Source organism: Methylobacterium sp. TK26 (assembly GCF_055361565.1).
In genome coordinates, this window is record NZ_CM143965.1 from 3,158,851 (window position 1) to 3,216,521 (window position 57,671).

Here is a 57,671-nt window from a genome sequence, read left to right on the forward strand (position 1 = left end):
AATTTTGTCGCCCGGAGGAGCAAGGGTTCGCACGATCGCGCGCTGGGCAGGCCTGATGACGTTTCCGCTTTATCTTATCCACAACAGTCTGGGAGCCTACCTGCTCGGCCTAATCATCAAAGCGGGGATCCCCATCTATCCCGCTTTCTGCATCGCAGTCGTTGCGGTCACCATCGTGAGTTTCGTGATCTCGCGTTCGCTGGAGCCGACGCTGAGAGGCGCTATCAGAAATTACGTTTTTCCGGGCGTTGATCGGATCCGTATGCGGGTTGCTCATCTCGTGAGCGTACGCTGAAGCCTGCCGTCGAGCGGTCATACCAGCGGGCTGCAGCAAGCTGTCGAGATGAGAATGAGCGGGAGCGAACGCGCGGACCGCACACCAGTGTGCTCCGCCATCACCAGACGCAGCCTTGCCGCCCCACCCCGCCAAGACCAAGGGGCGCGATGATCGTGGGCAACGCGACCGCTCGGAGGGGTAAGACGGCTTTCCCAAGATCTCCCGACCGTGCGGGCATCCCGCTTCATCGACGTTGACCGCCGCGCCCTGGCCCATCAGGCGACGGTAGGCTACAGGAGAGGTGGCGGGGGGATCGTGGCATGCCATCGCCACATGCCCATCTCTCAGGGCGCAACGAGCAGAACCGCACGTCTCTGAGCCGCCATCCGGCGAAGGTGGACTATCAGCTTGCCATGGTTCAAGAAAATTCACTCAAGCGACCCGCTGGCGCTGCTATAGCTATGACCGCACCGTGGCATATCAGATACGTCATTTTGCGTTTAGTTCCATCTTCTGAATGGAACGTGATGACGCGAGGGTCTTTCCGCTTTTAGTTTTGTGCCTTAACGTATGTGCTATGTGCTACAGCTCTTTACTAGCAGCGTTCGATTGGGAACATATGCATAGATCTCCGCAAGCAAGAGACAGGTCGGACATCAGTAATACTTGAACTCGACCCTGTGATCCGCCGACATTTCCACTAACACATCACAATATTTCATAACGACAGCGACGCAATTGAGACTAGCTTCGAATGAATAATGCAACTATCTCTGTTGTTATGGCAACATATAACGGATCAAAATATCTATCGGATCAACTTCATAGCTTGAGTTCGCAGAGCCGATTGCCCGATGAGATCTTGATCTCGGATGACTGTTCGACAGACGACACAATCGCTATTTTAGAGCGATTTAAGAATGAGAATTCACTGAACATTCGGATCATTCGACGCGAAAGTCAGCTCAATTTTCGAGAGAACTTTCTGCAAACGGCCTTGGAGGCTAGAAGCGAATTCATTGCATTCTGCGATCAGGACGATATTTGGCGGCATGACAAGCTGGAACGGTGCTCCAAGTATTTTTTTGATACCAGTGTTGCGATGATTGTTCATCCGGCGGAAACTATCGATCATCAGTCGAAGAAAACCGGGTATTTTCGTCAGGGTATTACCAAGCACGCGATCAGGCCTCCGCTCTCCTATGACCTCTGGCATGGATTCTGGGGATTTTCGATCGTTTTCCGCCGCAATCTCTTGGATCTCCTGCCGATTCAAGATCGCTTCACCGACTATATCGCGCCAAGTCATCTCATTTCTCATGATCGATGGATTACTTTTCTGGCCCAAATGGTGGGTCAGACGGCCGAGATCGACGAAGAGCTAGTAAAATATAGGCAACACGCCTCAAATCTTTTCGGCAAGGGTTCCATGTTCGAAATTTCGACCGGGAAAGAATTAAGAAGTCGAACCGATCGCTATATCGAGATAGCGAACCAAATGCTCACTGTTATCACCCGTTTGGACGCATCGACGACCAACAAATATCCAATGTTTGATAGGAATGCCTGTAAATGTTTTATTGCTAGCTCTCTGCAGACACTCGAGAAAAGACGCGAACTGTATTTGGAAGAAAGTCGGCCGAAATCCATTATTAAGGCGGTGGTCGCCCTGGCTGACGGGACTTATAAGTCGTCATTTAGCAAGAAAACCAAGTGGCGATCATTTGCACGCGATCTTCAATATCTCGCCTTCGGTTCGCGATGAGCCGCCCCGTCTCCACACCATTCTTTGCGAGTTTAATTATTGAAGGCATCATGGTATTCAATGTGAATATTGTTCATAATTGAAGATAATGCACATGTTTTCCGATTGATTTCTAGCTGAAGACTCAAGATTTGGATCGAGAGCCGCTGTACCGCCAGATCGAATGGCAAAAATCGCTGTTTTGGACCTCACCCCGTTCATAGCCTTACATGGCTCTTTGGCGGGGGCGGGCGCGAATGTGGGAAAGGATCCGTCCGGCAGGGAGTGGGCCGCGCATAGGGACGCCGCGTGTCGGACATTAAAATCCGTTCTCACTCAGGAGCTTGCCGTCAGCTACCGCTCCAGCCGCTGCAAAGATGACAAGCAGCGTGGTATCCAGTACCAATGAGCAGCTCTAGTCAATGTGAAAGCCGATCTTCTTCGGCTTGGCGTTGACCTACGCAGCTTTTTGGAGAGTGTTCCCTGTGCGCTTGAGATCCCTAGATTTCATACGAGGTCTCGCGGCACTTCTTGTGGTCGTCTACCATTTCCAGCATTTCGCAGCCATCGGCCAACCGGCATCCTCTTGGTCCGTGGACTCGGCGGCGCTCCCCTTTAGCAGCGCCCTCAAGATCGTCTACCTATACGGCTGGATGGCGGTTGATTTCTTCTTCGTCATTTCAGGTTTTGTATTTTTCTGGCTTTATCGAGAGAAGATATTTGAGCGGAAAGTCGATGCATGGTCTTTTGCGGTACTGCGGATTACACGCTTGTACCCTCTCCATTTTGTGACATTACTATGCGTGGCCGCCCTACAAACTCTTTATCGCCCCATCGCAGGTTCGCCATTCATCATTCCATACAATGATGCCACGCATTTCCTGCTAAATGTGGTATTTATACAAAGCTGGGGATTCGAGCGAGGCCCATCGTTCAACGCGGCGAGCTGGTCCATCTCTGTCGAGGTTCTGCTCTACCTGATCTTCTTTGTTGTCTCTCTGAGCCGGATGTCGCGATCGCCTCTAGCGGTGCTGGGCGCGGTCTGTATCGGCCTCTTGCTGCAGGGACTTAACCCGGTCATCGGGCGGGGCATCGCCGCGTTTTTCGCGGGTGGCTTAGCCTACTACGCCCTGCAAACGATTGTCGCCCGCACGGATCGGAAGAGGGTGACGTGGGGAATCATTGGCTTGACGGCAGCGATCTGGGTTGTCGTCGTGGTCGCAATCCAGGGCGACGTTCTTGAGCATGGCTTTGCCGCCATGGGATGGGAACGGTGGACGATGATCGCTGGAAAAATTTCCGGGCGGTTTATCTTATATGTTCTGTTCCCACTGACGGTCATCGCCCTGACCACTTCGGAGCGTGTCTTAAATTACCGCTGGACGCAGGGGCCGCTTCTTGGCGACATCTCGTATGCCGCCTACTTGATCCACTTCCCATTACAGCTTGTCGTCGCAAACCTCGTTGTGCGGGACATGCTACCGCCCACAGCAGTCACAGGGCCAGTAGCGCTCTTCGCCTTTCTCGCGACGTTGATTGTTTTGTCCTGGCTAACCTATCGATATTTCGAGTTGCCGATGCAGCGCTTCGGACGCCGCATTCTCCTCGCGCGTCGGGACAAGTTCGCCTGAGCGGTCGTCGTCCCGTCTGCCCCAACAAAGGCGCCGCTGGGTTACTGAATGCGCGCCGTCGCCCCCATAGAACGGCGACGGGGCATCCGGTCACGAAGGTCGCCGGGCCGAACCGCTCATTCACCTGGATAAGTGTAGAGGGGTTCCCTGGGGCGAATCCCGACATACAAGCCGTTCTTCTCGGTGCTTCTGTCGATGATCGATCCGGCACCGATCACGCACCCCTCCCTGATGACGACGCCCGGCAAGATCATGACCCGAGCGTAGATCATGCATCCACGCTCGATGATGATCGGTTTGTAGATCTCGTCGCCGGTCGTCCTACGATAAGGACCGGTTTTGATAATCTTATGGGTCGCCGTTTCTAGATGAACCTCTGAACCCATGCGCACCCATTCGCCGACTTCGATCTGGGCGTAGTTATTAATTCTACTCCCAACCCCAATCCGAACATTGTCACCAACGGCCAGACGACTTGTAAGAATATTGACACCACTACCAATACTTGAATTATTGCCTATTTTTACGCCGGCGCCTCTCAGGAGGTGAGCGCGCATGGAGGATAAAACTTCTGTTTGTTGAAGTTTCACCAAAGCCCTAAATGCAACTCTATTCATTCCGTATCCCTTGGGCATACCCTGCTACAGGCGGACACGAAACCACCTCAATAAATCAGGATATAGATGAATCACTAAGCTGTACTTTAAAAAATTTCGCCCTATCGCTGCTACAGGCCATCATATACGCGCAAGCAACACGTGCAACTATAAGATGCGTTTGTCTCTCAGATTACTGGACGCTTCCCTGTTCGCGGGCTGAGGGGGAACCGTTTTGGGCGATCAGTTAGCCGGTTCGGGGCTGGCTGGCATGCCCCGAGACGCAGTCGCATTCACCAACCTGCTGTCCTTCCGGGACCGCGCGGGATCGTTCAGGACGATACCCAGCACGCGGGTATTGGCCGAGCGTAACGCCCGGATTGCCTCGGAAAGCTGATCGAGCTTTGTCCGGTTCAAAGTGGCAACCAAGACGACGCCCGTCAGCATGTGTCCGATCGCCTGTGCGTCGGGCGAGGATTCGAGCGCAGCCATATCGAGGATGACATCCCGCTGGCGAACAAGGCGGCTCAGTCCCGCGCGGATCGCCGGCGAACCTAGAAAGGCGTTCGGATCGGCCTTGTGTCCTGTCGCCAAGCCGGCGACGGCCGGGACGAAGCTGAGAGAGGGTGTGATCGCCACTTCAGGAAGGTCATTCGTGGGCGAGGACGATTGCATGATCGTATCAAGGCCGGTCCCGGCTCGAGGGGCGAGACGACGGGTGAGATCGGGCCGGCCGAGGTTGGCATCGATGAGAGCGACCCTGGAGCCGAACGCGGCAAGGAGGTGAGCGAGGTTTGCGCTCAAGATGGTGCAGCCATCGCCTTCCTGGCAACTTACGAACCCGATCGAGACCTGCTGGGACTTGATGCCGGCTGCGAAGATGACCGTGCGGAGCAGGCGCATGGCCAAGGCGAACTCGGTCTCCGGCTGTGTCAGAGCCGTCGTGTCAGTGAGCCGCCCTGCCTTCCACCGCGGGACGGAGACGAGGCAATCGACCCCGAGCAGACGTCGGATTTGAGCGGGCGAGCGGACCTTGCGGTCGAAGTTGTGAAGCACCGCGATCGACGCAATTCCGGTCACGAGGCCGAGGATGCCGCTGAACAGCAGAATCAGCTTGGTCTGCGGAAAGGCAGCGGCCAGCGGCGGAAGGGCCGAGCCCACGATGCGAGCGTCCGAATCAGGAAACTGGAAGTCGGTGATGACCCCTGTGGCCACGGCCTCTTCGGCCGCCTTTTTCTCGGCTTGGATGAGGGAGATTCGACCTTGCAGGAACTCGATCCCGCGCTGATCGGATGCGGCGTGGACGAACACCTGATCTCGGATATAGGCTGCGGCGATGGAATTCGTAATCCGGGTGGTGTTCGCCGGAGTAAGGCCGCGGAACGAGACTTCGAGAACGTAGGATTGGCCGAGGCGCCGCACCTGCACGCGATCGGAGAAGTTCTGAAAAGCGATCTCGCGAGCGCGTGACGCCAGCTCATCGTCCGACGGCCGGCTCGACGGCGGGGCAAACAGACCGAGGATCTTACCGAGCGTCCGGCCGACCAGCCCTGGGCCCTTGTCAGCGTAGGCCGGGTCGCTATCGAGCTTGAGCGTGTCGAACACGTAGCGGAGGTTTCTGGCCGAGCGGATGACCTGGAGCTGGCTCTCGGTCTGGGCGCTGTCGAGGACCGGGGCCGCCGCCGAAGCCGCCGCCGCCGCATCGGTGCCGGGCGGGAGGCGCACCCGCGGCTCGAGAGCGATTTGGGCGCTCGCGACATATTCGGGCTGCGCCACGGCGACGTAGCCGAGCCCTGCAATGAGGCAGAACAGGATCCACAGGCCGAGGCCGAGCGCTCTCCGGCGGACCGCTGCGATCAGGTCACCGATCAGCGTGCCACCGGGGTCATCCGCTTCCTGGCGCATGTCGACATGTTCCAGTCCAGGAAGCGCGGCCTGGGGCAGCTCTTCGGGACGGCCGAGGGAGGGAGGCGTGTAGTTCATAGAGATGCAGCCCGTTCGGGTGTCAGGCGGAAGCGCAGGAGGTCGAAGGCCGCGATCAAGTTGCCGCGCAAGCGGCCGCGCCGATCGACGTATGGTTCCGGAGACAACGACTTCATGAGATTGGCGGCGACGTTCCGACCAATCTGCCCGATGACCTGCCGCGTCGTCATCGTGCCCTTGCGGTGCATATAAACAGGATTCATGACCTGAGAGTAGCCGAATTTCAGTCCAGAGACCCGACCGCGTTTGACGCCAAGATGAGCTCCGTAGGCTGCCCCCACCTTGAGGACACGTCCGCCACGCTTGGCAACTTGCGCGCCAAAGTCGCGGTCCTCCAGCCATCCGTAAAGGACGAGCCTCTCATCGAAAAGCAGTCCTTGGATGGCCGCGCAACGGAAGGCCATGTTGCATCCGTAGGGACTGAAATTCTCAATCACCCAATCAGTGGTGGAAGGATCGTGGGCGGTGACGCTGGCCACCGCGAATTCCTTGGAAAGCCCAGCACCGAGGATTCCGTCGGCGACGACGTGCCCTGTGATGCAGGCGATTGTCGGGTCCGCCCGGAAGGCCTGGACAACGGTCTCGAGCCAGCGCGGATCGGGATAATAATCGTCATCGAAGAACGCAATGAGATCGGCGTTGTCCGGCAGCGCCTTGAGGATCCCGTTGCGCTGCCGCGGTAGGCCCGCAGCCGTGTAGATCACCTGCACGTCCGGATTCTCGGCGACGGCTCCGACATCCTCGGGCCCCGAACAGCAGACGATGATCTGCTGCGGTTTCAAGGTCTGCAATGCGAGGTGGCCGAGCATTGCAGCGAGTTGGTCGGGCCGCCCCTTGGTCGCGACGCCAACGACGACACGGAGTGGCTCGTTTGCGGCTACGCTAGACATCTCGCCGCTCGACATCGCTCAACCCCCTTAAACCGAACAAAAAAGTCAAATTGCCCTGCGGCAAAGGCAATACATTTGTCATGCTCGGCAGCACGCACACCAAGCCATTGCGAGATGTTGCCAAGCAACACTTGGCCCGGACTGAGATTCGTCGTCAAGCGACTGATCACAACGGCAGGACTTCGCGGGGATTCCCCTATCGGATTTGGACGCGGCCTCACAGCCGGTCGAGCAAGTTGAGATAGGACTGCGCGGATGCGCGCCACGAGAAGAGCTTCACGCGTTCCAAGCCGCGACCCTTGAGGTCCTCCCGAAGGACGGAAGAGGCGATGAGGTTGCGAAAATGGGCTTGCCAAGCAGGCGCGTCATCCGGGCCGGCAAGCAGGGCCGCGTCGCCGCAGATCTCCGGCATGCAGGATTGATCCGACGAGACGACCGGGCACCCGAGCGCCATGGCTTCCACCAATGGAATTCCGAACCCCTCTTGTCTGGACGGGAATGCAAGGCAAAGGGCATGGGAGTAGAGCCATGCGAGGTCGTCGTCCGACACGAAACCGAGGCGGTGAATGTTGGCAGCCTCTATGGACCCGGTCTGCGCGAAGATCTCCGCGCTGCCGCCCGCCACCACGAGATCGAGCCCTAGGCTATCGAGGGCTTCGGCCTGCTGCAGGATGAAGGCGGCGTTCTTGTGCCGCGCTCGGCTCCCGAGAAGCAGCACGAAGGGGCGCAGGCCCGCGAGGGAAGACGCCAGCCTCGAGTTGGCCCCCTCCCAGCGGTAGACATGCTCATGTCCGTTCGGGATAACCGCGACGTCCAAGGATGCGAAGCCGAGGTGATGCTTGAGCATGCGGGCCGAGGCATTCGACACTGTCGTGATCGTCATCGCCCGCCGGGCCAAGCCAGGGATCAACAGGTGGTAGACCGTACGGAAGGCGCGACTGTAACTGTCCGGCGCATCGAAGACGTTCGTATCGTGGATGCAGACGATCTGCCGCCGGAGCGCCAGAGGACCCATATTGCAGAGATTCAGTAGGGGCGCCGTCGCTCGGAGCGGCAGGAGTGTCTGTTCCCACAGATGCCCGCTTGCGCCGTTCACACCACGCACCTCGATCGCTGCGGAAGTCGGCGCTGCGTCGGCACCCGGCGGGATCAAAAGTTCGGCACGCTTTCCGCGATTGCCCAACTCCTGATCGATTTCGCGAACGATTTCACGTGCATACCGCTGCACACCCGTCACCGGCTGGCCATAGAAGCGGCCATTGATCGCAAAGCGCGGTGCCGCCGAGGACCCGATCCCGTTGCTGCGTGCCGCCAAGCGGTCCGACTTGCCCAATGCTTACGACCTCCTTTGCCGGTACGGACGACGCTATCGTCGCGAAACCGGAATTGATGTCCCGTTGAAGTACCAAACCCTTGGAAACTCCGCCCCGTCGGTCGATGTCGGGGGATCCGTCAACGCCCTTTCGGCGCACCTCATGGGTGAAGCTCGCTATGAGGCCGTACGCTCATCGAGGCCGACAGCCTGTGGGGTGTCGAAGGGTGGCACGGGGCGAGATGACCTCACTCCGACCATATGCGTCGCCGTGATCATGCCGAGAGCTGCGGCGGTACTGATGCCGATATCGGGAATCGTTCCCGCAACCTGATACATGACGAGAGTCGGCAACAGGCCAAACTTAACCACCGTCGCGAAGGTTTTTACCGCAGGCGGCGCCAAACGGGGCACAGCGAGAAGCTGCTGCGCGATGAAGCCGAACATGAGTATGGCACCGAGGATGCCGGTGCTGCCGAGGATCGAGATCGCCCAGTTCGAGACGCGGATCGAGCCGAGCCCGGCGCCCATGCCGCCCGAGTCGATGAAGGCGTGCCAGCCGACACGGTTCCACATGCTGCGCTCGGCGAAGGACGAGGTCGACGCCTTCTGGAAAACCATCTTGTCGACCATGGTGATGATCGGATCGAAGAGCGTCGGCTTGATCATGAAGCCAACGAACGCCGAGAAAATCAGCAGGATAATCAGGCTGATTTCGAGATTGATCTGGTCCCGGCGCGGGTTACGGGGATCGAGCATGCGGATGAGGAGGTCGATCCCGTAGATCGCGACCAACACCCCGAAACCGACATAAGCAGTCGATGACGTAGAGAGGATCGTCATCAACGTCAGCATGACCATCGTGGCCACCAGCACGAGGGTCTCCGGCCCCTTGCGGAAGAACGGTCGCATGAACAGCAGCATCGACAGCATGCCGACGCAGATCGATCCGTAGACCGAAGCCTCCGGCATCAGCCCGACCACGCGCTTGGCACCCTCGGCTTCGACCTCGGTGAGGAGCGCGTAGCTCGCATTGCGGAACGGGTCGAGGATCGCGCCGATACCGAGCGTGTACGTGATGAAATCCACGACGCCGGTCGCCACGAGGACGATGGCCCCACCCAGCAGCGCACGCTTGAAATGCTCCCGTGTCTCGTCCGTTTGGCCGATGATCGTGAAGCAGAGCGTCGTCCCGTAGGACAGGGCCATATAGCCCGACTGGGTGAAGTTACCGGCCCCCGGCTTCAAGACATCGGTTCCGAACCGGAGCGCCGAAACCGGCACCACCTCGAACATGTTTGCGAAGACGCGCGGCATCACTTGTGCGCCGACAACAGCATAAAGGAGGAAGGCCGAGAACAACGCAAGCCGTCGCGGATCCACAGCCGCTTCCAAAGCTCGCGTCGGGTTCCCCCGTTGAACCAACACCTTACAGGCGAACAACGCGGCGCAGGCCGATTGCGGCAGCAAGGTGGCACCTCCGCTGCCCGGCAGCATCTGAAGAGAGCCGAAGCAACCGGTGATGAACAACAAGTAGAGCAGGCTCGGTCCATTGGAGAAGACCGCAACCAGCATGAGGCCCCAGAGCAGGGCAGCGGGCCAAGACACAGCTGCCTCAAAAGTCCTTCAGGGGTTCGCCAGAGGCACGGGCACCTCTCGCGCTACTGATCTGCGTATCGGCCGCGCGCGGATCCACGATCCGAGGAACCACTCGGACCACGTCACCCGGTTGCAGGAGGTCGTCGTCCTCTGCAGGGATCATCTGAGCCTTTCCGGCATGCCGTCGAAGGATGAAGTATTCCGGCTTAGAATAGGCCTCCGAGTTGCTCACGACCGTTGCAGGCGACCGGACCTGGGCTTGGTAGAGAAGGTTCTTCGCCCCTTCGAGGCGCGCTGTCACCTCGCTCAGCTTGATGCGGGTCTCGGCGGCTTCCTGAAGGACCGTGTTGCGACGCTGGTCCTTGATTTCGAGGATATCCCGATCGGCCCGGGAAATATCCTGGCGAGCCCGGATCACGGCGATCTGCACGTCGAGACGGTTCGACTCGAGGGTCGCGATGGTCTGCGAGGTCTCGATTTGGCGGGGCATGGCCGAAAGGCCCTTGCTGACCAAGCTCGAAATCCTGGCCAGCTCCTGCTTCATGATCTCGAGCTGTTCGCCCGTGGTCGAGTCCTTCGCGCTCAAAGACGCGATCTGGTCGGTGAGGTAATCCTTGTTCTTCTTGATGTTCACGATCTGCGCATCGAGGGAGGCGCGGCGCGTCTCAAGGGCGAGACGCTCCTCGTTCATGATCCGCGCGATCTCAGGCTCCTTGGCGCGGGCTTCGAGCTCCGGCGGAAACGCGATGGGCTTTTCGCGCAGTTCGGCATCGAGGCGAGCCTGCCTCGCCAGGAGCGCGAGGCGGCTCGTAACGTACTCCTGGATGTCGCCCTGCGCCTTCACGGCCTCGCGGACGAACTGCAGAAGGATATCCGTGGGAACCCGCTGAAGGCCGCCGGCAATGCTCACAGCCTGAAGGACGCTGACCTGCGGGCGGTATTCATACTCGCCGGGCTTCTCCACGCTCCCCATGACGTAGTACGGACGGTACTTCACGATCTGGACCGAGGCGTCGGGCTTGGTGGCCAATCCCGCTTTGGTCTTCAAACGTTCGGCGATGTCCGAGGCGACGTCCGTCGTGGTCCGCCCGTTCGCGTCGACTTCGCCGATGATGGGCAAGGCGACGCGCCCCGAGGCTCCTACGGTAAAGTCACCGTTGAACGCCTGCCACTGATACGCTTCGCCGGTCCCGGCACGCAGATCGGAGACCTTCACCTGGAGTTGGTCCTGCGGGCCGAGCTTGTAGGCCTCCTCGGCCATGGCTTGCCTGCCAGTCGAGCCTAGAAGGACGATGACGGCGGCCAAGCGCCAAATCCGATGATACGTCCTCATGCGACCCTCGCACGTTGAAATTGATTGGAGACGACGCCGGCCTTGAGCTTGCGCTTCGAGGACGGAGGGTTCGGCATGATGATGATCAATAAGCCGCTGACGCAGCCGAAAAGGATCATCATCGCCACGATAGGAACCATCTTTGGATAGGCGGTGCCGAGCGGCTTGTTGGCGGGCCCCAGGAGGCGGACTTCCGCATCGGCGAGATTGCCTTCAGGAATTTCCCCGAAACGCATGCCCGCCTCAGCGGCGAGCACCTGCCCCTGAAGCTTCTCCAAACGGCGCTCAAGATACACCCCCCGCCGCTGCTCGCGGGCAAGGGCGCCGCGCAGTCGATAGGCGGCATAGGCGGAAGCGATCGAGTTCACGACCCGTGCGGCCTGCTCGGCGCTCTGGGCACGATAAGAGATTTCAATCACGTAAGAGAGGCTGAGCCGACGCGACCGCACCCGACCCGCGAACGCATAAAACGCTTCCAGCGAATCGTGACCGGATGCGACGAAGCGCTCGAGCCGCGCGATCTTATGGCCGATATAGGCCCAGAAGCCATCCGGTCCGTTGCGGATCTCGGGAGATCTAGCAAGATCGAGTGCGTTGAATACGCGGTATAGCAACTGCTCAGAACGCAAGACCCGCAATTCGGTCTCGCACTGGACGGTATCCATCATGAATTGGTGGAAATGTCGCTCGTCCTCCGGGCCGTCGTTCACGATAACCCGCGGTTGCAGCAAAATCTGTGTCGTGGCGACATAGTCCGGTCGAAGCAGCTTCACGTAAGCCACCCCACACAGCGCGAACGCCCCGACCCAGATGACCAGGAAGACTCGCCGCGTCCGGACAAGGGCGATGGTCGCTGAGATCGAGGCGGATGCCTCCGAAAGGGGGCGAGCGCCGACCCAGATCTGAGTCGACGGTGCGGATTTGGGTCGGAGGCGAATGCGGCTCATCCTGTCATCTCGCTAGGCCGAAGCCGACTTTCTGCGAGCCAGGTGTAAGGTTCCCCCGTCAATCGTCCGCTCCGTGACAGTCATAGCTTTTCCATGCACCTGCATCCAGGCCTCGGCGATGGCCTCGCGCATCTGGTGCTCGAACCGGGCCGGATTGAACTGGCGGGCGTGGAGGACGATGTCGGCCGGATCGAGGGGCAGTCGCTCCAGGCGGGCGATCGCGTCGATCAGGGCATCCTCGCTCTGCTCGTCGAAGAACACGCCGGTGCGCCCGTCCACCACCGTCTCGGTGGCGCCGCCGCGACCGAAGGCGACGACCGGGCGACCGCTCGCCATCGCCTCCACCGGCACGATCCCGAAATCCTCCTCGCCGGGGAAGATCAGGCCGCGGGCGCGGGCATAGTGATGGCGCAGCTGCGCGAAGGGCTGGGAGCCCAGCATCTCCACGGTCGGCCCCGCGATCTGCCGCAGCTCGGCCAGCATCTCGCCGCCGCCGATCACCACGAGGCGCCGCCCCGTCCGGTTGAAGGCGCGTACCGCAATGTCCGGCCGCTTGTAGCGGACGAGTTCGCCCACCATCAGGTAATAATCGCCGACCTCATCCGGCGCGACCGGCGCGAAGGCGTCGATGTCGACCGGCGGATGCACCACGCCCGAATCCCGGCGGTAATACCGGCGGATACGCGAGGCCACCGTGCTGGAATTCGCCACGAACCGATCGACCCGCGCGGCCGAGCTTTCGTCCCAGAGGCGCAGGTAATGGGTCAGCAGGGGCATCGACAGCTTGGCCAAACGCCCCGCGCCCTCCCGGTAATCGTGGTACATGTTCCAGATGTACCGCATCGGGGAGTGGCAATAGCAGACATGCACCGCCCCCTCCGGCGGGACGATGCCCTTGGCCGGGCCGGATTCACTGCTGATGATCAGTTCGTAGCCCCGCAGATCGAGTTGCTCCAGGGCGAGCGGCATCAGCGGCAGGTACGACTTGTACATCCGCGGCGCGCGCGGAAGCTTGGCGATTAACGAGGTCTTGATCGTGTGCCTGCGCAGTTCCTCGGTGAGGATCTCCGGCACGACCACATGGGTGAAGATATCCGCCTCGGGGTACATCCGCGCGAGGGCCTCGATGACCTTCTCACCGCCCCGCATCCCCACCAGCCAATAGTGGATGATCGCGACGCGCATGAAGTCCTCCGGTTCCAGATTGACGGGGCATCGTACGCGCCGAGCCCGCCATTCGCCGGCGGGCGTCGCGGAGACGGTTCAAAAGCCGAAGTCACGGCAACGGTCTCAAGGACCCGCCGTGACCTCTCACTGAAAATTATATCGATCCGCCGATATTACACAATCGGATGAAACTGCAAATTGGAAGATCGTTAACTCCGAAATCAGTAGGAGCCTTTGACCAAGAACACTGCCGGAACTGTCTTCGCGATAATAACTATGTCGCCGACGAAACTACGCGACTCGACATAGTGCCGGTCCAGGCTGACACGCTCGGCATAGCTCGTGTCCGAGCGGCCGCTCACCTGCCACGCCCCGGTCAGACCAGGCCGCACGGCGAAATAGGCCGACGCCGCATCGCCGTACTTCTCGACCTCGGCCTGCACGATCGGACGAGGGCCCACGAGGCTCATCTCCCCGCGCAGCACGTTGATGAGCTGCGGCAACTCATCGAGGCTCGACTTCCGCAGCACATGGCCGATGACCGTGATTCGCGGGTCGTGCTTCAGCTTCCGCGTCTCGTTCCACTCAGCCATCGCGGCTGGGTTCTCGGCGAGATACGCCTGCAGGATCGCGTCGCCGTTGATCCGCATGGAGCGGAACTTCAAGCAGCCGAACGTCTTTTGGTTGAGACCGAGACGACGGTGACTGTAGAACGGCGCCGCCCCATCGACGGCCCAGATCGCCAGAGCGACGAGAGCGAACAGCGGCAGAAGAAGAACGAGGGCCGTGAAGGCGACACTGAAGTCGAAAGCGCGCTTGAGCGCCTGATCGACGGCTTTGCCGAGACCGAAGAGGCCTTTCGCCCGCGACGCGGTCGAGATCCCCCTCGAGCGGCTGACGGCAAGGATCAGATCGTGATGCAGCATACTGCTTCCCTCTCTGGCACAGCCGGGAGTAACAACATTTACGATTTCTTAGCCATCCGATGCCAGATTGCGCTGCACAATTCAAGTTCGAGCCTGGGGTATTTTACCCATTTTTTTGAAATTTCTATGGAACGCTTTTGCAGTTCCCAAATTTCAGGACTAAATTCTTTAAAACCTGAGCCATTTCCAAGCGCGGCCGTCGCACGACCCAAGGTGCTTGTTGCGCTGCAATAATCAGCATGCGGATGTGCGATCCGGCCCCCGGCGTGCCACCGGCCGGGCCCGCCTCCCCGTCGCTCCCTGGAAATAATCCTCGCCCGGCGGCCGCCACGGGGCAGCCTGTGGCAGACTACCGAGAGGCGGCATCGGCCCCGCCCGGGGAGCATCCTCCAGCCCATGGCCCGCCGACACGCGAATCGGCCGCGCCCGGCCCCAGTCGCGGGCGGGATGGCATTCACGCAAGAGAAAGCAAGATTTAATTATTCAGGGCGCAGATCACGGGGTCTTGGATATTCGTGGATCCCCGTGATGCCGTTACTCGACCTCACCGGCTATCGTCTGACCTTCGACGACGAATTCAACACCCGCAGCATCTCGCAGACGGGCCAAGGCACGACATGGGCCGACATCCGGTCCCAGTGGCGGTACGACGCCAATTCCGACATCGGCTTCGGCCATTCCTCCTTCGTCGATCCCGCATCCGGCTACGATCCGTTCAGCGTGCAGGGCGGCGCCCTCGCCATCACCGCCGTGCCGGACCGGACGAAGTTCGGCTATCCCGGCAGCTGGGAATCGGGGCTGATCACGACCCAGGGCAATTTCTCGCAGACCTACGGGTATTTCGAGATGCGGGCCGATCTCGCCGACGCCAAGGGCGGGTGGGATGCGTTCTGGCTGCTCCCCACCACGCCGGCCGCGAACCCCACCAACCTGCCGGGCTGGCAGGAACTCGATGTCGTCGAGCATTACGGCGCGTACAACCAGGGCACCTATCGCTGGATCCACACCACGGATCCCGGGCCGAACAAGAACCCCAATTCGGACCTGCAGGTCTTCAGCAACAACCCGACGCAGGTGACGGGCTACCACACCTACGGCATGGACTGGCAGAAGGACACGATCAGCTTCTACTTCGACGGCCAGTTCATGGGGTCGAGGCCGACGCCCTCGGACATGCACGGCCCGATGTATCTCCTCGCCAACCTCGCGACGCAGACCGACGCCGACGAGGCGGGCGTCCCGATGACGATGAAGATCGACTACATCCGGGCCTATTCCAGCGACCCGAACGCGGTCGCCATCACGCAGCAGACCGTCTCGGCCCCGGACGGACAGGACCCGGGGCTCTACGGAGCGACGGCGGCGAAGGCTCCCGCCCCGGTGGTGAAGCCGATCTCCGAGACCGTGTCCTTCGCCCGCGACGGCTATCTGGCCGCCAACGGCGACGTGGCCAAGGCGGGCATGGACCCGCTGACGCATTATCAGCAATACGGCTGGAAGGAGGGGCGCGACCCCTCGGCCGGCTTCGACGTCGAGCAGTATCTCGCCCGCAACCCGGACGTGAAGGCCGCCGGGATTGATCCCTTCACCCATTACCTCCAGAACGGGCAGGCCGAGGGACGGCAGACCTACGCCGCCATCGGCAAGCCGGGCGACTTCACCCACGGCTCCTTCGACGCCGAGTATTACCTGCTGGCCAATCCGGACGTCGCCAAGCTGGTGCTGGCCACGGGCGGCGACACCCTCGCCCTGGCCTACCAGCACTACCAGACCAACGGCTGGCAGGAGGGCCGCAAGGGGGACGCCTTCTTCGACACGGCCTATTACGTCGCCCACAACGCGGACGTGGCCGCCGCCCATATCGACCCGCTGGCCCATTACGACCAGTTCGGCTGGAAGGAAGGGCGCGACCCCTCCGCCGCGTTCAGCACCAACGCCTATCTCGCCGCCAACCCGGACGTGGCGGCGGCCCATATCGACCCGCTGCTGCACTACCTGCAGTTCGGGGCCCTGGAAGGACGCCACCTCGGATGAGCGAAGGGCGGACAGGCGGGTTCGCCTGTCCGCCCTCGAAACCGGCTGGCTTTCGGCCTCAGTACTTGCGCACCAGCGGCGCCGGGGCGGGGGCCGGCGGCACGCCGAAGGCGTAGCGGAAGCCGACCGAGACGATGTCGACGCTCGAATCGACCACGCCCGCGAAGGCGATGTTGCCGACATTGTAGTCGCGCCCGAGGCCCGCCAGGATCCGCGACCGGTCGAGGAAGAGGTGCGAGTAGGCCGCGTTCAGCGTCAGCTGGTTGTTCCAGCGGTAGCTCGCGCCGACGTTCAGGCTGTAGCGGTCGCCGTCGGGCAGGCGCACCGAGCGGTTGCTGAAGTCGATGGGCGAGGTCTCGTAGCCGAAGCCGCCCCGCACCGTCAGGGCCTCGCTCACGTCGTACTCGCCGCCGATCGAGTAATAGTACCCGTCCTTGTAATTGAGCGGCAGGTTGTTGACCGTGATGCCGAGCGTCTTCGACACGACGCCCACGGTGCCGAGCCTCGACCAATTGTCCCACTCGAAGCCGAGGGAGACGCGGGCGACCGGGCTCACCGCTTGGGTCAGGCCGACGCTGAGCTTGTCGGGGGTGTTGAGGTTGGCGCGCACCTGCCCCGCCAGGGGGGCGAGGGCCAGCAGCGGCACGCCGATCGAGCCGTCGATGTCGTGATGCACCGAGGAGCGGTAGCCGATGCCGAACACCGTCCCCTGCCACGGGGTGATGGTGGCGCCGGCGGTGAAGCCCACGCCCCAGGATTCGCCCTTCAGGAACCCGCTCGGATAGGCGGTCGGCGGCAGGCCGGGGATCGGCAGGGCCTGGCGCAGCGTCAGGCGGAAATACTCGATGTTCGGGCCCGCCGCGACGGAGAGCCACTCGTTCACCTTGAAGCCGATCACCGGGTTGATGGCAATGGAGAAGATGCGCGACGACCGGCCGTAGACCTCGCCGGCCCACGTCTGATTCGGCTTGGTGGTGAGGCCGAACGGCGCGCCGGTCGAGATGCCGAGCCAGAGGCGGTCGTTGATCTGGTACGAGCTGGCGCCCGCCGGCAGGACCGCCCCCTGGCCGATGTCGCCCGAGCCGCCGAGCCGGGCGAAGACCGGGTTGGTGCCGGTGGTCGGATTGATCGTGGCCGAGGGGCCGAGATAGGTGAGGTTCTGCTCGGTGACGAAGCCGGGCCGCATCGTGATGACGGCCGGGTTCCAGAACATCGACGAGACGCCGCCGGACCCTGCCGCCGCGCCCGCGAAGGCCATGCCCTGCGCCTGGGTGCTCTGCTCCCGCAGCCCGAACGCCCCCGCGCTGGCCGCGGTCCCGCTCAGGAGCGTCGCCAGCAGCGCCGCCGACCCGACCCGGGCGACAAGCATCATCCTCATCCCAATTCCTCCCCAAGGAACTCTTTGGATCCCACCCTTTTCGGGCTTGTTCTGTGATGGTTAATCTTCAGTAACCGCACGCGGCGAAGACGTGTCGGTCCAAGATGTTGTGAAGGCGCGTTGGCCTTCCCTATAGGTGAAGACGCTGCCGAAAGCGGCACAAAAATGCAAGCCGGAATGGCCACGCTTGCGGCCGGCTGTCCGCATCCCGCGCCGGATGTCCCCGGTTGTGACATTTTAACGTCAGGCGGCGCACCCTGAGGCCCCGTGCCGGCCGGCACTATCCTGCGCGCGCCTCGTCCCGCTCTTGCACCGGCATGACGCATTGGGATATGAGTTGACGTATACGTTAGGCACGACCGGCCGAATCGAACGCCCCCTCAGAGGGGCGCGCGGCGTGAAGGAGGGGGACGATGACCGAGGCTTGCGCCCCTGGGCGCGCCGCAGGGGCACGGAGGGGGCTGGCGGGCTTCCGGCCGGATTTGACGCTTCGCGCGCTCCGTGCCTACGGTGGCCGCAAGCAAGAGAAGGCCACCTGTGTCCGACCCGCTCTATACCGTGACACAGCTCGCCAACGACCTCAGTGTGACGGCGAGAACAGTCCGTTTCTACGAGGACAAGGGACTCCTCAATCCTCAGCGGGCCGGGAATACGCGGGTCTATACGCATCGGGACCGGGCGCGGCTGATCCTCATCCTGCGCGGCAAGCGGCTCGGCTTCACCCTGCGCGAGATCAAGGAATATCTCGATCTCTACGACGCGGACCCGACACGGCAGGAGCAGCTTCGCGCCCTGCTGAAGCGGGTGCAGAACCGCATCGATGGGCTCATCGAGCAGGAGAAGGCCCTGGTCGAAACCCTCGGCGAGTTGCGCGCCATCGAGCAGCAGGCCCAGACCGCGCTGGCGGCCCAACAGCGGGGCTCGGCGCGCCGGGCGCGCTGACCCCCTCCCCTTTCCCCCGCCGCCTCCGGACCGGCCGCCGCGCCGGATGCGGGCGGCTGCGCGTCTTCCCCCACCATCGCGACCGTTCCGAGAGGACAGCATGACCAACGTGGTTATCGCGGGCTATGCACGCTCGCCCTTCACCCCGGCCAAGAAGGGCGCGCTCGCCAGGGTCCGCCCGGACGACCTCGCCGCGCAGGTGGTGCGCCGGCTCGTGGCCGAGGCGGCGATCCCCTCCAAGGAGATCGAGGACCTGATCGTCGGCTGCGCCTTCCCCGAGGGCGAGCAGGGCTTCAACGTCGCCCGGCTGATCGGGCTGATGGCCGATCTCGACCTCGGCGTCGGCGGCGTCACCGTGAACCGCTTCTGCGGCTCGTCCATGCAGTCCGTCCACATGGCGGCCGGGCAGATCGCGCTCGGGGCCGGCGAGGCCTTCGTCTGCGCTGGCGTCGAGAGCATGAGCCGCGTGCCGATGATGGGCTTCAACCCGATGCCGAACCCGGCGCTGCACGAGAAGCGCCCCGGCGCGTATATCGGCATGGGCGACACCGCCGAGAACGTCGCCCGCCGCTGGGAGATTTCCCGCGCCGACCAGGAAGCCTTCGCGGTCGCGAGCCACCGCAAGGCCGCCGCCGCGCAAGCCGAAGGCCGGCTCGCGGCCGAGATCGTGCCCATCGCCACGAAGGGCGGCACCGTCGAGACCGACGGCTGCATCCGGGCGGATGCCAGCGCGGAAGGGCTCGCCGGCCTGAAGCCCGCCTTCCAGCAGGACGGCTCGGTCACGGCCGGTACCTCATCGCCCCTCACGGACGGCGCCTCGGCGGTGCTAGTGTGCAGCGAGGCCTTCGCCGGCCGCCATGGGCTGAAGCCCCTGGCGCGGGTGGCCGCCGTCGCCATCTCGGGCTGCGAGCCGGAGATCATGGGCATCGGCCCCGTCGCCGCCTCGCGGAAGGCGATGGCGCGGGCCGGCATCACCGCCGACGCGCTGAGCGTGGTCGAACTGAACGAGGCCTTCGCCTCCCAGTCGATCGCCTGCATCCGCGACCTCGGCCTCGACGAAAAGATCGTGAACATCGATGGCGGCGCCATCGCGCTCGGCCATCCGCTGGGCGCCACGGGCGCCCGCATCGTCGGCAAGGCGGCCTCGCTGCTCGCCCGCGAGGGCGGCCGCTTCGCGCTGGCCACTCAATGCATCGGCGGCGGCCAGGGCATCGCCACCCTTCTGGAGCGCGTGTGATGACCGGGATCCGCAAAGTCGCCGTCATCGGCGCCGGAGTCATGGGCTCCGGCATCGCCGCCCATGTCGCCAATGCCGGCGTGCCGGTGCTCCTGATGGACATCGTCCCCGAGGGCGCCGCCGACCGGAACGCGCTCGCCGAGGGCGCCATCGCCCGGATGCTGAAGACGGAGCCCGCCGCCTTCATGTCCCCCCGCGCCGCCAAACTCGTGGAGGCGTGCAACATCGAGGACCATCTCGACCGCTTGGCGGACGTCGATTGGATCGTCGAAGTGGTGATCGAGCGCCTGGACGCGAAGCAGGCCCTCTACCGCCGCATCGACGCGGTGCGCCGGCCGGGCACGGCGGTGTCGTCCAACACCTCGACCATTCCGCTCGATGCGCTGATCGAGGGGATGCCGGAAGCCTTCGCGAAGGACTTCCTGATCACCCACTTCTTCAACCCGCCGCGCTACATGCGGCTGCTCGAAGTCGTGACCGGCCCGAAGACCGATCCGGCGCTCGCCGCGACGGTGACGGATTTCGCCGACCGCCGGCTCGGCAAGAGCGTCGTCGCCTGCAAGGATAGGCCGGGCTTCATCGCCAACCGGCTCGGCATCTTCTGGATCCAGAACGCCATCGCGGCGGCCGACGACCTCGGCGTGCCGGTGGAGGAGGCGGACGCCATCATGGGCCGCCCCTTCGGCATCCCGAAGACCGGCGTGTTCGGCCTCGTGGATCTCGTCGGCCTCGACCTGATCCCCCACACCACCAAGAGCCTGCGGGCAGCCCTGCCGCCGGAGGATGCGTTCCACGCGACCTACCGCGAGATGCCGCTGATCACGAAGCTGATCGCCGAGGGCCATACCGGCCGCAAGGGCAAGGGCGGCTTCTACCGCCTGAACCGCACGAACGGGCAGAAGACCAAGGAGGCCGTCGACCTCGTAACCGGCGCCTACCGGCCGTCCGCCAAGGCGGACCTGCCCGAGTTGAAGGAGGCCAAGGGCCCCCGCGCGGTGCTCGACCTCAACGGCCGCGTCGGCGCCTACGCCTGGACGGTGATCGGCCCGACGCTGGCCTACGCCGCCGGGCTCGTGGGCGAGGCGAGCGACGAGATCGCCGCCATCGATGAGGCGATGCGCCTCGGCTACAACTGGAAGTGGGGGCCGTTCGAGCTGATCGACAAGATCGGCGGCGCCTATGTGGCCGATCGGCTGGGCAAGGACGGGCACCCCGTCCCGCCGATCCTGGCCGGGCTCGATGGCAAGACGTTCTACCGCGTCGAGAACGGCGAGCGGCAGGTCCTTACGGCCGGGGGCGACTACAAAACAATCGTGCGCCCCGAGGGCGTGCTGCGGCTGGAGGACATCAAGCTTGCCGCGAAGCCGCTCCTCAAGAACGGCTCGGCCGCCCTGTGGGACATCGGCGACGGCGTGGTGTGCTTCGAGTTCACCTCGCAGGCGAACGCGCTGGACGAACAGATCATGGTCCTGCTCGGCAAGACGATCAAGCTCGTCAAGTCGCAGTACAAGGCGCTCGTGGTCTATAACGAGGGCTCGAACTTCTCGGTCGGCGCGAATCTCGGCCTCGCCCTGTTCGCCGCCAACATCGCCGCCTGGGGCGAGATCGAGAAGCTGGTCTCGGTCGGCCAGCAGACCTACGGGCAGCTCAAATACGCCCCCTTCCCCGTGGTCAGCGCCCCCGCCGGGATGGCGCTCGGCGGCGGCTGCGAGATCCTGCTCCACTCGGACGCGGTGCAGGCCCATGCCGAGACCTATATCGGCCTCGTGGAAGCCGGCGTCGGCCTCGTGCCGGCCTGGGGCGGCTGCAAGGAGATGCTCGCCCGCTGGCAGGCCGCGCCGAAGATGCCGCGGGGGCCGATGCCGGCCGCCGCCAAGGTGTTCGAGACGGTCTCGACCGCCACCGTCGCCAAGTCGGCGGAAGAGGCGCGGGACCTCCTGTTCCTGCGCGAGAGCGACGGCATCACCATGAACCGCGACCGGCTGCTCGCTGACGCCAAGGCCAAGGCCCTGTCCCTGGTGGAGGGCTACGCGCCGCCCAAGCCCGTGAGCCTTACCCTCCCCGGCCCGGCCGGCGCCCTCGCCATGCGCATGGCGGCCGAAGGTTTTGCGAGACGGGGGATCGCCACCAAGCACGACCTCGTGGTGGCGGGGGAACTCGCGACGGTGCTGTCCGGCGGCGAGGCGGACACCCTCGATACCCTGGACGAGGACGCGATCCTCGAACTCGAACGCGACAGCTTCATGCGCCTCGTGCGGACGGAGGCGACCCTCGACCGGTTCGAGAGCGTGATCGAGACCGGCCGGCCGGTGAGGAACTGATGAGATGCAGACCTACAAGGCTCCCCTGCGCGACATGCGCTTCGTGCTCAACGAGCTCTACGCCGACCCGGACGCCCCGCCCCTGCCGGGCCACGAGGACTTCACCCCCGACGTCGCCGACGCCATCCTGGAAGAGGCGGGCAAGTTCTGCACGGAGCGCCTGCTGCCGCTGAACGCCTCCGGCGACGAGGAGGGCTGCCGCCTGGAGAACGGCGTCGTGCGCACGCCGAAGGGCTTTCCGGAAGCCTACAGGGCGTTCCGCGAGGGCGGTTGGACCGCCATGGGCGCGGACCCGGCCTTCGGCGGTCAGGGCCTGCCGGCGGGCATCAACAAGCTGGTCGAGGAGATGATCTGCTCGACCAACCTCTCCTTCGGCCTCTATCCCGGCCTGAGCCACGGCGCCTATCAGGCGATCGAAGGCCACGCCTCGGAGGAGCTGAAGGCGGCCTACCTGCCCAAGCTCGTGGACGGCACGTGGTCGGGCACGATGTGCCTGACGGAAGCCCATTGCGGCACCGATCTCGGCCTGCTGCGGACCAAGGCCGTGCCCCAGGGCGACGGCTCCTACGCCATCACCGGTTCGAAGATCTTCATCTCGGCGGGCGACCACGACCTCACCGAGAACATCGTCCACCTCGTCCTGGCCAAGCTCCCCGACGCGCCGAAGGGCGTGAAGGGCATCAGCCTGCTCCTCGTGCCGAAGTTCCTGCCCCGCGCGGACGGCACGCCGGGGGAGCGCAACGGCGTCACCTGCTCGGCCCTCGAACACAAGATGGGCATCAAGGCCTCGGCCACCTGCCAGATGTCGTTCGACGACGCCAAGGGCTGGCTGGTCGGAGAGCCGCACAAGGGCATGCGGGCGATGTTCACGATGATGAACAGCGAGCGCCTGTCGGTGGGTATCCAGGGCCTCGGCGCGGGGGAGGCCGCCTACCAGGGGGCCGTCGCCTACGCCAAGGAGCGGCTTCAGGGCCGGTCCCTCGTCGGGACCAAGCGGCCGGACCTGCCCGCCGACCCGATCCTCGTCCACCCGGACGTGCGGCGGATGCTGATGACGATCCGCGCCTACAACGAGGGCTGCCGGGCGCTCGGCGCCTGGGTCGCCCGCAGCCTCGACGTGATGGAGCACCATCCCGACCCGGCCGAGCGGCGCCGGGCGGAGGATTTCTCCGCGCTGATGACCCCGGTGGTGAAGGCGCTGTTCACCGATCTCGGCTTCGAGTCGGCGAGCATCGGCATGCAGGTCTATGGCGGCCACGGCTTCATCCGCGACCACGGCATGGAGCAATATGTCCGCGATGCCCGGATCTCGATGATCTACGAGGGCACCAACGGCATCCAGGCTCTCGACCTCGTCGGCCGCAAGCTCCCGGCCCATGCCGGGCGCTACCTGCGCAGCTTCTTCCACCCCGTCCTCGCCTTCCTGGACGAGGCCATCGAGGACGACGACCTGGCGCCGCTCGCCCAGCCGCTCGCCAAGTCCTTCGGCGCGCTGCAACTCGCCACCGCCCACATCGCCCAGAAGGGGATGAAGGACCCGGAGGAGGCGGGCGCCGCCGCCACCGAGTACCTGCGCCTCTTCGGGCTGGTGGCGCTGGGCTATGTCTGGCTGCGCTCGGCCAAGGTCGCCCACACGGCGCTCAGGGCCGGCACCGACGAGCGCGACTTCTACGAGGCGAAGCTCACCACGGCGCGCTTCTACATGGAGCGCATCCTGCCCCAGGTGGCGGGTCTGCTGGCGGCGGTGAAATCGGGCAAGGGCGCGATGATGGCCCTCGACGAAGCGATGTTCTGAGAAACGGAGTGGCGTGATGGCGGATATCGGAACCCTGGTCGAATCCATCGAGGAGCGCGCGGACGCGCTGAGCACCCTCGGCTACAAGGTGCGGTTCGACCTCACCGACGGCGGCAGCATCCTCCTCGATGCCACCGGCGGCACAGTGGACGTCTCCACCGCCGAGGGTGGAGAGGCCGACACGGTGATGAAGCTCAGCTCCGACAACCTGCTCAAGCTGGTGAACGGCAAGCTGAGCCCGATGATGGCCTTCTCCACCGGCCGGCTGAAGGTGCAGGGTTCGCAAGGGGTGGCGATGAAGCTCGCCGGGCTCCTCGACGCCTAGTGCATCGATCCAGACGAAGGCGTCAGCCGTGTCTGGAAAAATTGATGCAAGAACAAGACGCTAGGGCAGAGACGCATGAACGGAGTGAGTGCGTCTCTGCCCTAGCCCCGCGCCCACTCCCGGAGGTCCGCGACGAACAGGTCGGGGACCTCCATCGCCGCGAAATGCCCGCCGCGCGGCATGTCGCGCCAGCGGCTCACGGCGTAGCCGCGCTCCACCCAGTCCCGGGGCGGGGCGAGGGTGCGCGGATCGGGATAGGCGGCGAAGGCGGTGGGCACCGTGACGCGGCTGCCCTCCGGCATCCGCCGGGCGCCCTCTTCGCGGGCCCCGGCATAGTACCACGTCGCCGTCCCGAAGCTGTCGGTGGCGAGGTAGAACAGGGCATTGGTGAGGAGCACGTCCTTCGGGAACACCGCCTCGAACGGGCGCTCGCGCAGGTCGGCCCAATCGTGGAAGCGCTCCACCAGCCAGGCCAATTGCGCCACCGGCTCGTCGGCCATCGCGTAGTTCAGCGAGAGCGGCTTCGTGCCCTGCAGGTCGGCATAGGCACCGAGGCGGCCCTGGGCGTCCAGGGCGCCCTTGCGCCACCGCGTCTGCGCTTCGCTCGACGGCTCCGCATCGGGCTGGACCAGCAGGTAGTTGAGATGGATCGCCTCAAGGCTCGCCGCATGGTCGAGGGCGAGCCACGCGGTGACGCCCGCCCCCCAATCGCCGCCCTGCGCGTGGTAGCGCGCGTAGCCCAGTTCCTCGCGCATCAGCCTGTCGAACAGCCGCGCCGTGGTGCGCGGCCCGATGGGCGCCCTCGGCTTGCCGGAGAAGCCGAAGCCCGGCAGCGCCGGCACCACCACGTCGAACGCATCCTCCGCCCGGCCCCCGAAGCGCGAGGGGAAGGCCAGGGGCTCGATCACCTGCCAGAACTCGTAGACCGAGCCCGGCCAGCCATGGGTGAGGAGCAGCGGACGCTTACCCCGCGCCTCGCCCACCACATGCACGACATGGATGTCGAGATCCTCGATCCGCGCCAGGAACTGCGGGAAGCGGTTCAGATCGGCCGCCGCCGCCTCGTGGTCGAACCCGTCGAGCCAGTAGGCGCAGAGATCGCGGAGGACATCCGGGTCGCAGCCGTAGCGCCAGCCGGCGCCCTCGGGCAGGCGCGGCATCCGGTAGGCGCGCACCCGCTCCCGCAGCCACGCGAGGCGGTCGGCATCCCAGGTCAGGGTGAAAGGCTGCATGTGAGGGTCCCTTGCTCTCGGCACGGGAAACGCGGGACAGACGCCGGGGCTGCATGACGCCCCGCTCATCGCGCGAGGATCCTCCGTGACCCGATTCCTTCGCCCCCTCGGCCTGCTCGCCGCCCTGGCGCTCCCCGCTGCCCCGGCCGCCCGCGCCGAGACGGTGCTCCAGACGATGGACGCGGCCAACACCCGCTACTCGCCCCTCACCCAGATCGACGCGGGCAACGTCGCCCGCCTCAAGGTCGCCTGGACCTTCTCCACCGGGGTCCTGCGCGGGCACGAGGGGGCGCCCCTCGTCGTCGGCTCGGTGATGTACGTGCACACCCCGTTCCCGAACATCGTCTACGCCCTCGACCTCGCCCACGAGGGGAAGATCCTCTGGCGCTACAGCCCGCGCCAGGACCCGAATGTGATGGCGGTGATGTGCTGCGACACGGTCCATCGCGGGCTCAGTTACGCGAACGGGCGGCTCTTCCTGCAGCAGGCGGACACGACCCTCGTCGCCCTCGATCCGGCGTCGGGACAGGTGCTCTGGTCCGTGAAGAACGGCGATCCCGGCCGGGGCGAGACCAACACCGCCACCGTGCTGCCGGTGGGTGACACGGTGATCGTCGGCCTGTCGGGGGGCGAATACGGCGCTCGCTGCCCCGTCACCGCCTACGATCAGGCAACCGGAAAACAACGCTGGCGTGCCTACGCGGTGGGGCCGGATGCCGACATCCTGTTCGACCCCGACAAGACCACGTCGCTGGGCAAGCCGGTCGGCAAGGAGTCCTCCCTGACAACCTGGGAGGGCGACCAGTGGAAGATCGGCGGCGGCTGCGCCTGGGGCTGGTTCTCCTACGACGCGGCCCTGAACCTCGTCTATTACGGCACGAGCAACCCCTCGACCTGGAACCCGGCCCAGCGCCCCGGCGACAACCGGTGGGCCGAGGCGATCATCGCCCGCGACGCCGACACGGGGGTCGCGCGCTGGGTCTACCAGATGACGCCCCACGACCAGTGGGACTTCGACGGCGTCAACGAGATGATCCTGACCGAGCAGGAGATCGGCGGGACGCGCCGCAAGGTGCTCACCCATTTCGACCGCAACGGCTTCGGCTACACCCTCGACCGGGCGACCGGCGCGCTCCTCGTGGCGGAGAAGTTCGACCCCAGCGTCAACTGGGCGACGAAGGTCGAGCAGGACCCCGCCCGGCCGGATTACGGGCGCCCCGTCCTCGCCAAGCGGTTCGCCCCCGAGGAGGCCGGCGAGGAGGAAGTCACGAAGGGCATCTGCCCCGGGGCGCTCGGCGCCAAGAACCAGCAGCCCGCCGCCTACTCGCCGCAGACCGGCCTGTTCTACGTGCCCACCAACCACATGTGCATGGATTACGAGCCGTTCCGCGTCACCTACACCCCCGGCCAGCCCTATGTCGGCGCGACGCTGACCCTGCACCCGCCGGAGGGCGACAGCCATACCGGCGCGTTCATCGCCTGGGACGGCGCGAAGGGGCGCATCGCGTGGTCGAAGCCCGAGCCCTTCTCGGTCTGGTCCGGGGCACTGGCGACGGCGGGGGGCGTGGTCTTCTACGGGACCCTGGAAGGCACCCTGAAGGCCGTCGACGCCCGCGACGGGCGCGAACTCTACCGCTTCAAGACGCCCTCCGGCATCGTCGGCAACGTCACGACCTACATGGCGGACGGCCGGCAATACGTGGCCGTGCTCTCCGGCATCGGCGGCTGGGCGGGCATCGGCCTCGCGGCGGGCCTGACCGACCCGGCGGACGGGTCCGGCGCGGTCGGCGGCTACGCCGCCCTGTCGCAGTACACCGCGACGGGCGGCCAGCTCACCGTGTTCGAGCTGGCGGAGTGACGGGGGCGCCTATTCCGCCGCCATGGGCATCGGCGCCGCCTTCGTGCCGGGGAAGCCCTCCTCGATGGGCAGGCTCGGGTCGCGGGACCACTCGTTCCACGACCCGAAATAGAGCTTCACGTCCTTGATGCCGGCTTCCTTCAGGGCCACCAGCGTGTTCGAGGCGCGCGCGCCCTTGAAGCAGTAGAGGACGACCGGCGTGTCCGCGCCGATGCCGACCGTGGCGCATTCGGCGAGGATTTCCTCCTTCGCCTTCAGCATCTTGCCGGCGGAGGTCGGCTTCATCATCCGGTACCACTCGATCCAGCGGGCGCCGGGGATGCGGCCCTTGCGGGGGCAGAAATCCTTGCCGTAGGGCGAGGAGGAGGTGCCGACCCACTCGTCCACGTCGCGGGTGTCGAGCTTGACGACCGCCTCGTCCGCCACCGCCGCCTTCATGCCGTCGAGGTCCACGAAGAGCGAGGCTGCCGCCGGATCGACCGGGAAGGTCTTGGGGCTCGGCACGGTCGCCTCGTCCGTCACCGGCTTGCCCTCGGCCGTCCAGGCCGAGAAGCCGCCGTGCAGGATCTTCACCTTCGGGTAGCCGAGATAGGTGAGCAGCGTCCAACCGCGGCAGGATTGGCCGAAGCCCGTATCCATGGAGGCTTCGTAGATCACGGCGGTCTCCTCGCCGCCGAGGCCCGCCGCGCCGAAGGTCTCCGCGAACTTGTCCTTCATCTCCAGGACGCCCTCAGGCGTCGTGGTGGCGAGGTAGGTGAAGATGTCGTGGATGTTGACCGCCCCCGCGATGTGACCCGCCGCGTAGGCGGCAGGCGCCCGCGTATCGATCAGCACGACGCCGCCGGCCGCCAGCATTGCCTCGCATTCGGACGGAGAGATCAGCACGCTTCCGTTCATCCCATACCTCCCGGTCGATCGCCGAAGGCAAAGTTCAGTCATTGCATGATAAGCGAGCGGCGATCACTCGGAAGAGTGCGCCCGGCTATTTTGGCCAGCAAGACGAAGCGCGCTTAAATGTCGGGCGTGGCGCGGCGAAAGATGCGGCACGCTGCGAAGGACTTCGGCGGACCGCTCACTCCTTCGGCTGGCCGCGCACGTAGCCGTGGGAGATCTGCCGCCCGCGCTCGCGGATCGCCGCGTCGGCGGCGGCGAGGTCGTCCAGTGCGTCCTCGATGGCGTGGACCAGGGCGGCCCAGCCATCCCGCTGGTGCGCCCGGTAATAGGCCAGCGCAATGGTCTCCGCCTCGGTCGGCGTCCAGACCGGCGCAGGCGATTCGCTCGAAAGCCCTCGCATCCCGCTCAACCTCCACTAGAACATATGGCGAACAAAGCGCGGCAGCCGATTCGGTTCAAGCCCCCGGCGGACGATGGCCGGAATCGCGGTGGACCTCTGTGGATGGTGGGGAAAAACGGCAGTGCCGACACGGCTTTACCGGTTCCACTGCGTCGGCCCCCACGGCGAGGCCGCCTTCGACCTGCGCGGCCGGCGGCTGCCGACCCTGGCGCAGGTCCGCGCCCAGGCCGACCGGGTGGCCCTCGCCCTGATGGAATCAGGCGAGGCCGACTGGACGCGCTGGATCGTCGACGTCCACGACGGAGAGGGCCGCAGGGTGCTGGTCAGGCCCTTCACGCAGGCCCGAATCCGACCGGCGGACGGGGCTCCCTAGACACAAGCGAGGCCGCGCGTCCCATTTCCCGCCACGATTGCAGGATGAGATAACGCGCTGTGGATAAAAGGGTTTTTTCACCTCGAATGGCTTGGCCGACACCCTTCCGGCCACCATCTCGCCGCAGTTCGGATGCCGGTGTAACCTTGCCGACACAGTCTTCAGAGGCGCTTTCCGCTAAAAGTCATCTCGATCGGGACAGACTTCTGGGGTTCGCACAATCATGAAGAGACTCGTCACCTCCCTGGCGATGTTCACGGCTCTCACCGCCGCCGCCACCGCCGCCGACCTTCCGCGTCGCGCTCCGCCGCCGGTGTTCACCCCGGTGCCGGTCTTCACCTGGACGGGCTTCTACGCCGGTTTCAACGCCGGTTACGGCTTCGACGCCTCGTCGAACTCGGCCAGCACGGTCGTCGGCGTCTCGCCCGCCAACCGCATCTTCGCGACCGGCAACACCCTCCAGAGCGGCGTCCTCGCCTTCTCGAACTCCTCCGGCAACGAAGGCTTCGTCGGCGGTGGTCAGATCGGCTACAACTACCAGTTCACCCCGGGTTCGGGCGTGGTCGTCGGTATCGAAGCCGACGCCCAGTACGCTGACTTCGGCCGCCAGCGGAACCGGTTCTCCGCCATCGGCGCCAACGGCGCGGCCATCGTCCCCGGCACGCTGATCTTCAACCCGAACGGCCTCTCGGGCCTCGACTACTTCGGCACCGTGCGCGGCCGCCTCGGCTACGCCTTCGACCGCACCCTGTTCTACGCCACGGGCGGCTTCGCCTACGGCGCGGGCGGCGGCCGTCAGTTCGGCAGCGGCGTCAGCTCCGATGACTTCCAGACCGGCTACGCCGTCGGCGGCGGTATCGAGTACGCTCTCCCGACCGACTCGTTCCTGAACTTCTTCCGCTCCTCCGCCGTGACGGTGAAGGTGGAAGGCCTGTACGTGAACCTGGACCGCAACCGCAACGCTGCCGGCGCCTTCGCCACCAACAACCTCGGCCAGCTGGTCACCACCGGCTCCCAGGGCGTGACCGTGGTTGCCGGCCCGGCCAACATCCGCCGCGACACCGAGTTCGCCGTGATCCGCGCCGGTGTGAACTACAAGTTCGGCACCTACTAGGATCGCATTTCACCGCGCCGGTCCCGACTCGTCGGGGCTGGCCGGAACTGGGGCACGGAGGTCTCCTCCGTGCCCTTTTTCGTGTTCGCGGAGGCGCCGCTCCGCTGCGATTGTCAGCTTATTTGTCTGAGTATAGAACGGGTCCATCCGGCGAAGGCGACGCTGGGGAGGACACGGAATGGTGGACGGGACGCCGGCGATACAGGACGTGGCCGTTGTGGCGGGGGAGACCGCGCGGAAACCCTTCGGCACCCTGCCCGATGGCCGGGTGGTGGAGGAGGTGATCCTCTCCAACGGCACCCTCACCGCGCGGATCATCACCTGGGGCGCGGCGCTCCGCTGCCTCGACGTGCCGGATCGCGACGGGCGCCCGGCGGACGTGCTCCTCGGCTATGCCGACCTCGGATCCTATCTCGACCACCCGCAATATTTCGGGGCGAGCGTCGGGCGCTACGCCAACCGCATCCGGGGCGGACGCTTCTCCCTCGACGGGCGCGACTACACGCTGCCGACCAATGACGGGCCGAACACCCTCCATGGCGGGCCGGACGGGTTCGACCGGCGGCTGTGGCAGGTCCAGTCCGTGGAGGGCGGCACCACGCCCTCCGTGACCCTGCGCTACGTCAGCCCCGACGGCGAGGGCGGCTTCCCCGGCACGCTGACGGCGAGCGTCACCTACACGCTCGCGGCGCCCGACACGTTGCGGATCGCCTACAGCGCGACGACCGACAGGCCGACCATCGTCAACCTGACGAACCACAGCTACTTCAACCTAGCGGGGGAGGCGTCCGGCCGCCCGGTGCTCGACCACGTCGTCACGATCCCGGCGGAGCGCTACACGCCCGTCGACGCGACGCAGATCCCGACCGGGGAGTTCGCGCCGGTCGCGGGCACGCCGTTCGATTTCCGCCAGCCGCGGAGCCTCGGCGCGCGCATCCGCGACGGAAGCGAGGTGCAATTGCTGCGCGGGCACGGCTACGACCACAACTACGTGATCTCCGAGGGTCCGGCGGAGGCGCCGCGCCTCGTCGCCCGCGTGGAGGATCCCTCATCCGGCCGCGTGCTCGAAGTGGCGAGCACGGCGCCGGGGGTGCAGCTCTACTCGGGCAACATGCTCGACGCGACGAGCGCCGGGAAATCCGGCCTCGCCTACCGGCAGTCGGACGCCTTCGCCATCGAGCCCGAACTGTTCCCCGACACGCCGAACCAGCCGGGCTTCGGCTCGGCCCGGCTCGATCCCGGCGGCACGTTCCGCAACGTGATCACCTACCGCTTCCCGCCCTCCTCCAGCCCCGATCGGACCGGCCGATGACCGACGCTCCCCGCAAACTCCGTTCCCGCGCGTGGTTCGACAACCCGGACAACATCGACATGACGGCGCTCTATCTGGAGCGCTACCTGAATTTCGGCCTCAGCCTGGAGGAGCTGCGCTCCGGCAAGCCGATCATCGGCATCGCGCAGACGGGCTCGGACCTGTCGCCCTGCAACCGGCACCACCTCGTGCTCGCCGAGCGCATCCGCGAGGGCATCCGCGAGGCGGGGGGCATCGTCCTCGAATTCCCGGTCCACCCGATCCAGGAGACCGGCAAGCGCCCGACGGCGGGGCTCGACCGCAACCTCGCCTATCTCGGCCTCGTGGAATTGCTGCACGGCTACCCGCTCGACGGGGTCGTCCTCACCACCGGTTGCGACAAGACCACCCCGGCCTGCCTCATGGCGGCGGCGACCGTGAACATCCCGGCCATCGCCCTCTCGGTCGGGCCGATGCTGAACGGCTGGTTCAAGGGCCAGCGCACGGGCTCGGGCACCATCGTCTGGCGCGCCCGCGAGATGATGGCGGCGGGCGAGATCGACCACGAGGGCTTCATCAAGCTCGTGACCTCGTCGGCGCCCTCCACCGGGTTCTGCAACACGATGGGCACGGCCACGACCATGAACACCCTGGCCGAGGCGCTGGGAATGATGCTGCCGGGCAGCGCCGCCATCCCCGCCCCCTACCGCGACCGGCAGGAGGCCGCCTACCGCACCGGCAAGCGCATCGTGGAGATGGTCGCGGAGGACCTGAAGCCCTCCGAGATCCTCACCCGCGACGCCTTCCTCAACGCCATCGTGGTGAACTCGGCCATCGGCGGCTCCACCAACGCGCCGATCCATCTCGCGGCCATCGCCCGCCACATGGGCGTCGAACTCGACGTCACCGACTGGCAGACCTACGGCCTCGACGTGCCGCTCCTCGTGAACCTGCAGCCGGCCGGCGCCTATCTCGGCGAGGATTACTACCGCGCGGGCAGCCTGCCGGCGGTGGTGGCGCAGCTGATGGGCCAGGGCCTGATCCGCGAGGGCGCGCTGACCGTCAACGGCCGCACCATCGGCGAGAATTGCCGGGGGGCGACGATCGAGGACGAGGACGTGATCCGCCCCTTCGACCGGCCGCTCAAGGCGGCGGCGGGCTTCCTCGTGCTGAAGGGCAACCTGTTCGACGCGGCGATCATGAAGACCAGCGTGATCGGCGAGGATTTCCGCGCCCGCTACCTCTCGAACCCGGACGACCCGGAGGCGTTCGAGGGCCGCGTCGTCGTGTTCGACGGGCCGGAGGATTACCACCACCGCATCGACGACCCGGCGCTCGACATCGGTGAGGACACGCTCCTCGTGATGCGCGGGGCGGGGCCGGTGGGCTATCCCGGCGCCGCCGAGGTGGTGAACATGCGCCCGCCCGCGCACCTCATCAAGGCGGGCGTCTTCGCCCTGCCCTGCCTCGGCGACGGGCGGCAATCGGGCACTTCGGCCTCGCCCTCGATCCTCAACGCCTCCCCCGAGGCGGCGGCGGGCGGCGGCCTCGCATTGTTGCGCACGGGCGACCGGGTGCGGATCGACCTGCGCCGGGGCACCGCCGACATGCTCATCCCGGAGACCGAGATCGCCGAGCGCCGCAGGGCCCTGGAGGCGGCGGGGGGCTACGCCTATCCCGAGTCGCAGACTCCCTGGCAGGCGATGCAGCGGGCCGTGGTCGGCCAGATGCACACGGGCGCCATCCTGGAGGGCGCGGAGGCGTTCCAGCGCATCGCCCAGACCAAGGGTTTGCCCCGCGACAACCACTGAGGCCCGGCCTCAGGCCTTCATCGACATCTCGGTGTCGGCGAGGGCGAGGCGGATGAGTTCGGACATCGCCTCCCGCGCCTCGACGGGATCGCCCCCCGCGATCGCCGCGTGGAGGGCGCGGTGCTCCGGCATCGGGTTGCGCGGCAGGGCGCGGCGGCGCTGCTTGTAGAGCGTCGTCCACGAGACCGCCGCCGCGATGGAGCTCGACAGGGACAGGAGCGGCGCGTTGCGCGTCGCCTCCAGCACCGCGTGGTGGAAGGCCCGGTCGGCGGCGCGCCCCTCCGGGGTGGCGAGGCCGTGCCGGGCCATGTCGTCCAGCGCCCGGCCCATCCGCGCGAGGTCGGCCTCCGTCCGGCGCTCGGCCGCGAGGGCGGCGGCGGCGGGCTCCACGATCTGGCGCAGCTCGAACAGGTCGCGGATGAAGGATTCGCTCGGCTCCGATTCGAAGGCCCAGGCCAGGACGTCGGGATCGAGGAGGTTCCAGCGGCTGCGGGCACTGACCCGGGTGCCGATCTTCGGCTTGCTCTCCACGAGGCCCTTCGCGCTCAGGATGCGCATGGCCTCGCGGTAGGCGGTGCGGGAGACGCCGAGCTGCTCGGAGAACTCGATCTCCCCCGGCAGCACCTCGCCCGGCACGTGGCGGCCGGCGAGGATCGCGATGCCCAGGGTGCGGGCCACCGAGCCGTGGATGCGCTGTCCGGCCGTGGCGGGGGGAAGCCCCACGCGCTCGCCGCCGCCCCCGCGTTCCACCGCCCCCTCCGCGTTCCGACGCCCGAACCGCGACCTAAGCCGCAGGCGCGGGCGAGCGCAAGGCGGGGCGCCTCACGCCGCCTGCATCAGGCCGATCTCGGTGACGACCGCCGCGCTGTAGCGCCGGAGGTCGGCGAGCACCGGGTCGTAGTCGAGCCCCTCGCGGCAGGCCGTCTCGACATCCCGGCACAGGCGGGCGAGGTCGGTGAAGCCGAGCATCGCGGCGGCGGCGATCATGGCATGGGCGTCCTGGGCGACGCCGTCGCGCGCCTGCGGGCCGACGCCCGCGCCGAAGCGGGAGTCGAGTTCGGCGGCCAGCGCCACGAGCAGCCCGTGGACGCGATCCTGCCCGACCACGGCGGCGATGGCGTCGAGGGCGGCGGGCTCCGGCACCGGACGGGCCGTCGCGCCGGCCCTGCCCTTGTCCGCGCAGCGGTCGATGGCGTCGAGCAGGTCGGCGCGCACGAAGGGCTTGCCGACATGCCCGCCCATCCCGGCCTCGCGGAACTCGGCGATCTGCTGCGGCAGGACGTTGGCGGTGAGGGCGATGATCGGCACGGCGGCCTTCGGCCCCGCGAGGGCGCGGATCAGCTTCGTCGCGCTCACGCCGTCCATCACCGGCATCTGCACGTCCATGAGGACCACGTCGTAATCGCCGGCCTCCACCGCCCGAACCGCCGCCGCGCCGTCCGGCACGACCTCGACCGAGTGGCCCTCGGCCTCCAGGATCGCGCGGGCGAGGTCCTGGTTGAGGGGGACGTCCTCGGCGAGGAGCAGGCGGCGGGGCGTGCGCGCCCGCCGGTCGCCGGGGCACCGCGCGGCCCCCACCGGGGCGGGGGCGCGGGGCAGGCCGACCGTGAAGGCGAAGGTCGAGCCCTCCCCTTCCACGCTCTCGACGCGCACCGTGCCGCCCATCAGCTCCACGAGGCTCTTGCAGATCGCGAGGCCGAGCCCGGCGCCGTCATGGGCCCGGCGGTAGGAGCCGTCCACCTGGCTGAAGCGCCGGAACAGCCGGTCCTGCTTGTCGGCGGGAATGCCGATGCCGGTGTCGCTGACCCGGATGTCGAGGTCCACGATGTCGCCGCGCGTGCCCGTCACCGCGACGGTGAGGTCCACCCGGCCCGAGCGCGTGAACTTGATGGCGTTGTTGAGGAGGTTGAGCAGCACCTGCCGCAGCCGGTCCTCGTCGCCGCTGAACCAGGCGGGAAGGGCGGGATCGAGGGAGACGCCCATGGCGAGGCCCTTCGCCTCGGCGAGGCCGCGCACGATCGACAGGGCGTTGTCGACGAGGGTGGCGAAGGCGAAGGGGCGCCGGGCGATCTCGACCTGCCCGGCCTCGATCTTCGACACGTCGAGCACGTCGTTGACGACGGTGAGCAGGGCCGCCCCGGCCGAGCGGATGCGCTCGCCGTACTGGCGGATGCGCAGGCCGATGCCGCCCTCGTCGAGGAGCAGGTCGGCATAGCCGATGATGCCGTTGAGGGGCGTGCGGATCTCGTGGCTCATGGAGGCCAGGAATTCCGATTTGGCGCGGCTGCCCGCCTCCGCCAGTTCCCGCGCCGCCTCGGCCTCGCGGGTGCGCTCCGCGACGCGCTCGGCCAGGGTGGCGTTGAGGGTGCGCAGCGCCCCCTCGGCGGCCAGGCGCGCGGTGTCGTCGCGCAGGGTCAGCACCGCGCCGATGGCGCCGCCGTCATGGCCGCGCAGGGGCTGCGCGCTGCCCACCGCGATCACCTCCGCGCCGTCCGGCCGCCGGATGCGCCAGCGCGCCTCCCGCACGGTCTCGCCCCGCACCGCCCGCGCGAGGGGCAGGTCGTGGGGCGGGTAGGGTTCGCCGTCCTCGGTGAAGAGGTGGTAGGTCTCGCTGTAGGCATCGGGCTCGACATCGAGGCGCGAGACCCCGTGGATCGCCGCCGCCGCCACGTTGACCAGGGTGATCCGCCCGGTCGCGTCGGTGACGATCACCCCCTCCGCCAGCTGGGCGAGGATTGCCGCGCTCGCCGCCGTGGTGAAATCCGAATGCGCCTGCATGACCCGCAGCCGCTCCTCGGCCGCCGCCCAGTTCCGCGCCTCGCCGGTGCGCGCCTCGGCCTCCGCCGCCATGCGGGCGCTGATGTCGCGCAGGGTCGAGACGAAGCCCTCCGGCGCGCCGCTCTCGGCATCGTGGACCAGGGCGAAGGCCAGTTCGAGCCACACCCAATGCCCGTCCCGGTGGCGGTAGCGCGCCGCGGTGAGCGCCGTGTCCTGAAGCCCGCTCAGCATCGCGTCGAGGGAGCGGGTGAAGGCCGGCATGTCCTCCGGGTGGACGAAGTCGCGCGGGCGCGTGCCGACGAGTTCCGCCGGGTCGTAGCCGAGGATCGGCGTCACCGCGTGCGAGACGTAGCGCCGGGTCGTGTCGAGGTCGCTGAAGACGATGATGTCGCTGGCGTGCTCGGTGATGAGCCGGTAGCGGCCCTCGCCCGGGGGCAGCGCGCCGGCCTCGGCCACCACATGCACCGCCCCGCCCCCGGCGAGGACGCTTCGGCGGATCAGCGCCGCCGCGCCGACGGGGGGCAGGAAGGCCTCGCCGAGGCGCAGCGCGTCCTCGGGCAGGCCGAGCAGGCCCGCCGCGCGGCAATTGACGGCGCGGACCTTCTCGTGCCGGTCGGTGACGACGATGCCGAGGTCGAGGGCGTCGAGGGTGGCGCGCAGCAGCGCCCCCGCCTCCTCCGCCGCCTGCACCGTCTGGGTGAACTCGGTGACGTCGAGGCAGATGCCGTGGATGGCGACGAGCCGTCCCGCCGGATCGCGCTCGTCGATGCCGCGCACGCTGACATGGCGGATCTCGCCGTGGGGCCGCACGATGCGCGACCGGTGCTCGTAGCCCCCGCGCGGCAGGCGGCCCCGCCCGTCGAGGGCGTTCAGGATGCGGCGCTCGACCTCGCCCCGGTCGTCCGGGTGGTAGTAGCTGCAATGGGTCGCGAGGGGGACCTGTTCAAGGATGGTGTTGCGGCCGAAGATCGCCGCGATGCCCGCCGACCACGCCAGCTTGCGCGTGGCGACGTCGAGCCGCCAATGCCCGCACGAGGCGGTCTGCTCCGCGACCCGCCGGGCCGCCTGGGCCTGGGCGTGGCGGCTCTCGCTGCAGGCGAGGCGCCGCTCGGCCTCCTCCGCGCGCAACGCCCCGGCCGCGAGCCGCGCGGCCTCCGCGAGGCGCGCCCACGTCGCCTCGTCGGGGTCGGCGCGGCCGGCCTCGTCGATCACGCACAGGGCGCCGGCCCAGCCGCCCTCGGCGGCGCGCAGGGGCAGGCAGGCGCAGAAGCCGACATCCCCGGCCCCCTCGCGCAGGATCACGGGTTCCGCGCCGCGCCCGAGCCCGTCGCGGAACGCTTCGTCGGCGAGGATCGCCTCGGCGCGGGCGCGGTCGAGCCCGCTGAGCCCGGCGATCCGAAGCCCCCCCGCCCCGTCGAGGACGGCGAAGCAGGCCGGCGCGCCGAGCATCGCCCTGGCGACGACACAGGCGGAATCGAGGAGCGCGACGCCTTCACTCAAGGAGAAAGGCGGGACGGATACCGCTCGGTCCAAGGGCTTCGATCTCACCACACCGGAGGCCGACCGTCATAGCGAGTCGGGCCGCCGATGGGTCAGGCGCAACTCATAATTGTTTCTTACGCGCTCCCCCGGTCACGCGAAAGTCAGGCGAGGCCGAGCTTCTGGGCCAGCCCGATCCGCTGGAGCTTGCCGGTGGCGCCGCGGGGGATTTCCGGCAGGATCACGATCTTCGCCGGCACCTTGAACGGCGCCAGCCGCTCGGAGGCGAAGCCCCGGATCTCCTTCTCCTCGGCGGAGATGCCCTCGCGCAGGACGATGGCGGCGGCCACCTCCTCCCCGAGCTTGTCGTGCGGCAGGGCGAAGGTCACGCATTGCAGCACGGCCGGGTGGTCGAGGAGAATCTCATCGACCTCGCGGGGGCTGATCTTCTCGCCGCCCCGGTTGATGATCTCCTTGAGGCGGCCGGTGATCGTCAGGAAGCCGTCCTCCGAGAGGGTGCCCTGGTCCCCGGTGCGGAACCAGCCCTGCCGGGTGAAGGCCTCGGCATTGGCCTTGTCGTTGTTCTCGTAGCCCGCCATCACGTTGGGGCCGCGGATGACGATCTCGCCGGTCTCGCCCGACGGCAGGGGCTCGCCGTCCAGGCCCACCACCGCGATCTCCGGGCCCGCCGCGAGGCCGACCGCGCCGGGGCGGTTCTTCCGCGGCGGCAGGGGGTTCGAGGCCATCTGGTGGGCGGCCTCGGTCATGCCGTAGGCCTCGATCACCGGGGCACCGAAGGTCTCCTCCAGTTCGCGCAGCACCTGCGGCGGCAGCGAGGCGGACGAGGAGCGGATGAAGCGCAGGGGCGTCGCGGCGATGATCTCGCGGTTGCGCCCCGCGCGGCCGAGGATCGCCTGGTGCATCGTCGGCACGCCCGTGTACCAAGTGGGCTTGGCCTCCTCCATCCAGGAGAAGAACTTCAGGGCGTTGAAGCCCGGCGTGCAGCAGATCTGCCCGCCGGCCGAGAGCGGCGCCAGGGTGCCCGCGATCAGCCCGTGGATGTGGAACAGGGGCATGATGTTGAGGCCGCGATCCTCCGCCGTGAAGGCGAGGCTCGTGCGGATGTGCCGGGCCGAGGCGCAGACGTTGCCCTGGCTGAGGGGCACGATCTTCGGGCGCGAGGTGGTGCCGGAGGTGTGCAGCACGAGGGCGATGTCGCCCTCCTCGGCGAGGCCGCCCTGGGCGGGAGGCGCCCCGGCCTCTCCGGAGAAGGACAGGGTGAAGCTGCCCGCGCCCTGCTCGGGGGTGGGCTTCAGCCGGGCCACGCCCATGCCGAGCTTCTCGGCGACGGCGATTGCGGGCGACTCGCTGCCCTCGGCCACGACCAGCAGCTTGGCGCGCAGGTCCGTGAGGTAGAACTCGAACTCGTCCGCCTTGTAGGCCGGGTTCAGCGGGGCCGAGGTGGTACCCGCCGCCACCGCGATGAAGGCGGCGGCCATCTCGGGGCCGTTCGGGAGCACGATGGCGACCCGCTCGCCCCGGCCGATGCCCCGGGCGTTGAGGTCGGCGACGGTGCGGTCGGTCAGGGCGCGCAGATGCCCGAAGGTCAGCGGCACGCCGCCGGGGCTCGTGAGGGCGGGCGCCCCGTCCGCGCCCGCGCTGATGAGATCACGAAGGGTGGTTGAGGAAGCGGCCACGTCGGAATCCTCGGAATAATCAGGCAGAGACGATGGAGAGGCGACCGTTCGCCCGCTCCAGGCTCTGCGCCAGAAGGCGCATCAGCGCGTAGACGCTGTCGATATGGGGCGACGCCACCCCGACGAGGCGGCCGAGTTCGATCACCGAGCCGACGAGGGCTTCGAGTTCGATCGGGCGACCGGCCTCCACGTCCTGCAGCATCGAGGTCTTGTGCGCGCCGACCTTCTCGGCCCCGGCGATGCGGCGGTCGATCCCGACGCGGAAGGTGATGCCGAGCGTGTTCGCGATCTGCTCGGCCTCCTTCATCATCGCCGTGGCGAGGGCCCGCGTGTCGGGGAAGCGGCAGATGTCCTCGAGGGTTGCGTGGGTCAGCGCGGAAATCGGGTTGAAACTGAGGTTGCCCCAGAGCTTCAGCCAGATCTCGGCCCGGATGTCGCCGGTGACGGGGGCCTTGAACCCGGCCTTGGTCAGGCGCTGCGAGATGTCGAGCACGCGCTCCGACTTCGAGCCGTCGAGCTCGCCGAGGCCGAAGCGGTTGCCCTCGATCACCTTCACCGTGCCGGGATCGGTGAGGACGGCCGCCGGGTAGACCACCGAGCCGACGACCCGGCGGGGGTCGAGATGCTGCGCGATGAGCCCGCCGGGATCGGCGGTCTCCAGCTGCGTGCCCTCGTATGGGCCGCCATGCCCCCCGGTGAAGTACCACCACGGGATCCCGTTCTGCATCGTCACGACGGCGGTGTCGGGGCCCAGGAGGTGCTTGAGGTCGGCGGCGATGGGGCCGACCTGATGCGCCTTCACCGTGAGCAGCACGAGGTCGTGCGGCCCGGCCTCCTGCATCGAGCGGGTGGCCTTCACGTTGCGGGCGTGAACCTCGCTGCCGTCCTCCTCGATCAGCCGCAGGCCGTCGCGGGCGATGGCCTCCGCGTTCGAGCGGGCGATGAAGGTGACGTCCTCGCCGGCTTCCGCCAGCTTCACGCCGAGATAGCCGCCGATGGCCCCGGCGCCGACGATCGCGATGCTCATGACTCTTCGCTCAGGACTCGTGGATGTCTACGGGAGGTTTCAGGGTACGGTAGGGGAGCGCCGCCCCGCTTGCCAGGGGGGACGGCGCTCTCGCCTCAATGGCTCTGGGCCACGAACCGCGCCCGCATGGGCTTCAGGACGAACATCGCGAGGAACGCCGCGAAGAAGGCCATGCCCGAGGCGACGTAGAACACCATCTGCCAGCTGCCGGTCTGCGTCTGGATCAGCAGGAAGGCGGGCAGCAGCAGGGAGGCCGTGCCCTTGGCGGTGTAGAGCAGGCCCGCATTGGCCGTGGCCTGCCGGTCGCCGTAGGTGTCCGCGCAGGTCGAGGGGAACAGCGAGTAGATCTCGCCCCAGGCGAAGAACACGAGGCCGGTGAGCAGCACGAAGGCGATGGGGTGGTGCGCCAGCATGCCCAGCGCCAGGATGCCCACGCCCTCGATGGCGAAGGCGATGACCATCGTGTTCTCGCGCCCGATCCGGTCCGAGACCCAGCCGAAGAACGGCCGCGTGACGCCGTTCAGGATCCGGTCGATGGTGAGCGCGAAGGTCAGGGCCGGCAGGGTCAGGCCGAGGATCGAGACCGGCACGCCGTCGACCTGGAAGTCCTTGGCGATGGGGGCGAGGGAGGCGGTCGCCATCAGGCCGCCGGCGGCCATCAGCACGAACATCAGGTACATCAGCCAGAAGACCGGCGTGCGCACCATCTCGGACGGGCTGTACTGCCGCCGCGTGACGGCGTTGGCGACGGTGCGGCCGGCGAGCATCCGGTCCTTGTAGCCGGCGTCGGGGGCGGCGAGGAGCTGCGCGGCGATCATCACCACGATGCCCTGGCCGAGGCCGAAGACGAGGAAGGTGTGCTCGTAGCCGCTGTCGCGGATCATCGCCGCGATCGGCACGACGGTCAGCGCCGAGCCCGCGCCGAACCCGGCGGCGGTGAGGCCGGCGGCCAGCCCGCGCCGGTCGGGGAACCACTTGAGGGCGTTGCCGACGCAGGTGCCGTAGACCGCGCCCGCGCCGATGCCGCCCACCGCCGCCGCGGCGTAGAGCATCGCGAGGGAATCGGCATAGGCGTTCATCGTCCAGCCGATGGCGCAGAAGGCGCCGCCGATCAGCGTCACGATCCGCGGGCCGTAGCGATCCACGAACCAGCCCTCGATCGGCACCAGCCAGGTCTCGGTGACGACGAAGATCGTGAACGCGACCTGGATCGCCGCCTTGCCCCACTGGTACTTGTCGTTGATCGGGTTCACGAACAGCGTCCAGCCGTACTGCATGTTCGCGATCATCGACATGCACAGGACGCCGAGGGCGAGCTGGCCCCAGCGCCCTAGGGCGGGAGCGCGCACCCCGGCGGGGGTGAGGGCGGTGGAACCCTGCGCTGGATCTGCGGCGGGCATGGCCATGTAAGGCAGGCTCCTATGCAACCTGAATGCTAAGGGCCAAGGTTCTAAAGCAGTAAATAAACGATACAATATGCCAGTGCGGCAGATGATCGATTGTAGAGCGGCAAAATATTTGGTGTCCGCTTTGAAAAATTTGAACGGCGATGCGGCAGGCCTTGTGTGCGCTGCAACAGAAGCGGAGAGCAAACCCGCCCTGCGCCACCGGCCGTATCAGGGCGGAAACAACCGGCGCATAAACCGCGCGCACGGGGGTTGGACGCAAGAAGGACGTTCGCGAGATGGACGCGCACAGGGTCGAGGACGCGCTGGCGGCTGCGGGGCCGGTGGCGGCGATCGACGGGGCCTCGCCGGCGGTGTCGCCGCCGAGCCCGGTCCGCGCCGAGACGACGACCTACGGCATCCTCGCCGCGCTCAGCCTCTCGCACCTGCTGAACGACCTGATCCAATCCCTCGTGCCGGCGATGTACCCGCTCCTGAAGACCAGCTTCGCGCTGGATTTCGGGCAGATCGGGCTCATCACCCTCACCTTCCAGCTGACCTCGTCGCTGCTCCAGCCGGTGGTCGGCTACTACACCGACAAGCGCCCGAGCCCGTTCTCCCTCACGGTGGGGATGACCTGCTCGCTCATCGGCATCGTGCTGCTGGCGAGCGCGTGGTCCTATGGCGCGCTCCTGGTCGCCGCCGGGCTGGTGGGCATGGGCTCGTCCGTGTTCCACCCCGAATCCTCGCGCATGGCGCGGGCGGCCTCCGGCGGGCGCTACGGGCTGGCGCAATCGGTGTTCCAGGTCGGCGGCAACACGGGGCAGGCCCTCGGGCCGCTGCTCGCGGCCTTCATCGTGGTGCCGAACGGCCAGCACAGCGTGATCTGGTTCTCCCTCGCGGCCCTGGCCGGCATCGGCGTGCTGGCCTGGGTCGGGCGCTGGTACCGGGCGCGGCTCGCGGCGGGCAAGCGCGGCGCCAAGGCCGGCGCGGCCCTCCAGACCCTCGGCCGGGGCAAGATCGTCGGGACGATCGCCATCCTGATCGTGCTGATCTTCTCCAAATTCTTCTACATGGCGAGCTTCAACTCGTACTACACGTTCTACCTGATCGACCGCTTCCACGTCTCGGTGCAGACTTCGCAGCTCTGCCTGTTCGTGTTCCTCGGCTCGGTGGCGACGGGCACCCTGGTCGGCGGCCCGGTGGGCGACCGGATCGGCCGCAAGGCGGTGATCTGGGGCTCGATCCTCGGCGTCCTGCCCTTCACGCTGGCCCTGCCCTATGCCGGGTTCTGGGCGACCGTGGCCCTGACGGTGCCGATCGGGATGATCCTGGCCTCGGCCATGCCCGCGATCCTCGTCTACGCGCAGGAACTGCTGCCCGGCCGCGTCGGGCTGGTGGGCGGCCTGTTCTTCGGGCTGTCCTTCGGGATGGGCGGGCTCGGGGCGGCGGTGCTGGGCGAGGTCGCCGACCACACGAGCATCGATTTCGTCTATCGCCTCTGCGCCTTCCTGCCGGCCATCGGCCTGCTGGCGGCGTTCCTGCCGCGCATCAGGCCCGCCCGGTAGGTCCTTCCGGGGACGACGCCCCCCGCCGACCCGGTCACGCGGACAGGCTCAGGCCCACCGCCGCCGGCTGAAGGGGTCGGCGGGCGGGCAGCGCGACCACCTCGCAGCTGTCGGCCCGCATCCGCCAATCGGCGATGCCGGCGGCCTCGCAGAACATCGCCTTGGCGGCGAAGGCCGCCGAGACGTCGGAGCGGGCGGTGACGAGGACCCGCTCCTGCACGATGCGCCGGTCGTGCCCCGTGGAATCGGGGACCACCTTGTGGAACGTCACGAGGTATTGCCGCATGGATCAGCTCCGCTCACGGGGGGCCGGCCATCCTCCCACGGGGCGGGTGGAACGCCTTGATCCAGCGCAAATCCCGCTCAGGTGCGCCAGGGATGGGCCGGCAGTTCGGTCTGCCCAATGGAGCGGGCGCCGGCCTCCGCGACGGCATGGTCGTTCTCGACGGTGGAGCCGCTGACGCCGATCGCCCCGGACATCACACCCTCCGAATCGACGATCGGGATGCCGCCGGGGAAGGTGATGAGCCCGTCGTTCGAGTGCTCGATGCCGTAGAGCGGGCCGCCGGGCTGCGAGAGCTGCCCGATCTGGCCGGTCATCATGCCGAAGAAGACCGAGGTCTTGGCCTTCTTCTGCGCGATGTCGATGGAGCCGACCCAGGCATCGTCCATCCGGTGGAAGGCCTTCAGGTTGCCGCCCGAATCCACCACGGCGATGCACATCTGCGTCCCGAGTTCCTTCGCCTTCGCCTCGGCGGCCCGGATGGCCGTGAGGGCCTGGTCGATGGTGACGTGCATGGCGTTCTCCTTCTGATGGGGCGGGCGACGCTATAGGACGCGCCGACCCTCATCAACGCAGGGGACGAGCGGGGGTTTGCAGCGCCCTCCCCTCCGGCCGGCGCGACGTCATACCTTGGCTATACGCAAGAGCTCTCAAGGTCCTCGCACCGCGCCGCCGCTGCAGAAACCTCATGTCGCAGGGATGAATACCGCCGTTTCAGCGTTAATTCAGGGTAGCCTCGTTCACCATGTCCCTCAACCAAGTCGTGGCCGTGGGCGCACACGGAACCTGTCATTTAACCTAAGCGTAAATGCTGATTACTGAGTTCGATTTCGCTGCTTTGAATCCGCAAGATCATGGGGTACACCGGTCGTATAGCGTATTCCCGTGAGTCGGACAGCGGCAGGCAAGCACCGCGCGGGACACGTATGGGGAGTCACCGTCATGTCGAGCCTCGCTGAGGCAGCGCCGTCCAGGGCGAACGGCTTTGCCGAACGCCGCGCGATCGCCCGCGCCAACGCGAACTGGTTTCGCAAGCTGGCCGTCCGCGCCCTGCGGGACGGCTGCCCCAGCGCCGCGCAGCGGGCCGCGAACGCGCGCAAGGCCGCCCGGCTCGTCCTCGCCCAGGCCCGCCGCGAGGCGGTGGTGCGGCGGATGATGGAATCGGCGGCTCAACTGGTATCCTGAGCATCTCCACCGCGCTTTGCGCTGGATCAAGGCGCTCCCTCCCGGAGCCGGGCAGGCCGGGGCTTTAGCCTCGCAGGGAGTGGATTCATGACCGACTGCGCCGTCAGGCAGGCCGTGATCGACGCGCTCGCGTCCGACCCGCGCATCGACGCCACCCAGGTCGGCGTCGCCGTGGATGGCGGCATCGTCACCCTCACCGGCCATGTGACGTGCTACGCCGCGCGGGAGGCCGCCGAGACCGTCGCCCGCAGGGTCTGCGGCGTGCGCGGCGTGGTGGATCAGGTGGCGGTGCGCCTCCCGGCCGCGCAGCGCCCCCGCGACGAGGACCTCGCCCGCCGGGCCGACCTGATCCTCCGCTGGACCATGACGCTGCCGCCGGACGCGATCCGCGTGAAGGTGCGGGAGGGCTGGATCACCCTCACCGGCACGGTGGCGGCGCCGTCCCAGAAGAACGAGGCGCAGGCCGTCGTGGCGACGGTTCCGGGCCTCCTCGGCCTCATCAACCTGATCGACGTGGCCTGAGCCCGAACGAAATCCGCCCCGGCGGGGGCCGGGGCGGATCGGATCGCGCGGGTCCTGGCGGGCGGGGGCTTACTCCGCCGCGTGCATCACCGGGGCGGCGGCGGCCGGAACCGGCTTGTTGCCCAGCGTCGCGGCGAGCTTGGCCTCGTCGACCTCGCCCTCCCAGCGGGCGACGACGATGCAGGCGACCGCGTTGCCGATGAAGTTCGTCAGCGCGCGGCACTCGGACATGAACCGGTCGATGCCGAGGATGAGCGCCATGCCGACCACCGGCACCGAGGGCACCACCGCGAGCGTCGCGGCCAGCGTGATGAAGCCCGAGCCGGTGACGCCGGCCGCGCCCTTCGAGGAGAGCATCGCCACGAGGAGCAGCAGCGCCTGCTCGCCGAGCGAGAGCGGGGTGTCCGTGGCCTGGGCGATGAACAGCGCCGCCATCGTCATGTAGATGTTGGTGCCGTCGAGGTTGAACGAGTACCCGGTGGGGACCACGAGGCCGACGACGGGCTTCGAGCAGCCGGCCCGCTCCATCTTCTCCAGCAGGGACGGCAGCGCCGACTCGGACGACGACGTGCCGAGCACCAGAAGCAGCTCTTCCTTGATGTAGCGGATCAGCCGGATGATCGAGAACCCGTTGTAGCGGGCGACGAGGCCGAGCACGCCGAACACGAAGATCGCGGAGGTCAGGTAAAACGCGCCGACGAGGTAGGCGAGGTTGGCGAGCGAGGAGATGCCGTACTTGCCGATGGTGAAGGCCATCGCGCCGAAGGCGCCCAGCGGAGCGACCTTCATGATGATGTTGACGACGCCGAAGATGGCTTCCGACAGCACCTTGATGATGTCGAGCACCGGCTTGCCGCGCTCGCCGAGGAAGGCCAGCCCGAAGCCGAACAGGATCGAGAAGAACAGCACCTGAAGGATCTCGCCGCCCGCGAAGGCGCCGACCGCCGTCGTGGGGATGATGTTCATCAGGAACTCGACGATGCTCTGCTCCTTCGCCTTGCCGGCGTAGGTGGCGATCGTCTTCGGATCGAGGGACTTCGGATCGATGTGCAGGCCGTTGCCCGGCTGCAGCACGTTCGCGACGATCAGGCCGACGATGAGGGCGAGCGTCGAGAAGGTGATGAAGTAGATCAGCGCCTTGCCGCCGACCCGGCCGACCTTCTCGAGATTCGTCATGCCGGCGATGCCGGAGACCACGGTGAGGAAGATCACCGGGGCGATGATCATCTTCACGAGCTTGATGAAGGCGTCGCCGAGCGGCTTCAGGTCCGCGCCGAGCTGCGGGTAGAAATGGCCGGTGAGGATGCCGAGGGCGACCGCCACCAGCACCTGGAAGTACAGCGTGCGATAGAACGGTTTCGGCTTGGCCGGCGGATGCGGCGCGGTGAGCGGGGACGGGACGGCGACCATCGAGGCATTTCCTCCAGAACGAGAATCGGGACGCTCCGGTGGGCCCCGGCTGAAGGCCGCGGCGTCCGTCGCACTTGCTTTTGGCCCCGGGGGCGGCAGTCATGCGCGGACGGCAGGACTGCGTTACGTTCGGGGAATGGCAACCGCCGTGCCAGTCGCCGGACAGGCGGAAGGAATTTGTAAACCATTGTGATGGCGGCATTTTCTTCACGAACGGTCGATGCGCCGAAAGCCCCCGTTCCGGGATCCCGCACGGGCGGCCCGAAACCTTTCCGGGGTTTCGCACCGGGAACTTTCCCGTGAGTGCCGTTCGCAGCACCGAGACGGGGCGCGTGCTGGCCCTCGTCCTCGGCTTCGCGGCGATGGTCCTGGCGGCGTGGCTCGCGGGCCGGGCGGCCGAGCGCTCGGCCCTCGCCGACCTCGCCCGGCAGGCCCGCGCGACGCTGACGCTCCAATCCGGGGCGCTGCACGCGGAGATGCAGCGCCAGACCGCCCTGCCCCTCGCCCTCGCCTCCGATCCCGAGATCGCCGACGCCCTGCGCGAGGGGGCGGCCCCCGGCATCGCGGAGCGGGTGAGCGCCCGCCTCGCGACCATCGCGGCGGCGACGGGGGCGGCGGTGATCTACGTCATCCGCCCCGACGGCCTGACGGTCGCGGCGAGCAACGCCACCGAGGAGCGCGGCTTCGTGGGCCGCAACTATGCGTTCCGCCCGTATTTCCGCGATGCCATGGCCCACGGCTCCGGCTCGCAATTCGCGCTGGGCACGGTGAGCGGGCGGGCGGGCTTCTACCTCTCGAGGCGGGTCGGGGACCGGCTCGGCGTGGTGGTGGTGAAGATCGAGTTCGACGGGGTGGAGGCCGCATGGCGCGCGGCGTCGGAGGCGGTGTTCGTCACCGATCCGCGCGGCATCGTGCTGATGGCGAGCGACACGGCCTGGCGCCTGCGCAGCCTGCGCCCCCTCGATGCGGAGGCCGAGGCCGAGATCCGCGCGGCGCAGGATTTCGGCGACGCGCCGCTGAGCCTCCTGCCGCTCTTCCCGGCGCCGGACGGCCTCGTGCGGGTCGGCCGGGGGGCGCAGCCCGCCTCGCTCGCCCTGCTGCGCGACGCCCCCGTGGGCGACACGCCCTGGCGCATCCACAGCCTCACGCCGATCCCGAAGGCGGTGGCGCGGGAGCGCGCCCAGGCGCAACTGATCGCCGTGCTGGCGACGGGCCTCGCCGGGTTCGGCCTCACCGTCTGGCTCGCCCGCCGCGCCCGCACCCGCACCCGCCTCGCCGAGGCGGCGGCGCGGGGGGCCGAGTTGGAGGCACGGGTGGCCGAGCGGACCCGCGCCCTCAGCGCCGCCAACGGCCGGCTGCGCGTGGAGATGGCCGAGCGCGAGCGGCTGGGCCGCGAACTCGCCCAGGCCGGACGCCTCGCCGCGCTGGGCCAGTTCGCCGCGAGCATGGCGCACGAGATCAACCAGCCGCTCGCCGCGATCCGCGCCTATGCCGACAACACCGGCAAGCTGATGGAGCGCGGCCGGGTGCACGACGCGGTGGAGAACGTCGCGGCGATCGGGCGGCTCACCGACCGGATCGGCGGCCTCACCCGCCAATTGAAGGGCTTCGCCCGCCGCGCCTCGGGACGCCGCGAGCCGGTGCCGGTGGATGCGCTCCTGCGCGGCGCCCTCGAGGTGGCGGCGGCGCGGGCGGAGGCCGACGGCACGCCGCTCACCGTCGAGGCCGTGCCCGACCTCGCTGTGATCGGCGACGCGTCCCGCCTGGAACAGGTGCTCGTCAACCTCCTGCAGAACGCCCTCGACGCCGTGGCCGCGCGGCCCGCGCGCCGGGTCGCGGTGTCGGTCGCGGCGGAGGGCGAGCGCGTCGGGATCGAGGTCCGCGACGACGGGCCGGGTATCCCGGAGGCGGCGCGGGGGCAGATCTTCGAGCCGTTCTTCACCACCAAGGCGGACGGGCTGGGGCTCGGCCTCGCCATCAGCCGCGGCATCGTCGAGGAGTGCGGCGGCGCGCTGAGCGTGCGAGACGCCCCCGGCGGCGGCACGGTATTCCGGGTGGAACTGGTGCGCGCGGCGCCGGCCGGGAGCCGCGCCGAGGAGACGGAGGCGAGCGCATGAGCGGGGACGGAGCGGAGCGCGTCGTCTTCATCGACGACGAGGAGGATGTGCGCCGCGCCAACCGGCAGAGCCTGGAACTCGACGGGTTCGCCGTCGAGACCTTCGGGGATGCCGAATCGGCGCTCGCCGCGATCCTCGCGGAGGCGCCGGGCGTGGTGGTGAGCGACGTGCGCCTGCCCGGCGCGGACGGGCGCGCCCTCCTCGAACGGCTGCACCGGATCGACCCCGACCTGCCGGTGATCCTCATCACCGGCCACGGCGACATCTCCATGGCGGTGGCGGCCCTGCGGGGCGGGGCGGTGGATTTCCTCGCCAAGCCCTACCCGGCCGACGCCCTCGTCGCCTCGGTGCGCCGGGCGCTGGAACGGCGGCGGCTCGTGGTGGAGAACCGCCGCCTGCGGGCGAGCCTCGACGCGGCCCTCGACGAGGACCCCGCCTTCCTCGGCCTCTCGCCGGAGATCGTCCGCCTGCGCCGCCTCGTGCGCGACGTGGCGGCGGCGGATGTGGACGTGCTGGTCCTGGGGGAGACCGGCTCCGGCAAGGAGGTGGTGGCGAGCGCCCTGCACCGCTGGAGCCGCCGGGCCGAGCGCAACTTCGTCGCCATGAATTGCGGCGCCCTGCCCGACAGCGTGGTGGAGAGCGAACTCTTCGGCCACGAGGCCGGCGCCTTCACCGGGGCCCTGAAGCGCCGGATCGGGCGGATCGAGCACGCGCAGGGCGGCACGCTGTTCCTCGACGAGATCGAGAGCATGCCGCTGCCGCTTCAGGTGAAGTTCCTGCGGGTGCTGCAGGAGCGGACGGTGGAGCCGCTGGGCACCAACGAGGTCCGCCCCATCGACATGCGGGTCGTGGCCGCGACCAAGGTCGATCTCGGCCTGGAGGCCGCGCAGGGCACCTTTCGCGATGACCTCTACCACCGGCTGAACGTCATCACGATCGCCATCCCGCCTTTGCGCGACCGGCGGGAGGACGTGATGCTGCTGTTCCAGCACTTCCTGACGAAGGCCGCGACCCGCTTCGGCCGCGAGCCACCCCCGGTGACGCGGGCGGTGCGCGACCATCTCCAGCGCCACCCCTGGCCCGGCAACGTCCGCGAACTCGGGCATTTCGCGGAGCGCTGCGCGTTGGGCTTCGCGCCGGAGGACAAGGCGGCCGAGGCCGCGCCGACCCCGACGCTGGCCGAGCGCGTCGAGCGGTTCGAGCGCGACCTGATCCGCGACGAGTTGATCGTCGCGGGCGGCGACGTGCGCCTCGCCGCCGCGGCGCTGGGCGCCCCGCGCAAGACGCTCTACGACAAGATCGCCCGCTACGGCCTCGTGCCCACCGATTACCGGTAGCCGCCTCAGGCCGGGATGCGGTCGATGGCGGCCGTGTCCTCGGCCTGGATGCCGTTCTCCCGGTGCCGGAACTCGCTGAGCGCCCGGTAGACCTGAAGCCGCGCCCGCATGATCGACCCGAGGGGCCGGTGCAGGGCGAGGCTGTGCGCCGGCCGGAAGGTCATCACCTCATCGAAGTAGCGGACCCGCGCGGCGGAATAGGCGTCCTGGCGCGGCAGGCGGATCGTCGCCACGGTGCGGTAGGGGCTGATCTCCACCGGCCAGTCGACGGAGGAATCCTCGATGGGCTGGCGCTCCGCATCCGCCCAGAGCTGCGCCTTCAGTTCGAACACCGCCTCGTGCTCGCGGAAGAACGCCGTGGCGGCATGGCGGAAGCCGTCCTCGTCCGTATGCGGATCGAGGCGCCATTCCGAGAGGGCGCGCTGCGCCTCGCCCACCGGCACCACCCCGAGCTTGGCGACGTAGTCGCCGAAGCGCATCGGCGCCTGGCTGAAATAGCTGTCGGCGATCGGGTGGCTGAACGGGTAGCCGAAGAAGCCGGCCCGCGCGCTCTCCGTGCCGAAGGCGTGCAGCACCCGGTTGAGGTTGCGGGCTGTGGCGGCGACCGCGCTCTTCACCCCCTCGGGCAGGCCGGTCGCCTTGCCGATCACCGTGCCGTCGCGCAGGAACCCCGCCGCCGTGCCGGAGGGAAAGGTCGTGCCGGTGGCCAGCACGAAATCCTGCGTCTCGGCGGCATGGCCCGGCAGCTTCTCGCCGGGCACGTCGAACACCTTGAGCGACAGGCCGCGATGGGTCGAGACCCGGTCGCCCAGGGTCTCCCCCGGCCCCTGCGCGAAGCGCACGGCCACCGGATGCCGGCCGGGCTTGGCGAACAGGCCCTGCGCCAGCTCGGCCGGCAGGCCCTCGGGAACGATCAGCTCCCCCGTGACGCAGGCCGTGCTCTTGGCGTGGCTCGCCCGCACCGCATGATGCTCGCGCTTCTCCACGACCTGCGATTGCTGCGTCATCCCCTGGATGATGCCGTCGATGGAGTCCTGCTCGTCCGGGGCGGGCGTCTCGATGTCGGGTGCGTAGCGCAGGTAGCTCATGGAACCTCACGGGGGCGGACGAGTCGCTTTGGCCGACAAGCCCGCCGCTGCGGCCCCGTTCCCAACGGACAGCACACGGGCGATTGAATGCCGCACAACCCGGAACGAGGCCGTTCCTCAAGTCGTTCACCCGCCGCGCCCCTCCTGGAGACGGACCTTGCAAGCACCCGTTCGCTATAGCCCGGACGTCGAGAGCCTAAAGCCCGACGAAGACAAGACCATCGAGGGCCTGTGCCGGACCTTCGACACCATCCTCCAGCGGGTCGCCGACGATTCCGGCCATGCCGTCCGCTCGGTCCACGCCAAGTCGCACGGCATCCTCGAAGGGACGATGCGCGTCGAGGCCGGCCTGCCGCCGGAACTCGCGCAGGGCCTGTTCGCCACCCCCGGCGAGCACAAGGTCTACCTGCGGATGTCCACCAACGCGGGCGACATCCTGCCGGATTCGGTCTCCCTGCCGCGCGGCCTCGCCCTGAAGGTGCTCGATGCGCCGGGCGCCCGCCTGCCGGACGCGGAGGGGACCACGCAGAACTTCATCATGGTTAACGGGCCGGTCTTCCAGGCGCCGAGCGCCGACAAGTTCCTCGGCAGCCTGAAGCTCCTCGCCGCCACCACCGACCGGGCCGAGGGCCTGAAGGTGTTCGGCTCCACCGTGCTGCGCGGGGTCAACAAGGCGCTGCAGGCGGTGGGCGTCGAGAGCACGACCCTCGCCTCCCTCGGCGGCGCGCCCAACGTCGATCCCCTCGGCGAGACCTATTACAGCGTCACGCCGTTCCGCTACGGCGACTACATCGCCAAATTCTCGGTGCGCCCCGTCGCCCCGGCGCTGACCGCCCTCACCGGCACAGAGATCGATGCCTCCGGCCGCCCCAACGCCATCCGCGAGACGGTGCAATCCGAGATGCGCGGCATCGAGGGCGTCTGGGAGTTCCGCGTGCAGCTCTGCCGCGACCTGGAGCGCCAGCCGGTCGAGGACCCGACCGTCCAGTGGGACGAGGAGGAGGCGCCGTTCCAGACGGTCGCCACGATCACCGTCGGCCCGCAGGACAGCTGGGACCCGGCGCGGGTGCAGACGGTGGACGAGGAGATGCGCTTCAGCATCTGGACCGGGCTCGACGCCCACCGGCCTCTCGGCAACATCAACCGCGCCCGCAACGCGCCCTACAAGCACTCCGCGCAGTTCCGCGAGCGCTTCAACGGCTGCCCGATCCACGAGCCCGCCGGGCGATAGATCCCTACCCGGACCAGCCGAGCGCCCGGCTGATCGTCCGGGCGGTGGCGCGCACCTCGCCGGTGAGGTGCTCCATCCGCCCGGCATCCATGTACTGCGCCGTGCTCGACACGCTGAGCCCGGCGACGATGGCGCCCGAGGCATCGCGGATCGGCGCCGCGACGCAGCGCACCTCCGGCTCGTTCTCCTCGTGGTCGAAGGCGACGCCCCGCTCGGCGTAGTCGCGCATCCGCGTCAGCCACGTATCGAGGTCGCGGGGCGGATGTGCGCCGCGCGCCTCGCCGACCCGGTAGAAGTCGCGCCAGCGCGCCTCGCCGAGATCGAGGATCAGCGCCTTGCCCAGGCCCGTGGACCAGACCGGCTGGCGCTCGCCCACGCGCGAGCTGATCTCGACGCGCCGCCGCCCCGGGATCTTGTCGAGATAGAGCGCCCACTCGCCGTCGAGGACGCCGAGATGGATCGTGTCCTCGCAGGTCTCCGACAGGCGCTCCAGATGCGGCCGGGCCACCTGCGCCACCGCCATCGTCGCCTGCGCGCGGAAGCCGAGCTCCATCAGCTTCGGCCCGAGCCGGTAGCCCTCGCGCGGCACGAAGGTGAGGAAGCGCCGCTCCACCAGGGCGGCTGCCAGCCGGTGCGTGGTCGAGCGCGTGGTGCCGAGCGCCGCCGACAGGGCCGGCAGGTCGTTCGCCCCCGCCGCCACCGCGTCCAGCACGTCGAGCCCGCGCAGCAGGGTCTGGCTGCCCGATACGGGCTTGGACATTGACGCCGCTCCTCTTCCGCCGCTAACGTCCCATATAGGAAAACGCTATCCCACAATATGGGATTAGGCAAGGGCGAGGGACAGACACACCATGAAGCTTCTGCGCTACGGCCCGGCGGGCCAGGAGAAGCCCGGCCTGCTCGACGGACAGGGCCGCATCCGCGATCTCTCGGGCCATGTCCCCGACATCGACGGGCGCAGCCTCGGGCCGGACGGGCTCGCCCGCCTCGCCGCCCTGGCGCCGGAGAGCCTTCCCGTGGTCGCGGGCGAGCCGCGCCTCGGCGTGCCGGTGGCGGGCATCGGCAAGTTCATCGCCATCGGCCTGAACTACGCCGACCACGCCGCCGAATCGAACCTGCCGATCCCCTCCGAGCCGGTGATCTTCACCAAGGCGATCTCGTCCCTCAACGGGCCGAACGACCCGGTGATGCTGCCGAAGGATGCGGTGAAGGGCGATTGGGAGGTGGAGCTCGGCATCGTCATCGGCCGGCGCGCCGCTTACATCTCCGAGGAGGAGGCGCTGGATCATGTCGCGGGCTACTGCCTCGTCAACGACGTGAGCGAGCGCGAATACCAGATCGAGCGCGGCGGAACCTGGGACAAGGGCAAGGGCTGCGACACGTTCGGGCCGGTCGGTCCCTGGCTCGTCACCGCCGACGAGGTGGGCGACCCGCAGGCGCTGGACCTCTGGCTCGACCTCAACGGCCAGCGGATGCAGACCGGGAACACCCGGACGATGATCTTCACCTGCGCGCACATCGTCAGCTACGTCAGCCGCTTCATGACGCTGATGCCGGGCGACGTGATCACCACCGGCACGCCCCCCGGCGTCGGCATGGGCATCAAGCCGAACCCGGTCTTCCTGAAGCCCGGCGACGTGATGACCCTCGGCATCGAGAAGCTGGGGCAGCAGCGCCAGGACGTGCTCGCCTGGCAGCGGCGGGAGGGCTGAACCATGGCCTACGCGAACCGCTTTCAGGGCCGCCGGGCCATCGTCACCGGGGGCGCCTCCGGCATCGGCCTCGCCGTCGCCGCGCGCCTGCGGGACGAAGGCGCGCAGGTGAGCCTGTGGGACCTGAACGCCGAGGCCCTCGCCACGGCGAAGGACGCGACCGGGGCCGCCGACGTACAGGCCCTCGACATCGCCGATTCCGACGCGGTGGCGCGGGCGATGGCGGGGAGCCTCGCCGCGCTGGGCGGCCTCGACGTGCTGGTGTGCAGCGCCGGCATCACCGGGCCGAACATTGCCGTGAAGGACTACCCGGCGGAGGCGTGGCGCCGGGTCATCGACGTGAACCTGAACGGCCTGTTCTACTGCAACCAAGCGGCCGTGCCCGCCCTGGAGCGGAACGGCTACGGGCGGATCGTCAACGTCGCCTCCATCGCCGGCAAGGAGGGCAACCCCAACGCCTCCGCCTATTCGGCCTCGAAGGCGGCGGTGATCGGGCTGACCAAGTCGCTCGGCAAGGAACTCGCCAAGACCGGGACCCGCGTGAACTGCGTCACCCCGGCGGCGGTGCGCACGGCGATCTTCGACCAGATGACGCAGGAGCACATCGACTTCATGCTCTCGAAGATCCCGCTGGGCCGGTTCGGCGGGATCGACGAAGTCTGCGCGCTGATCTGCTGGCTCGCGAGCGAGGAAGCCTCGTTCTCCACGGGCGCGGTGTTCGACGTCTCCGGCGGCCGCGCGACCTATTGAGGGCGGGCCCCCTCGCCGGGGGGCCGCTGAATTTGGAATTCAAAAAACTGAAGTCATCGCCTGATCTACTGGTATGGACGTACTTTCCGTAAATTGTATAAAAACTTCCATTACTCAGAATAGACTGTAGGTATAGGCATTCTTTAACCCACAGCGTCATAGTATCGCCGAAGCAGCGAAAGCCGAGATGGTCCACGGATCGAGTGCGACTGTCTCTGCGATCTCAGGCGATGAAGGGGACCTCACATCCCCGAAATGACGTTGAATCGACGCATGCCTAAACTGGAAGCAGCACTCCTCGAAGGTAGAAAACGCGAGATTGCGCGCTCAGTGCAGTCGGAGGACGTCCTGACCGGCCGGGTCCTGCTGTCGAACGGCGATGAATATTCCTGTATTGCCCGCAACGTCAGCATTCAATCCGCGGAACTGACCGTCGCCTCAACGATCAACACGGGGCAGGTCGTCGTCTGCTATTTCGATCAGGTCGGAATCCTGCCGGGACGGGCCGTCGCCACGACCTCGACCGGGTTCGTCGTCGCCTTCCAGATCAAGCCGACGCGCCGGGACCGGATCACGGCGCAGCTCGAATGGTGGGAGAAGACCCGCAACGAGGCGACGGAGCTGCGCCGCGCGCCCCGCATCGTCCCCCTGCACAAGGCCGTCGAGGTGCGACTCGGCGAGCAGATCGTCCTGACCGGCACGGTTCTCAACATCTCGATGTCGGGCGCGGCAATCCGCCTCGGCACCCGCGACGGTCCCTTCGTCGGCGCCCGCGTCCGCGTCGGCGAGCGCTTCGCCACGGTGGTGCGGCTCCTCGATGACGGCATCGCCGTCCAGTTCGTCGTGCCCTTCACCTCCGAGAACTTCGACGAGCGTGTCAAACTATGATCACGGCCGACCGTAACGGCAGGGGTCTCCTGTGGCGAACCGACGTCCTGCGCCGCCACTCGATGCGGTTCACGCTCGGCCTCCTCGCCGCGTTCATCGTGCCCTCCGTCCTGCTCTGCGCCCTCCTCGGCCGCGCCTGGGTCGCGTCCGAGCAGGAACGCCTCACGGAGTCCGTCTCCGCGCAGGCCGCGCGGGCGGCGGGCGAGGTCGATCAGTATCTGTCGAGCCACCTCGCGCTGCTCAAGGCGCTCGGCACCTCCCCCGCCCTCGACACGCACGACTTCACCCGCCTGCGCGACCAGATCGGCCAGCTCTTCGCCCCCGAGCGGATCGGGGTCGCCCTGCGCGACGGCGCGGGGCAAATGCTGTTCCGCACCGGCGGGCCGCCGGACGGCAGCACCGGCCCGGGCCTGAGGGCCGGGCGCAGCGAGGTCTCGTTCTCGGACCTGATCCGGCGGGGCAGCGGCGACTACGTCGTGCTGTCCGTGCCGGTGATGCGCGGGGACGCGGTGCGCTTCGTCCTTGAGGCGGAGGTGGACGCCCCGGCCTTCGCCGAGGTCCTGCGGCGCACCGGCCTCGGCCCCCAGCAGCTCGCGAGCCTCGCGGACCGCCAGGGGCGGGTCATCGCCTGGACCGAGGGCGACCCGCCGGCCTACGGCCAGATGATCGCGGGCTTCGCGGAGCGCGTCGGCACGAAGGGCGTCTGGGCCGGAAGGAACCCGCGCGGCCTGCCGGTGCGCATGTCCTACGAGCGGCTGCCCGAGGCCGGCTGGATGGTCAGCGTCGGCATGACCGAGGAGGCGTTCCGCGCGCCCCTCATCCGCTCCACCCAATGGCTCGCGGCGATCAGCGGGCTGATCATCCTCGTCGCGATCCTGCTCCTCGTCCCCCTGGTCCGCCAGCGGCTCGCCTTCCAGCGGGCGGTCGCCGAGGCGCAGGGCCGCCTGCGCCTCAGCGAGGAGCGCCTCGCCCTCGCCCTCGACAGCGGCGACGACGGCCTGTTCGACTGGGACCTCGTGAGCGACGCGGTGTGGCTCTCGCCCCGCTGGTCGGTCAAGCTCGGCTATGCCGCCGACGCGCCGACCCGGCCCGGCGCCCTCTACGCGGAATCGGTCCACCCCGACGACCGCGAGGAGGTGGCCGCGCTGATACAGGCGCATCTGGCCGGCACGATCCCGGCCATCGAGGCCGAGTACCGCCGCCGCTGCGCGGACGGACACTATCTCTGGGTGCTCCTGCGCGCCCGCGTGGTGGAGCGCGACGCGGGCGGCCACGCCCTGCGGATCGTCGGGACGCTCATGGACATCTCGCGCCGCAAGGAGGCCGAGTTGCACGTGATCCATCTGGCGCATCACGATACCCTGACCGGCCTCGCCAACCGCGCCCTGTTCCACCAGCGCCTGAGCGAGGTGCTGGAGCGCAGCCGCCGCGGCTCCGCCCGCTACGCGGTGCTCGCCTGCGACCTCGACCGGTTCAAGGCCGTCAACGACACGTTCGGCCACGCGGAGGGCGACCGGCTGCTCTGCACCGTGGCGGAGCGCATCTGCGCGGTGATGGGCCCGCAGGACACCGTGGCCCGGCTCGGCGGCGACGAGTTCGCGGTGATCCTCGGCGAGGTCCCCGACGACGGGGCGATCGACGCGGCCTGCGAGCGGATCATCGCCGCGATCGGCGCGCCGATGCCGCATCACGGCGGCACGATCGACATCGCGGTGAGCATCGGCGTCGCCTTCGTCTCGGGGGGCGAGGCCACGGCCGAGGAGGTGTTCCGGCAGGCCGACATGGCGATGTACCAGGCGAAGGC

General features: G+C 67.7%; 47 protein-coding genes (2 of these 47 only partly in view). 24 read left to right on the forward strand and 23 right to left on the reverse strand.

Annotation, left to right across the window (positions count from 1 at the left end; genetic code table 11):
• From ACXJ1Y_RS15400 to ACXJ1Y_RS15410, 3 genes are all read left to right on the forward strand, one after another.
• On the forward strand, positions 1-295 hold the 3' end of the coding sequence (locus ACXJ1Y_RS15400; protein ID WP_463847062.1) for an acyltransferase family protein. Its footprint begins 908 nt before the window's first position; only the last 295 of its 1,203 coding nucleotides appear in the window; its start codon lies beyond the left edge, outside the window; the stop codon is at positions 293-295.
• Positions 296-1,058: 763 nt separating this feature from the next.
• A complete protein-coding gene (locus tag ACXJ1Y_RS15405; protein ID WP_463850132.1) occupies positions 1,059-2,042 on the forward strand; it encodes a glycosyltransferase in 984 nt (327 codons plus the stop codon).
• Positions 2,043-2,506: 464 nt separating this feature from the next.
• Positions 2,507-3,652 (forward strand): acyltransferase family protein, encoded by a 1,146-nt coding sequence (locus ACXJ1Y_RS15410; protein WP_463850133.1) that lies wholly within the window; start codon positions 2,507-2,509, stop codon positions 3,650-3,652.
• A gap of 116 nt (positions 3,653-3,768) precedes the next feature.
• Here the strand turns inward: ACXJ1Y_RS15410 and ACXJ1Y_RS15415 are convergent, their stop codons facing one another.
• From ACXJ1Y_RS15415 to ACXJ1Y_RS15455, 9 genes are all read right to left on the reverse strand, one after another.
• Positions 3,769-4,209, reverse strand: coding sequence for an acyltransferase (locus ACXJ1Y_RS15415; RefSeq protein WP_463847063.1), 441 nt, complete (start codon positions 4,207-4,209; stop codon positions 3,769-3,771).
• Between the two features lie 282 nt (positions 4,210-4,491).
• Positions 4,492-6,231, reverse strand: a complete 1,740-nt coding sequence (locus ACXJ1Y_RS15420) for a tyrosine-protein kinase domain-containing protein (RefSeq protein ID WP_463847064.1) — start codon at positions 6,229-6,231, stop codon at positions 4,492-4,494.
• Entirely contained in the window at positions 6,228-7,136 is a 909-nt protein-coding gene (locus ACXJ1Y_RS15425; RefSeq protein ID WP_463847065.1) for a glycosyltransferase family 2 protein, read from the reverse strand. Before ACXJ1Y_RS15425 ends, ACXJ1Y_RS15420 begins: the two co-directional genes overlap by 4 nt.
• Positions 7,137-7,338: 202 nt before the next feature.
• Entirely contained in the window at positions 7,339-8,454 is a 1,116-nt protein-coding gene (locus ACXJ1Y_RS15430) for a glycosyltransferase family 4 protein (protein ID WP_463847066.1), read from the reverse strand.
• Positions 8,455-8,610: 156 nt separating this feature from the next.
• The gene (locus tag ACXJ1Y_RS15435; protein ID WP_463847067.1) at positions 8,611-10,041 is read right to left on the reverse strand and encodes a hypothetical protein; all 1,431 of its coding nucleotides are present in this window, start codon (positions 10,039-10,041) and stop codon (positions 8,611-8,613) included.
• Positions 10,042-10,048: 7 nt separating this feature from the next.
• Entirely contained in the window at positions 10,049-11,338 is a 1,290-nt protein-coding gene (locus tag ACXJ1Y_RS15440; protein ID WP_463847068.1) for a polysaccharide biosynthesis/export family protein, read from the reverse strand.
• 23 nt (positions 11,339-11,361) lie between these two features.
• Positions 11,362-12,312: a GumC domain-containing protein gene (locus ACXJ1Y_RS15445; protein ID WP_463847069.1), complete on the reverse strand. Its 951-nt coding sequence runs from the start codon at positions 12,310-12,312 to the stop codon at positions 11,362-11,364.
• A gap of 12 nt (positions 12,313-12,324) precedes the next feature.
• Positions 12,325-13,497, reverse strand: a complete 1,173-nt coding sequence (locus ACXJ1Y_RS15450; protein WP_463847070.1) for a glycosyltransferase — start codon at positions 13,495-13,497, stop codon at positions 12,325-12,327.
• A gap of 203 nt (positions 13,498-13,700) precedes the next feature.
• Positions 13,701-14,405, reverse strand: coding sequence for a sugar transferase (locus ACXJ1Y_RS15455; RefSeq protein WP_463847071.1), 705 nt, complete (start codon positions 14,403-14,405; stop codon positions 13,701-13,703).
• A 528-nt stretch (positions 14,406-14,933) separates the two neighbouring features.
• Here ACXJ1Y_RS15455 and ACXJ1Y_RS15460 point away from each other — a divergent pair.
• Positions 14,934-16,439, forward strand: coding sequence for a glycoside hydrolase family 16 protein (locus ACXJ1Y_RS15460; protein ID WP_463847072.1), 1,506 nt, complete (start codon positions 14,934-14,936; stop codon positions 16,437-16,439).
• A 58-nt stretch (positions 16,440-16,497) separates the two neighbouring features.
• On the opposite strand, the gene ACXJ1Y_RS15465 is transcribed toward ACXJ1Y_RS15460, so the two are convergent.
• On the reverse strand, positions 16,498-17,808 hold the full coding sequence (locus tag ACXJ1Y_RS15465) for an OmpP1/FadL family transporter (RefSeq protein WP_463850134.1): 1,311 nt from the start codon (positions 17,806-17,808) through the stop codon (positions 16,498-16,500).
• A 546-nt stretch (positions 17,809-18,354) separates the two neighbouring features.
• On the opposite strand from ACXJ1Y_RS15465, the gene ACXJ1Y_RS15470 reads away from it, so the two are divergent.
• The 5 genes from ACXJ1Y_RS15470 to ACXJ1Y_RS15490 all read left to right on the forward strand — a co-directional run bounded on the left by ACXJ1Y_RS15470 (position 18,355) and on the right by ACXJ1Y_RS15490 (position 24,437).
• Positions 18,355-18,759 (forward strand): MerR family transcriptional regulator, encoded by a 405-nt coding sequence (locus tag ACXJ1Y_RS15470; protein ID WP_463847073.1) that lies wholly within the window; start codon positions 18,355-18,357, stop codon positions 18,757-18,759.
• 100 nt (positions 18,760-18,859) lie between these two features.
• Positions 18,860-19,996: a thiolase family protein gene (locus ACXJ1Y_RS15475; RefSeq protein ID WP_463847074.1), complete on the forward strand. Its 1,137-nt coding sequence runs from the start codon at positions 18,860-18,862 to the stop codon at positions 19,994-19,996.
• Positions 19,996-22,317, forward strand: coding sequence for a 3-hydroxyacyl-CoA dehydrogenase/enoyl-CoA hydratase family protein (locus tag ACXJ1Y_RS15480; RefSeq protein WP_463847075.1), 2,322 nt, complete (start codon positions 19,996-19,998; stop codon positions 22,315-22,317). Before ACXJ1Y_RS15475 ends, ACXJ1Y_RS15480 begins: the two co-directional genes overlap by 1 nt.
• A 4-nt stretch (positions 22,318-22,321) precedes the next feature.
• Complete coding sequence (locus ACXJ1Y_RS15485; RefSeq protein WP_463847076.1) at positions 22,322-24,112, forward strand: acyl-CoA dehydrogenase C-terminal domain-containing protein; 1,791 nt, start codon at positions 22,322-22,324, stop codon at positions 24,110-24,112.
• 16 nt (positions 24,113-24,128) lie between these two features.
• A complete protein-coding gene (locus ACXJ1Y_RS15490) occupies positions 24,129-24,437 on the forward strand; it encodes an SCP2 sterol-binding domain-containing protein (RefSeq protein ID WP_463847077.1) in 309 nt (102 codons plus the stop codon).
• A gap of 101 nt (positions 24,438-24,538) precedes the next feature.
• Here ACXJ1Y_RS15490 and ACXJ1Y_RS15495 read toward each other — a convergent pair whose 3' ends face one another.
• A complete protein-coding gene (locus ACXJ1Y_RS15495) occupies positions 24,539-25,669 on the reverse strand; it encodes an epoxide hydrolase family protein (RefSeq protein ID WP_463847078.1) in 1,131 nt (376 codons plus the stop codon).
• Between the two features lie 112 nt (positions 25,670-25,781).
• On the opposite strand from ACXJ1Y_RS15495, the gene ACXJ1Y_RS15500 reads away from it, so the two are divergent.
• Complete coding sequence (locus tag ACXJ1Y_RS15500; RefSeq protein ID WP_463850135.1) at positions 25,782-27,527, forward strand: methanol/ethanol family PQQ-dependent dehydrogenase; 1,746 nt, start codon at positions 25,782-25,784, stop codon at positions 27,525-27,527.
• Positions 27,528-27,536: 9 nt separating this feature from the next.
• On the opposite strand, the gene ACXJ1Y_RS15505 is transcribed toward ACXJ1Y_RS15500, so the two are convergent.
• Complete coding sequence (locus ACXJ1Y_RS15505) at positions 27,537-28,424, reverse strand: sulfurtransferase (RefSeq protein WP_463847079.1); 888 nt, start codon at positions 28,422-28,424, stop codon at positions 27,537-27,539.
• A 175-nt stretch (positions 28,425-28,599) separates the two neighbouring features.
• Positions 28,600-28,821: a hypothetical protein gene (locus ACXJ1Y_RS15510; protein ID WP_463847080.1), complete on the reverse strand. Its 222-nt coding sequence runs from the start codon at positions 28,819-28,821 to the stop codon at positions 28,600-28,602.
• Positions 28,822-28,942: 121 nt separating this feature from the next.
• Between ACXJ1Y_RS15510 and ACXJ1Y_RS15515 the strand changes: the two genes are divergently transcribed.
• The 4 genes from ACXJ1Y_RS15515 to ACXJ1Y_RS15530 all read left to right on the forward strand — a co-directional run bounded on the left by ACXJ1Y_RS15515 (position 28,943) and on the right by ACXJ1Y_RS15530 (position 33,410).
• A complete protein-coding gene (locus ACXJ1Y_RS15515; RefSeq protein ID WP_243952169.1) occupies positions 28,943-29,194 on the forward strand; it encodes a DUF6894 family protein in 252 nt (83 codons plus the stop codon).
• A gap of 223 nt (positions 29,195-29,417) precedes the next feature.
• Positions 29,418-30,308 (forward strand): outer membrane protein, encoded by an 891-nt coding sequence (locus ACXJ1Y_RS15520; protein ID WP_463847081.1) that lies wholly within the window; start codon positions 29,418-29,420, stop codon positions 30,306-30,308.
• Positions 30,309-30,486: 178 nt separating this feature from the next.
• A complete protein-coding gene (locus ACXJ1Y_RS15525; protein ID WP_463847082.1) occupies positions 30,487-31,620 on the forward strand; it encodes an aldose epimerase family protein in 1,134 nt (377 codons plus the stop codon).
• Positions 31,617-33,410, forward strand: a complete 1,794-nt coding sequence (locus tag ACXJ1Y_RS15530) for an IlvD/Edd family dehydratase (RefSeq protein WP_463847083.1) — start codon at positions 31,617-31,619, stop codon at positions 33,408-33,410. Before ACXJ1Y_RS15525 ends, ACXJ1Y_RS15530 begins: the two co-directional genes overlap by 4 nt.
• Positions 33,411-33,419: 9 nt before the next feature.
• Here ACXJ1Y_RS15530 and ACXJ1Y_RS15535 read toward each other — a convergent pair whose 3' ends face one another.
• From ACXJ1Y_RS15535 to oxlT, 5 genes are all read right to left on the reverse strand, one after another.
• Positions 33,420-34,160, reverse strand: a complete 741-nt coding sequence (locus tag ACXJ1Y_RS15535; protein WP_463847084.1) for a FadR/GntR family transcriptional regulator — start codon at positions 34,158-34,160, stop codon at positions 33,420-33,422.
• A 72-nt stretch (positions 34,161-34,232) separates the two neighbouring features.
• Positions 34,233-37,688: a PAS domain-containing hybrid sensor histidine kinase/response regulator gene (locus tag ACXJ1Y_RS15540; protein WP_463847085.1), complete on the reverse strand. Its 3,456-nt coding sequence runs from the start codon at positions 37,686-37,688 to the stop codon at positions 34,233-34,235.
• A 143-nt stretch (positions 37,689-37,831) separates the two neighbouring features.
• Positions 37,832-39,364: an acyl--CoA ligase gene (locus tag ACXJ1Y_RS15545; RefSeq protein WP_463847086.1), complete on the reverse strand. Its 1,533-nt coding sequence runs from the start codon at positions 39,362-39,364 to the stop codon at positions 37,832-37,834.
• A gap of 19 nt (positions 39,365-39,383) precedes the next feature.
• Positions 39,384-40,391 carry a 2-dehydropantoate 2-reductase gene (locus ACXJ1Y_RS15550; protein WP_463847087.1) on the reverse strand — a complete coding sequence of 336 codons (1,008 nt, stop codon included), beginning with the start codon at positions 40,389-40,391 and terminating at the stop codon, positions 39,384-39,386.
• Positions 40,392-40,486: 95 nt separating this feature from the next.
• The gene (gene oxlT / locus ACXJ1Y_RS15555; protein WP_463847088.1) at positions 40,487-41,797 is read right to left on the reverse strand and encodes an oxalate/formate MFS antiporter; all 1,311 of its coding nucleotides are present in this window, start codon (positions 41,795-41,797) and stop codon (positions 40,487-40,489) included.
• A 278-nt stretch (positions 41,798-42,075) separates the two neighbouring features.
• Here oxlT and ACXJ1Y_RS15560 point away from each other — a divergent pair, with 278 nt between their 5' ends.
• On the forward strand, positions 42,076-43,344 hold the full coding sequence (locus tag ACXJ1Y_RS15560) for an MFS transporter (protein ID WP_463847089.1): 1,269 nt from the start codon (positions 42,076-42,078) through the stop codon (positions 43,342-43,344).
• 34 nt (positions 43,345-43,378) lie between these two features.
• Here the strand turns inward: ACXJ1Y_RS15560 and ACXJ1Y_RS15565 are convergent, their stop codons facing one another.
• The gene (locus tag ACXJ1Y_RS15565) at positions 43,379-43,630 is read right to left on the reverse strand and encodes a hypothetical protein (RefSeq protein ID WP_463847090.1); all 252 of its coding nucleotides are present in this window, start codon (positions 43,628-43,630) and stop codon (positions 43,379-43,381) included.
• A gap of 77 nt (positions 43,631-43,707) precedes the next feature.
• Positions 43,708-44,142 (reverse strand): GlcG/HbpS family heme-binding protein, encoded by a 435-nt coding sequence (locus ACXJ1Y_RS15570; RefSeq protein WP_463847091.1) that lies wholly within the window; start codon positions 44,140-44,142, stop codon positions 43,708-43,710.
• A gap of 427 nt (positions 44,143-44,569) precedes the next feature.
• Here ACXJ1Y_RS15570 and ACXJ1Y_RS15575 point away from each other — a divergent pair, with 427 nt between their 5' ends.
• Together ACXJ1Y_RS15575 and ACXJ1Y_RS15580 are read left to right on the forward strand one after the other, a co-directional pair.
• Entirely contained in the window at positions 44,570-44,812 is a 243-nt protein-coding gene (locus ACXJ1Y_RS15575; protein ID WP_463847092.1) for a hypothetical protein, read from the forward strand.
• 87 nt (positions 44,813-44,899) lie between these two features.
• Positions 44,900-45,334 (forward strand): BON domain-containing protein, encoded by a 435-nt coding sequence (locus ACXJ1Y_RS15580; protein WP_463847093.1) that lies wholly within the window; start codon positions 44,900-44,902, stop codon positions 45,332-45,334.
• A 69-nt stretch (positions 45,335-45,403) separates the two neighbouring features.
• Here the strand turns inward: ACXJ1Y_RS15580 and ACXJ1Y_RS15585 are convergent, their stop codons facing one another.
• The gene (locus tag ACXJ1Y_RS15585) at positions 45,404-46,744 is read right to left on the reverse strand and encodes a dicarboxylate/amino acid:cation symporter (RefSeq protein ID WP_463847094.1); all 1,341 of its coding nucleotides are present in this window, start codon (positions 46,742-46,744) and stop codon (positions 45,404-45,406) included.
• 299 nt (positions 46,745-47,043) lie between these two features.
• Between ACXJ1Y_RS15585 and ACXJ1Y_RS15590 the strand changes: the two genes are divergently transcribed.
• The gene (locus ACXJ1Y_RS15590; protein ID WP_463847095.1) at positions 47,044-48,861 is read left to right on the forward strand and encodes a sensor histidine kinase; all 1,818 of its coding nucleotides are present in this window, start codon (positions 47,044-47,046) and stop codon (positions 48,859-48,861) included.
• Complete coding sequence (locus ACXJ1Y_RS15595) at positions 48,858-50,198, forward strand: sigma-54-dependent transcriptional regulator (protein ID WP_463847096.1); 1,341 nt, start codon at positions 48,858-48,860, stop codon at positions 50,196-50,198. The genes ACXJ1Y_RS15590 and ACXJ1Y_RS15595 overlap by 4 nt, the downstream gene beginning before the upstream one ends.
• A gap of 5 nt (positions 50,199-50,203) precedes the next feature.
• Here ACXJ1Y_RS15595 and ACXJ1Y_RS15600 read toward each other — a convergent pair whose 3' ends face one another.
• Positions 50,204-51,286: a catalase family protein gene (locus tag ACXJ1Y_RS15600; RefSeq protein WP_463847097.1), complete on the reverse strand. Its 1,083-nt coding sequence runs from the start codon at positions 51,284-51,286 to the stop codon at positions 50,204-50,206.
• Between the two features lie 157 nt (positions 51,287-51,443).
• Here ACXJ1Y_RS15600 and ACXJ1Y_RS15605 point away from each other — a divergent pair, with 157 nt between their 5' ends.
• On the forward strand, positions 51,444-52,517 hold the full coding sequence (locus ACXJ1Y_RS15605) for a catalase family protein (RefSeq protein ID WP_463847098.1): 1,074 nt from the start codon (positions 51,444-51,446) through the stop codon (positions 52,515-52,517).
• Positions 52,518-52,521: 4 nt separating this feature from the next.
• On the opposite strand, the gene ACXJ1Y_RS15610 is transcribed toward ACXJ1Y_RS15605, so the two are convergent.
• A complete protein-coding gene (locus tag ACXJ1Y_RS15610) occupies positions 52,522-53,277 on the reverse strand; it encodes an IclR family transcriptional regulator (RefSeq protein ID WP_463847099.1) in 756 nt (251 codons plus the stop codon).
• A 91-nt stretch (positions 53,278-53,368) separates the two neighbouring features.
• Here ACXJ1Y_RS15610 and ACXJ1Y_RS15615 point away from each other — a divergent pair, with 91 nt between their 5' ends.
• The 4 genes from ACXJ1Y_RS15615 to ACXJ1Y_RS15630 form a co-directional block, all read left to right on the forward strand.
• Positions 53,369-54,229, forward strand: a complete 861-nt coding sequence (locus ACXJ1Y_RS15615) for a 2,4-didehydro-3-deoxy-L-rhamnonate hydrolase (protein WP_463847100.1) — start codon at positions 53,369-53,371, stop codon at positions 54,227-54,229.
• 3 nt (positions 54,230-54,232) lie between these two features.
• Entirely contained in the window at positions 54,233-54,979 is a 747-nt protein-coding gene (locus ACXJ1Y_RS15620; RefSeq protein WP_463847101.1) for an SDR family NAD(P)-dependent oxidoreductase, read from the forward strand.
• 330 nt (positions 54,980-55,309) lie between these two features.
• Complete coding sequence (locus tag ACXJ1Y_RS15625) at positions 55,310-55,867, forward strand: PilZ domain-containing protein (protein WP_463847102.1); 558 nt, start codon at positions 55,310-55,312, stop codon at positions 55,865-55,867.
• Positions 55,864-57,671, forward strand: partial view of a bifunctional diguanylate cyclase/phosphodiesterase gene (locus ACXJ1Y_RS15630; RefSeq protein WP_463847103.1) — the 5' portion only. 820 nt of this gene lie beyond the right edge of the window; 1,808 of the gene's 2,628 nt are visible here — the first part of the coding sequence; the start codon lies at positions 55,864-55,866; its stop codon lies beyond the right edge, outside the window. Before ACXJ1Y_RS15625 ends, ACXJ1Y_RS15630 begins: the two co-directional genes overlap by 4 nt.

Excerpts from the sequence above, each read along its gene's own strand:
- ACXJ1Y_RS15405 (WP_463850132.1), top strand. The coding sequence starts at position 1,059 with ATGGCAACATATAACGGATCAAAATATCTATCGGATCAACTTCATAGC.
- ACXJ1Y_RS15415 (WP_463847063.1), bottom strand. The coding sequence starts at position 4,209 with ATGCGCGCTCACCTCCTGAGAGGCGCCGGCGTAAAAATAGGCAATAAT.
- ACXJ1Y_RS15420 (WP_463847064.1), bottom strand. The coding sequence starts at position 6,231 with ATGAACTACACGCCTCCCTCCCTCGGCCGTCCCGAAGAGCTGCCCCAG.
- ACXJ1Y_RS15425 (WP_463847065.1), bottom strand. The coding sequence starts at position 7,136 with ATGTCGAGCGGCGAGATGTCTAGCGTAGCCGCAAACGAGCCACTCCGT.
- ACXJ1Y_RS15445 (WP_463847069.1), bottom strand. The coding sequence starts at position 12,312 with ATGAGCCGCATTCGCCTCCGACCCAAATCCGCACCGTCGACTCAGATC.
- ACXJ1Y_RS15450 (WP_463847070.1), bottom strand. The coding sequence starts at position 13,497 with ATGCGCGTCGCGATCATCCACTATTGGCTGGTGGGGATGCGGGGCGGT.
- ACXJ1Y_RS15455 (WP_463847071.1), bottom strand. The coding sequence starts at position 14,405 with ATGCTGCATCACGATCTGATCCTTGCCGTCAGCCGCTCGAGGGGGATC.
- ACXJ1Y_RS15460 (WP_463847072.1), top strand. The coding sequence starts at position 14,934 with ATGCCGTTACTCGACCTCACCGGCTATCGTCTGACCTTCGACGACGAA.
- ACXJ1Y_RS15465 (WP_463850134.1), bottom strand. The coding sequence starts at position 17,808 with ATGCTTGTCGCCCGGGTCGGGTCGGCGGCGCTGCTGGCGACGCTCCTG.
- ACXJ1Y_RS15475 (WP_463847074.1), top strand. The coding sequence starts at position 18,860 with ATGACCAACGTGGTTATCGCGGGCTATGCACGCTCGCCCTTCACCCCG.
- ACXJ1Y_RS15480 (WP_463847075.1), top strand. The coding sequence starts at position 19,996 with ATGACCGGGATCCGCAAAGTCGCCGTCATCGGCGCCGGAGTCATGGGC.
- ACXJ1Y_RS15485 (WP_463847076.1), top strand. The coding sequence starts at position 22,322 with ATGCAGACCTACAAGGCTCCCCTGCGCGACATGCGCTTCGTGCTCAAC.
- ACXJ1Y_RS15490 (WP_463847077.1), top strand. The coding sequence starts at position 24,129 with ATGGCGGATATCGGAACCCTGGTCGAATCCATCGAGGAGCGCGCGGAC.
- ACXJ1Y_RS15495 (WP_463847078.1), bottom strand. The coding sequence starts at position 25,669 with ATGCAGCCTTTCACCCTGACCTGGGATGCCGACCGCCTCGCGTGGCTG.
- ACXJ1Y_RS15505 (WP_463847079.1), bottom strand. The coding sequence starts at position 28,424 with ATGAACGGAAGCGTGCTGATCTCTCCGTCCGAATGCGAGGCAATGCTG.
- ACXJ1Y_RS15510 (WP_463847080.1), bottom strand. The coding sequence starts at position 28,821 with ATGCGAGGGCTTTCGAGCGAATCGCCTGCGCCGGTCTGGACGCCGACC.
- ACXJ1Y_RS15520 (WP_463847081.1), top strand. The coding sequence starts at position 29,418 with ATGAAGAGACTCGTCACCTCCCTGGCGATGTTCACGGCTCTCACCGCC.
- ACXJ1Y_RS15525 (WP_463847082.1), top strand. The coding sequence starts at position 30,487 with ATGGTGGACGGGACGCCGGCGATACAGGACGTGGCCGTTGTGGCGGGG.
- ACXJ1Y_RS15530 (WP_463847083.1), top strand. The coding sequence starts at position 31,617 with ATGACCGACGCTCCCCGCAAACTCCGTTCCCGCGCGTGGTTCGACAAC.
- ACXJ1Y_RS15550 (WP_463847087.1), bottom strand. The coding sequence starts at position 40,391 with ATGAGCATCGCGATCGTCGGCGCCGGGGCCATCGGCGGCTATCTCGGC.
- oxlT (WP_463847088.1), bottom strand. The coding sequence starts at position 41,797 with ATGGCCATGCCCGCCGCAGATCCAGCGCAGGGTTCCACCGCCCTCACC.
- ACXJ1Y_RS15560 (WP_463847089.1), top strand. The coding sequence starts at position 42,076 with ATGGACGCGCACAGGGTCGAGGACGCGCTGGCGGCTGCGGGGCCGGTG.
- ACXJ1Y_RS15565 (WP_463847090.1), bottom strand. The coding sequence starts at position 43,630 with ATGCGGCAATACCTCGTGACGTTCCACAAGGTGGTCCCCGATTCCACG.
- ACXJ1Y_RS15570 (WP_463847091.1), bottom strand. The coding sequence starts at position 44,142 with ATGCACGTCACCATCGACCAGGCCCTCACGGCCATCCGGGCCGCCGAG.
- ACXJ1Y_RS15575 (WP_463847092.1), top strand. The coding sequence starts at position 44,570 with ATGTCGAGCCTCGCTGAGGCAGCGCCGTCCAGGGCGAACGGCTTTGCC.
- ACXJ1Y_RS15580 (WP_463847093.1), top strand. The coding sequence starts at position 44,900 with ATGACCGACTGCGCCGTCAGGCAGGCCGTGATCGACGCGCTCGCGTCC.
- ACXJ1Y_RS15585 (WP_463847094.1), bottom strand. The coding sequence starts at position 46,744 with ATGGTCGCCGTCCCGTCCCCGCTCACCGCGCCGCATCCGCCGGCCAAG.
- ACXJ1Y_RS15595 (WP_463847096.1), top strand. The coding sequence starts at position 48,858 with ATGAGCGGGGACGGAGCGGAGCGCGTCGTCTTCATCGACGACGAGGAG.
- ACXJ1Y_RS15600 (WP_463847097.1), bottom strand. The coding sequence starts at position 51,286 with ATGAGCTACCTGCGCTACGCACCCGACATCGAGACGCCCGCCCCGGAC.
- ACXJ1Y_RS15610 (WP_463847099.1), bottom strand. The coding sequence starts at position 53,277 with ATGTCCAAGCCCGTATCGGGCAGCCAGACCCTGCTGCGCGGGCTCGAC.
- ACXJ1Y_RS15615 (WP_463847100.1), top strand. The coding sequence starts at position 53,369 with ATGAAGCTTCTGCGCTACGGCCCGGCGGGCCAGGAGAAGCCCGGCCTG.
- ACXJ1Y_RS15620 (WP_463847101.1), top strand. The coding sequence starts at position 54,233 with ATGGCCTACGCGAACCGCTTTCAGGGCCGCCGGGCCATCGTCACCGGG.